Below are 55699 nucleotides of genomic sequence, written 5' to 3' on the forward strand. Positions count from 1 at the left end.
AAGTTCCGCAGCGCGATCATCGCGGCCGGTTCGCAGGCCGTGAGCCTGCCCTTCATGCCGAAGGACCCGCGCGTGGTCGACTCGACCGGCGCGCTGGAGATGGGCACCGATCCCAAGCGCATGCTGATCCTGGGCGGCGGCATCATCGGCCTCGAAATGGGCACGGTGTATTCCACGCTGGGTGCGCGCCTGGACGTGGTCGAGATGCTGGACGGCCTGATGCAGGGCGCGGACCGCGACCTGGTGAAGGTCTGGCAGAAGATGAACGCGCCGCGCTTCGACAACATCATGCTCAAGACCAAGACGGTCGGTGCCGAGGCCACGAAGGAAGGCATCAAGGTCACTTTCGAGGGCGAGAACGCGCCGAAGGAGCCGCAGGTGTACGACCTGGTGCTGCAGGCCGTGGGCCGCAGCCCCAACGGCAAGAAGATCAGCGCCGAGAAGGCCGGCGTCACGGTGAGCGACCGCGGCTTCATTCCGGTCGACATCCAGATGCGCACCAACGTGCCGCACATCTTCGCCATCGGCGACATCGTGGGTCAGCCCATGCTGGCGCACAAGGCGGTGCACGAGGCGCACGTGGCGGCAGAAGTCATCGCCGGCGAGCTGAAGGGCGACAAGGAGCTGTCGAGCGCGGCCTTCAACGCCCGCGTGATCCCGAGCGTGGCCTACACCGACCCCGAAGTGGCGTGGGTCGGCCTGACGGAAGACCAGGCGAAGGCCGAAGGCATCAAGGTCAAGAAGGGGCACTTCCCTTGGACGGCCTCGGGCCGGGCGATTGCCAACGGCCGCGACGAGGGCTTCACCAAGCTGCTGTTCGACGCCGAGACGCATCGCATCCTGGGCGGCGGCATCGTCGGCACGCATGCCGGCGACATGCTGGGCGAGATCGCGCTGGCCATCGAGATGGGCGCCGACGAGATCGACATCGGCAAGACCATTCACCCGCACCCGACGCTGGGCGAAAGCATCGGCATGGCGGCGGAAGTGGCGCACGGCACCTGCACGGACCTGCCGCCGCAGAAGAAGGGCTGAAGAAGAGCCGAAGGGCGCCTGCCTGTCGGGCGCCCATAAAAAATCCCGCCGAGGCGGGATTCTTTTCGTCCTTGACGGGAAGGGGGCTCAGTTGCCGGTATTCGCGACCGCTGCGGCCTTCACTTCGTCCGCCTGACCGCCGACCACGCGACGGGCACCGTCGAAGCGGCGCTGCCAGTAGCTGCCGTTCATGTCTTCCACGCGGACTTGCGCGCCGGAGCGGGGAGAGTGGATGAACTTGCCTTCGCCGACATAGATGCCGACATGGCTGAAGGCGCGGCGCATGGTGTTGAAGAACACGAGGTCGCCGGGCTTGAGCTGGTCGCGGTCGATCTTCTCGGTGGCGGCGGCCTGCTCTTCGGCGCGGCGGGGGAGCATGTGGCCGACCGTCTGGTTGTACATGGCGCGGACGAAGCCGCTGCAGTCGAAACCGGATTCGGCGGTGTTGCCGCCGCGGCGGTAGGGAACGCCGAGGAATCCGATGGCGGTGACGACCAGGTCGGAAGTGCGTTCGGTGACGGTTTGGCGAACCTGCTTGAGTTGCCCGATCAGGCCTTTGTCGGCAAGCATTCGTGCCAGCTCGTCATCGGTTTTTTCCTGTTGGGGGGCTGCATGGACTGCAACGGCAAAGAGGAGGGATGCGGGTAGGACGAAAAAACGCATGGCGCGTAGGATATTGATGACGCGCGGTTATGTCAATTTAAACAGAATTAGCGGATCCCTCTGTAAGTCATTGATTTACATGAAAAATTTCGATCCGGCCAAAGAAAAAATGTAACGGCGAACGTTTATGGTCCATAAACGGTTGACGGCCGAAAGGCCTTCAGACCTCGGGTGGATCGATGCTCATGCTGGATTCGGTCGCTATTTCTCGCCAAGATCGCCCCAACTTCACGGAAAAGCCATGAACTTGCCGCGCTTGCCTCTTTGGACATCACTTCGATGCTGGACATTTGTCACGGTAATCGGGTTCTGCGGCCTCACCGCCGCGCAGACTCGGTCTGAAACCGTGGCGACGGGGCTCGAGAACCCGTGGGGTGTTGCCTTCCTTCCGGGCGGCCGTTTCGTGGTGACGGAGCGGCCCGGCCGCATGCGGCTGATTGGTGCCGACGGAAGGATCGGCGCTCCCATCGCAGGCCTGCCTCCCATTGCGGCGGGCGGGCAGGGCGGCCTGCTCGACGTGCTCGCCGACTCCGGCTTCGAAAAGAACCGCACGCTGTATTTCTGCTTCTCCGAGCCCGACGCCGGCGGCTCGGCCAACAGCACCGCGCTGGCCCGCGCCAATCTGTCGACCGACGGCACGAAGCTCGAGGAGCTGAAGATCATCTTCAGCCAGCAGCCCAAGGTGGCGAGCCGCGCCCACTTCGGCTGCCGCATCGTCGAGGCGCGCGACGGCACGCTCTTTCTCACGCTCGGCGACCGCTTCAGCCGCAAGGAAGACGCGCAGAAGCTCGACAACCATCTCGGCAAGATCGTGCGCATCGGCAAGGACGGCTCGGTGCCCAAGGCCAACCCCTTCGTCGGCAAAGCGGGCGCGCTCCCCGAGATATGGAGCTACGGACACCGCAACGGGCAGGGCGCCACGCTCGCGCCCGACGGCCGTCTCTGGATGACCGAGCACGGCCCGCAAGGCGGCGACGAAATCAACATTCCGCAGGCCGGCCGCAACTACGGCTGGCCGGTGATCACCTACGGCGAGAACTACGGCGGCGGCAAGATCGGCGACGGCATCACGGCCAAGGAAGGTATGGAGCAGCCGCTGCACTACTGGGTGCCGTCGATAGCGCCGTCCGGCATGGCGTTCCTGACCAGCGATCGCTATGGCGCCGCCTGGAAGGGCAACCTCTTCGTCGGTTCGCTTAAGTTCGGCTACCTCGATCGCATCGAGCTGAAGGCCGGCAAGGTGGTCGCCGAACACAAGCTGCTGGCCGAGGGGCGCGCGCGCATCCGCGACGTGAAGCAGGGCCCGGACGGCTTGCTCTACGTGCTGACCGACGAAGCCGACGGCAAACTGCTGCGCCTGCGGCCGAACTGAGCCGGCTTCAGCTCGATAGATGTTCAGCCGGGGCAGCCCGGCAGCGGCAGGGTCGGAAGCATCCGGCGCCAGAGCCGGTTCCATTCGGGCCAGTCGTGGCCGCCTTCGGTCGTGAAGACACGCTCGGGCGGCAGCACGCCGGCCAGCAGGCGGTGGCTGAATGCGAAGCGGTCGTCCAGTCCGTAACCCAGATAGAGCGGGGGCCGGGCACCCGCGGTGTTCGTGAAGCCGGCGTAGCCGCGCAGCCATTGCCAGAGCTGGGTCTCGTCCGGCGTTCGTGGAGGTGCAGCGGCTGGATCGACCAGCGGCCCCTTCCACTTGGCAAGGCCGCCGGCATTGGCGATGTCAGTGGAGAGCGTGCGTTCGCCCAGATAGGGCGCGATCGTCACCAAGCCTGCGAGGTCGCCAGGATGCGTCTGCGCGTAGAGCATTCCGCCGAAGCCACCGAGCGAGATGCCCACGAACCAGATCTGGCGGTAGCCCTGGCCGCGTGCCGGCACCATCACGTCGGCGCTCAGGCGATCGAGGATGGTCTTGTCGTTGAAGTAGCCGAGGTGGGAGTCGACCAGCATCACGTCGGCCGCGATGCGGTTCTCGCGGACTGCGCGAACGAAGCCTTCGCGCTCGAATTCGTCGGGCGCCGAATACGCGCCAGGCAGCATCACCAGCAGCGTGTCGATGTTGTCGCGCGGGCAGCTGCTTTTCTCGAGGGAGGTCGCCATCGGCACCGTGGCCTTGCGCACGCCGCCGCAGGCCATGACGAGCAGCGCGACGCCCAGCCCCGCCGCCGCGAGGCCCAACCGTTTCGAGAAGAACTTCATCCGCCGGAGTCTAGGCGCGCCGCGAGGCCGGCAGGTCGACCATCACCGGCTGGCCCGGCGTGGTGCATCCCGTGTCGCAGCACCTGCCCGGCTGGCGGTTGCGGGTGATGGCGCGCGCCGGATCGTGAGGCGCGGCAGCCGGCGAGCCGTCGGCCGCGATGCCGCGTTCGAGGATGCGTTCGACCAGCTCGACCTTGGAGCCCACGGGATAGTTACGCCAGATCTCCTGCTTCATCGCCGCGGGCGAGCCGCCGCCGTGCAGGCTGATCACGCTGTACCAGCCGCCCTGGTAGCCGGCGGTCAGGTCCTCGATGAAGCGGGCCGTCTCGATGCGCTGCTCGTAGGGAATGGCCGGGTTGGCACGCAGCACGTCGGACAGGCGGGCTGCGGTCTCCGGGTTGTGGTCTTCGTCGGGGCCGGGCAGGGTGACGATCAGGCCGCCGCTCACGTAGTGCGCGATGCGGTGCATGTCGTAGATCTTCGTGGCCAGCAGCAGCTTGCCGATGTTGCTGAACACCGGATCGGGCATGAACACCTCGCAGTGCTCGTCGGCCTTGCCGTAGACGCTGGCCGCCACGCCGCAGGCGAAGAAGCTCTCGGTGATGGTGATGAGCTCGACCATCTGCTCGCGCAGGTGGCTTTCCTTGCCCGGGTCGAAGCCGTTGGCCTCGCACATCAGCGCGCCCGCGCCGATCAGCAGGTCGCCGAAGCCGGCGCGCGCGCCGATGCAGCTGTGGCGGTGGTGCGTGGCGTAGCTGTAGGTCAGGTGGCCGGAGTGCTCCCACTCGCCAGCATAGAACACGCGTTCCCAGGGCACGAAGACCTTGTCGAACATGCACACGCCGGTGCTCTGCCCGTACTTGCGGCTGAAGAGGGCCTCGCCATGCTCAAGCTTCTCGCCGGGCCGGCCCGCCGGCCGCGCGACGATGGTGAGGCCGGGCGCATCGAGCGGCACGGCGCAGCAGACCGCGAAGTCGGCGTCTTCTTTTCCCATGTTGCGGCAGGGCATGACGAGCAGCTCGTGCACGTAGGGCGCGCCGGTCACGATCGCCTTGGTGCCCGAGATGACGATGCCGCGCGCGTTGCGCTCGACCACGTGCAGGTAGCTGTCGACGTTGGCCTGCTCGTGCGGGCGGCGGCTGCGGTCGCCCTTGGCGTCTGTCATGGCGACGCCGAGCGTCAGGTCCTGGTCCTGCACGCGGTGCAGGTATTCGTGGAAGCGGGTCGTGTGTTCGGTGCTGCCGCGGGCGTCGTCGATGCGGGCCGACACCTGGGCGATGGCGTTGAGCGCGTCGTGCGTCAGGTAGCGCTGGGCGCAGCCCGTTTCCTGGCAGACCAGGCGCACGGCCTCGAGCTTGTTGAGCAGGTCGCCGGCGCTCGTGTTGATGTGTGAGAGGCGGTTGACCCGCTTGCCGCTGGTGTGCTGAACCGCAGTCATCAGCGGCTCGTATTCCTTCTTCAGGGCGTAGTCGTAGGTGAGGGCGATGGCATTGATGCCGGGCTGGAAGGCCGCTTCGTCGGCCACGCTGTCGACGCGTCGGCCGTCGACGAAAACCGTGGGCTTGTAGCGGCGCAGCGATTCGCGGTAGTCGGCGCCGGACATGAGGGAGGCGCTGGAAAGCGGGGCGTTCATCGTGTCTGTCTCCTGGCTGTTTGCCGTGATTTAAACACTGTTCAATTTTTCGATCAACGGTCAGAAAATCGGATGCTCGATCAATCGAAGGCTATATTTCGGCCAATGGAAGCCAAGATCCAACGCCGCCAGGCGCTCAGCGATGCCCGCCGTATGCTCGTGCTCGATGCCGCCCGTGCGGTCTTTCTGGAAGCCGGCATCGAGGGCGCGAGCGTGCGCGAAATCGCCAGGAGGGCCGGCTACACGCCGGGTGCCATCTATTCGTACTTCGAGAGCAAGGAGGCGATCTACGCGGCCTTGCTCGACGAGTCGATCCAGCGGCTGCAAACCGCCGTAGCCGACGCCCCGGTGTCGCAGGACGGCCCCGGCCAGGCGCTCGCGGCGAGAGCCCAGGCGTGGTTCGACTTCTACGCGGCGAACCCGCGCGACCTGGACCTGGGCTTCTATCTTGTGCAGGGCATGCGCCCGCGCGGCCTGACCAGCGAACTCGACCACGAGCTGAACGACCATCTCTACCAGGCCCTGCGACCCTGCGAAGAGGCGCTGCAGGAACTGGGGCTCGACGCGGACACCGCCCTGCGCGAGAACACGGCGCTCTTCGCGCACGGCGTCGGCCTGCTGCTGATGCAGCACACGGGGGCGCATCCGCATGTTCAGGCAGTCGGCCGACGCGCTGTTCAAGGCCTACGTGGCCCAGCTCGTGCAGCGCGTTGCCGGCGGCTCGCGTCAGCCGGGTCTTTTCGGTGGTACGGTTCAGCCCGATTCAACAGATTCCTGAGAGAAAGAACCTTTTCATGCTGCTCGATGCCTCGCAATCCCAACTCGTCCTGGTCGACTACCAGGAGCGCCTGATGCCGGCGATCTTCGAGGGAGAAGCGGTCGCGCAGAACGCCGTGCGGCTCGGCAAGATGGCCAAGCTGTTCCAGGTGCCGGTGTTCGGCACCGAGCACAACCCCTCCAAGCTTGGCCAGAACCTGCCCGACATCCGCGCGCATTTCCAGCGCACCCTGTCGAAGATGCACTTCAGCGGCGTGGAAGAGGGCCTGGGCGAATGGCTGCGCGTGCCGGCCAAGGCGCCGCAGGGCAATGCGCGCAGCCTGCCCAAGCACCTGCAGAAGCCGCAGCAGGCCGCCGAGGAGCGCAACAGCATCGTCATTGCCGGTTGCGAAGCCCATGTCTGCCTGCTGCAGACGGCGCTCGACCTGCTGGAAGACGAGTTCGAGGTCTGGGTCGTGACCGACGCCTGCAGCTCGCGCACCGAGCGCAACCGCGATGCCGCCTTCGACCGCCTGGCCGGCGCGGGCGCCGAGCTGGTGACGACGGAGATGGTCGGCTTCGAATGGCTGCGCACGGCGGAGCATCCCGCGTTTCCTGAAGTGCTCTCGCTCGTCCGCTGAGCCGGGCGGCGGAGTAAAGCCGGATTGCTCCGGCTGTCAGCTTGCTGCAAGATCGGTCTCCATAATTATGAATTCAGTTTTGGCGCCGGCCAGAACGGAACGAATAACAGGAGACAAACCGAGATGAGCCGCTATGAAGAGTTCCATCGCCAATCCGTGGACGCGCCCGAGGCCTTCTGGGCCGAGCAGGCGAAGCTGATCGACTGGCAGACGCCCGCGCAACAGATACTCGACGCCAGCCAGCCGCCTTTCGCGCGCTGGTTCGTGGGCGGCACCACCAACCTCTGCCACAACGCCGTCGACCGCCACCTGGCGCAGCGGGGAGACCAGCCGGCGCTGATCTTCGTTTCCACCGAAACGGGTGTGGAGAAGAGCTACAGCTTCGCCGAACTGCACGCCGAGGTGCAGCGCACCGCCGCCAGCCTCCTCGAACTGGGAGTGGGCAAGGGCGACCGCGTGCTCATCTACATGCCGATGATCCCGGAGGCCGCCTTCGCGATGCTGGCCTGCGCGCGCATCGGCGCCATTCACTGCGTGGTGTTCGGCGGCTTCGCCAGCGGCTCGCTCGCCACGCGCATCGAGGACGCCGAGCCCAAGGTGATCGTGAGCGCCGACGCGGGCTCGCGCGGCAGCAAGGTCATCGCGTACAAGCCGCTGCTCGACGAGGCGATCCGGCTGTCGAAGCACAAGCCTTCGGCCGTGCTGCTGACCGACCGCGGCCTCGCGCCGATGGAGCTGACTGCCGGGCGCGATCATCTGGCCGCCGAACTGCGCCGCAAGCACCTCGACGCCAAGGTGCCCTGCGCCTGGCTGGCGTCCACCGACATCAGCTACACCATCTACACGAGCGGCACCACCGGCAAGCCCAAGGGCGTGCAGCGCGACGTGGGCGGCTACGCGGTGGCGCTCGCCGCGAGCATGAAGCACATCTTCGACGGCCGGCCCGGCGAAACCTACTTCTCCACCAGCGACATCGGCTGGGTGGTGGGCCACAGCTACATCGTCTACGGCCCGCTGATCGCAGGCATGGCGACGATCATGTACGAGGGCCTGCCCACGCAGGGCATCGACCGGCAACCCGACGGCGGCATCTGGTGGCGCCTCGTCGAGAAATACAAGGTGACGGTGATGTTCAGCGCGCCCACCGCGGTGCGCGTGCTCAAGAAGCAGGACCCGGCGCTGCTGAAGAAATACGACCTCTCGACCCTGCGCGCGCTGTTCCTGGCCGGCGAGCCGCTGGACGAACCGACCGCGCGCTGGATCAGCGAGGGCCTGGGCGTGCCGATCATCGACAACTACTGGCAGACCGAATCGGGCTGGCCGATGATCACCATCGCCAACGGCGTCGAGCCCAAGCCCAGCAAGTTCGGCAGCCCGGGCGTGCCGATGTACGGCTACCGCATCAAGATACTGCACGAGTCCACCGGCGAGGAACTGACCGGCGCGAACGAGAAGGGCGTGGTCGTGGTCGAGGGGCCGACGCCGCCTGGCTTCATGCAGACCGTGTGGAAGGACGACGCGCGCTTCGTCAACACCTACTGGAAGAGCGTGCCGGGCAAGATGGTCTATTCGACCTTCGACTGGGGCATTCGCGACGAGGACGGCTATTTCTACATCCTCGGGCGCACCGACGACGTGATCAACGTCGCGGGCCACCGCCTGGGTACGCGCGAGATCGAGGAGAGCATCTCGGGCCATTCCAACGTGGCCGAGGTGGCGGTGGTCGGCGTGGCCGATGCGCTGAAGGGGCAGGTGGCGATGGCCTTCGTGGTGCCCAAGGACGGCAAGGCCGTGACCGACGCCGATGCGGCGCTCAAGCTCGAAGGCGAGATCATGAAGCTGGTGGCCGACCAGCTCGGCGCGCTGGCCCGGCCGGCCCGGGTGCGCTTCGTCTCCGGCCTGCCGAAGACCCGCAGCGGCAAGCTGCTGCGCCGGGCCATCCAGGCCGTCTGCGAGCAGCGCGACCCGGGCGACCTGACCACCATCGACGACCCCGCCACCCTGCAGCAGATCAAACAGTTACTCTCTTCGCCCGAATGAGCGGGGAATGAGCAACAGGAGGGCTTGCGAAGCCGGGTTGGACCGTCATATGGTTGACGTGGCACAATGCCAAGGTACTCAGGCCCTTCCCCAGCCACAGTCGCATCCGCCAATCGGTTCAGCCGTGTCGCGGAAGGTTTCTTAAACCAGCTAGTGCTTCCCTCAGGGAAGCGAAGGTCAGCGGATCATGAGCGATTCCTCTACGCCCTCGGCGTACACCGCCTATCAAGGCAACACGTACCTCTTCGGCGGCAACGCCCCCTATGTCGAGGAGATGTACGAGAACTACCTCTCCAACCCCGGCAGCGTTCCCGACAACTGGCGCTCGTACTTCGACGCGCTGCAGAACGTGCCGGCCGCCGACGGCTCGAACACCCGCGACGTCCCCCACCAGCCGGTCATCAACGCTTTTGCCGAACTGGCGAAGCAGGGCACGACCAAGGTCGTGCAGGCCAGCGGCGCCGACTCCGAACTCGGCCGCAAGCGCACGGCCGTCCAGCAGCTGATCGCCGCCTATCGCAACGTCGGCGCCCGCTGGGCCGACCTCGATCCGCTCAAGCGCACCGAGCGCCCCTCCATTCCTGAACTCGAGCCCTCGTTCTACGGCTTCGCCGATGCCGACCTCGAGACGGTGTTCAACACCAGCAACACGTTCTTCGGCAAGGACACCATGTCCTTGCGCGACCTGCTGAACGCGCTGCGCGAAACGTACTGCGGCACCATCGGCGCCGAGTACATGTACACCACCGACCAGAACCACAAGCGCTGGTGGCAGCAGAAGCTCGAGAGCGCCCGCACCAATCCCAAGCTCAATGCCGAGCAGAAGAAGCGCGTTCTCGACCGCCTGACCGCGGCCGAAGGCCTGGAACGCTTCCTCCACACCAAGTACGTCGGCCAGAAGCGCTTCTCGCTCGAAGGCGGCGAGAGCTTCATCGTCGCGATGGACGAGCTCATCAACCGCGCCGGCGAGAAGGGCGTGCAGGAAATCGTGATCGGCATGGCCCACCGCGGCCGCCTGAACGTGCTGGTGAACTCGCTGGGCAAGATGCCCGCCGACCTGTTCGCCGAATTCGACCACACCGCCCCCGAAGAGCTGCCCAGCGGCGACGTGAAGTACCACCAGGGCTTCAGCTCCGACGTCAGCACCCCTGGCGGCCCGGTGCACCTGTCGCTGGCGTTCAACCCCTCCCACCTCGAAATCGTCAATCCGGTCGTCGAAGGCTCGGTGCGTGCGCGCATGGACCGCCGCGGCGACAAGGAAGGCGACTCGGTGCTGCCGGTGCTCGTGCACGGCGACGCCGCCTTCGCCGGCCAGGGCGTGGTCATGGAAACGCTGGCGCTGGCAGAGACCCGCGGCTACTACACCGGCGGCACGGTCCACATCGTCATCAACAACCAGATCGGCTTCACCACCAGCGACCCGCGCGACAGCCGCTCGACGCTGTACTGCACGGACATCGTCAAGATGATCGACGCGCCGGTGCTGCACGTGAACGGCGACGATCCGGAAGCCGTGGTGCTGTGCATGCAACTCGCGCTGGAGTTCCGCCAGGAATTCAACAAGGACGTGGTCATCGACATCGTCTGCTACCGCAAGCTGGGCCACAACGAGCAGGACACCCCCTCGCTCACCCAGCCGCTGATGTACAAGAAGATTGCCCAGCACCCCGGCACCCGCCGCCTGTACGCCGACAAGCTGGCCGCGCAGGGCATGGGCGACACGCTCGGCGACGACATGGTCAAGGCATACCGCGCCGCCATGGACGCGGGCAAGCACACCATCGACCCGGTGCTGACCAACTTCAAGAGCAAGTACGCGGTCGACTGGAGCCCCTTCCTCAACAAGAAGTGGACCGACGCCGGCGACACCGCCATCCCCACCACCGAGTGGAAGCGCCTGGCCGAGAAGATCACCACCGTGCCGCAAGGCTTCACCGTGCACCCGCTGGTGAAGAAGGTGCTGGACGACCGCGCTGCCATGGGCCGCGGCGACGTGAACGTCGACTGGGGCATGGGCGAGCACATGGCCTTCGCCTCCCTGGTGGCCAGCGGCTACCCGGTGCGCCTGTCGGGTGAAGACTCCGGCCGCGGCACCTTCACGCACCGCCACGCGGTGCTGCACGACCAGAACCGCGAGAAGTTCGACGAAGGCACCTACGTGCCGCTGCAGAACGTGGCCGACAACCAGGCTCCGTTCGTCGTCATCGACTCCATCCTCTCGGAAGAAGCGGTGCTGGCCTTCGAATACGGCTACGCCTCGAACGACCCGAACACCCTGGTGATCTGGGAAGCGCAGTTCGGCGACTTCGTCAACGGCGCGCAAGTGGTGATCGACCAGTTCATCGCCTCGGGCGAAGTGAAGTGGGGCCGTGTCAACGGCATCACCATGATGCTGCCGCACGGCTACGAAGGCCAGGGCCCCGAGCACAGCTCGGCCCGCCTGGAGCGCTTCATGCAACTGGCCGCCGACGCCAACATGCAGATCGTGCAGCCCACCACGGCCAGCCAGATCTTCCACGTGCTGCGCCGCCAGATGGTGCGCAACCTGCGCAAGCCGCTGATCATCATGACGCCGAAGTCGCTGCTGCGTAACAAGGACGCGACCTCGCCGCTGTCCGAGTTCGTCAAGGGCGGTTTCCAGACCGTGATCCCCGACAGTCGCGACCTGAAGGCCGAGAAGGTCAAGCGCCTGATCGCCTGCTCGGGCAAGGTCTACTACGACCTGGCCAAGAAGCGCGAGGAGAAGGAAGCCGACGACGTGGCGATCATCCGCGTCGAGCAGCTCTATCCGTTCCCGCACAAGGCATTCGCCGCCGAGATCAAGAAGTACCCGAATCTCGTAGACGTGGTCTGGTGCCAGGACGAGCCGCAGAACCAGGGCGCCTGGTTCTTCGTGCAGCACTACATCCACGAAAACATGCAGGAAGGCCAGAAGCTCGGCTACTCCGGCCGTGCCGCCTCGGCATCGCCGGCGGTGGGCTACTCGCACCTGCACCAGGAACAGCAGAAGGCGCTCGTCGATGGCGCATTCGGCAAGCTCAAGGGCTTCGTGCTGACCAAGTAAACCTGTCCTCTTTCACACGAACACCCTGAAGAACAAATCGGAGCCCACTCCAAATGTCTATCGTTGAAGTCAAAGTCCCCCCAGCTTTCCGAATCCGTGGCCGAAGCCACCATGCTCACCTGGAAGAAGAAGGCCGGCGAAGCCGTCGCCGTCGATGAAATCCTGATCGAGATCGAGACCGACAAGGTCGTGCTCGAAGTGCCCGCTCCCTCGGCCGGCGTGCTGGCCGAAATCGTCCAGCCCGACGGCGCCACCGTGGTCGCCGACCAGCTGATCGCCAAGATCGACACCGAAGGCAAGGCCGGCGCCGCCGCTCCCGCTGCAGCACCCGCTGCCGCAGCAGCCCCGGCGCCCGCAGCCGCTCCGGCAGCTGCAGCCGCAGCCACCGGCGGCTCGAAGGCCGACGTGGCCATGCCCGCCGCCGCCAAGCTGCTGGCCGACAACAACCTGAAGACCGGCGACGTCGCCGGCTCGGGCAAGGACGGCCGCGTCACCAAGGGTGACGTGCTCGCAGCCGTTGCCTCGGGCGCCAAGCCCGCACCCGCCGCCACCATCGCCGTGCCGGCAGCCAAGCCCGCGCTGCCGCAGGTCGCCGCTCCGGCCAGCGCGCCCGACCTGGGCGAGCGCCCCGAGCAGCGCGTGCCGATGAGCCGCCTGCGCGCCCGCATCGCCGAGCGCCTGTTGCAGTCGCAGTCGACCAACGCCATCCTGACCACCTTCAACGAAGTCAACATGGCGCCCGTCATGGAACTGCGCAAGCGCTTCCAGGACAACTTCACCAAGGAACACGGCGTGAAGCTCGGCTTCATGTCCTTCTTCGTGAAGGCTGCAGTGCACGCTCTCAAGAAGTACCCTGTGCTCAACGCCTCGGTGGACGGCAACGACATCCTGTACCACGGCTACTTCGACATCGGCATCGCCGTCGGTTCGCCGCGCGGCCTGGTGGTGCCGATCCTGCGCAATGCCGACCAGATGAGCTTCGCCGACATCGAGAAGAAGATCGCCGAATACGGCAAGAAGGCCCAGGAAGGCAAGCTCGGCATCGAAGAGATGACCGGCGGTACCTTCTCCATCTCCAACGGCGGCACCTTCGGCTCGATGCTCTCGACGCCGATCATCAACCCGCCCCAGTCGGCCATCCTCGGCGTGCACGCCACGAAGGACCGCGCCGTGGTCGAGAACGGCCAGATCGTGATTCGCCCGATGAACTACCTGGCGATGAGCTACGACCACCGCATCATCGACGGCCGCGAAGCCGTGCTGGGCCTGGTCGCCATGAAGGAAGCGCTGGAAGATCCGTCGCGCCTGCTGTTTGATATCTGATCCACCCCCGTTGCTTGCTCACTTCGTGTAGCCGCCTCCCCCCCTCAGGGGGCGCACCCGGCGGCCCGGCAAAGCCGGTTCCGCGGGTGCCTCCGAGATGGCCTGCGCTTCGCGCGGCCCTGGCGGAAGGCGGTACACCGAATTACGAAAGAACCTATGTCCAAACAATTTGACGTGATCGTCATCGGCGGCGGCCCTGGCGGCTACATCGCTGCCATCCGCGCCGCACAGCTCGGCTTCAACGTGGCCTGCATCGACGAATGGAAGAACGGCAAGGGCGGCCCCGCACCGGGAGGCACCTGCACCAACGTCGGCTGCATTCCCTCCAAGGCGCTGCTGCAGTCGTCGGAGCACTTCGAGCAGGCCGGCCACCACTTCGCCGACCACGGCATCAAGGTCGAAGGCCTGGGCCTCGACATCGACAAGATGCTGGCCCGCAAGGACCAGGTCGTGAAGCAGAACAACGACGGCATCCTGTACCTGTTCAAGAAGAACAAGATCGCCTTCTTCCACGGCCGCGGCTCGTTCGTGAAGGCGGACGCAGGCGGCTACGAGATCAAGGTGGCTGGCGCCGCCGAAGAGTCGATCGTCGGCAAGCACATCATCGTGGCCACGGGCTCCAACGCCCGCGCGCTGCCGGGCACGCCGTTCGACGAGGAAAACATCCTCTCCAACGACGGCGCGCTGCGCATCGGCGCGGTGCCGAAGAAGCTGGGCCTGATCGGCTCGGGCGTCATCGGCCTGGAAATGGGCTCGGTGTGGCGTCGCCTCGGCGCGGAAGTCACGGTGCTCGAAGCACTGCCGACCTTCCTCGGCGCGGTGGACGAGCAGATCGCCAAGGAAGCCAAGAAGGCCTTCGACAAGCAGAAGCTCAAGATCGAGCTCGGCGTGAAGGTCGGCGAGATCAAGTCGTCGAAGAAGGGTGTGAGCGTTGCCTGGACCGATGCCAAGGGCGAAGCCCAGACGCTGGAAGTCGACAAGCTGATCGTGTCGATCGGCCGCGTGCCCAACACCATCGGCCTGAACGCCGAAGCCGTGGGCCTGAAGCTCGACGAGCGCGGCGCCATCGCCGTGGACGACGAGTGCAAGACCAGCCTGCCCAACGTGTGGGCCATCGGCGACGTCGTGCGTGGCCCGATGCTGGCGCACAAGGCCGAGGAAGAGGGCGTTGCCGTGGCCGAGCGCATCGCTGGCCAGCACGGTCATGTCAACTTCAACACCGTGCCGTGGGTGATCTACACCAGCCCCGAGATCGCGTGGGTCGGCCAGACCGAGCAGCAGCTCAAGGCCTCGGGCCGCGCCTACAAGGCCGGCACCTTCCCGTTCCTCGCGAACGGCCGCGCACGTGCGCTGGGCGACACGACCGGCATGGTCAAGTTCCTGGCCGACGCCGCGACCGACGAGATCCTGGGCGTGCACATCGTGGGCCCGCAGGCCAGCGAGCTGATCTCCGAAGCCGTGGTGGCGATGGAGTTCAAGGCCAGCGCCGAGGACATTGCGCGCATCTGCCACGCGCACCCGTCGCTGTCGGAAGCCACGAAGGAAGCGGCACTCGCCGTGGACAAGCGCACGCTGAACTTCTGATCTCGCCGATCTTTTGACCAGCGTCAAACAGGCCTACGAGGCGGAACTCGCTGCGCGCGGGTTCAAGAGCGATCCCGCGCAACTGCGCGCCGTGGAGGCGCTGGATCGCTGCGCCACCGAATGGGCCGAGTACAAGGCCCAGCGCTCGAACGCGCTGAAGAAGTTCATCAACAGGCCGGAGCTCCCGCGCGGCGTCTACATGTATGGCGGCGTCGGGCGGGGCAAGAGCTTCCTGATGGACCTGTTCTTCAACGCCGTGCCGCTGCGGCGCAAGACGCGCCTGCACTTCCACGAGTTCATGCGCGAGGTGCACCGCGAGCTGCGCGAGCTGCAGGGCACGGTCAATCCGCTCGACGAGCTTGGACTGCGAATTTCCAAGCGCTACAAGCTCATCTGCTTCGACGAGTTCCACGTGGCCGACATCACCGACGCGATGATTCTTCATCGGCTGCTGGTGTCGCTCTTCGACAACGGCGTGGGCTTCGTGACCACATCGAACTTCAAGCCCGACGACCTGTATCCGGGCGGGCTTCATCGCGACCGCATCCTGCCCGCCATCGAGCTGCTGAACGAGAAGCTCGAGGTGCTGAGCGTGGACAACGGCACCGACTACCGGCGCCGTACGCTGGAGCAACTGCGCATGTACCTCACGCCCAACGATGCGGCGGCCGAGAAGGAAATGCGCAAGGCTTTCGACAAGCTGGCCGAGACGGCCGACGAAAACCCGATCCTGCACATCGAGCAGCGCGAGATCCGCGCGCTGCGCAAGGCCGGCGGCGTGGTCTGGTTCGACTTCAAGACGCTGTGCGGCGGTCCGCGCTCGCAGAACGACTATCTCGAGATCGCGAGCCAGTTCCACACCGTGCTGCTGTCCGACGTGCCGCACATGCCGGTGCGCATGGCCTCCGAAGCACGCCGTTTCACGTGGCTGGTCGACGTCTTGTACGACCGGCGATGCAAGCTCATCATGTCGGCTGAGGTTCCGCCCGAGGCGTTGTACACCGAAGGACCGCTGTCGCACGAGTTCCCGCGCACGGTCTCACGGCTCACCGAAATGCAATCGAGCGAGTTCCTTTCCCTGGAACGCCGCATCGTCGACACCCGACTCACATGAAGAAAACCGCTCTTGCCCTGCTCATGGCGTTGGCCAGCCTGCCGCTGTGGGCGCAGTCCAATGCCGCCGCGGGCAACGCCGATCTCGAGGCCGAGAAGCGCCGGCTTTCCTCCGAGCGGGAAGTCATCGAGAAGCGCTACGTCGAGGAGCGGGCAGCCTGCTACAAGAAGTTCGCGGTGGAAGACTGCCTGCGCGAAAGCCGTGGCCGGCATCGCAAGGACACCGAGAACATCAAGCGGCAGGAAACCGCCATCAACGACATCCAGCGCCAGCGCAGCGGTGCGGCCGAACTGCAGAAGCTCGACCAGAAGGCGGGCACGCAGCGCCAGGCGGACACGCCCGAGAAGCAGCAGCAGTCGATCCAGAACCAGAAGGACCGTGAGCAGCGCGCAGCCGACCACGCCGCCAGCCGCGCCGCCACGGCGGCCGAGGCCGCCGAACGCGAGCGCCAGTTCCAGTCCAAGCAGCAGGCGCATGCCGACGAGCAGGCCAAGGCCGCGCAGCGCAGGGCGGAAGCGCCCGAGGCGGTCAAGCGTTTCGAGGAAAAGCAGAAGCGCGCGGCCGAACACCGTGCCGCCCGGGAGCGGCAGAACGCCAACCGCGACAAGCCGCGCGGGGCCCCGCTGCCACCGCCGCCGGCCGAGCCCGCAAAGCCCTGAGCCTGTGCGCCTTGGCTCAGCCGGGTGCCGCCGGCAGCGGATCGAGCTTCAGCACGGCGATCGAGATGTTGTCGCCGGTGCCCCGTGCCCGGCGGCGCGCTTCACCCACCAGGATCTCCACTGCATCGCGCGGCGGTTGCGCATACAGCACGCTCGCCAGCTCTTCAGGGCTGAAGTAGTGCCAGAGCCCATCGCTGCAGGCCATCAGCAGGTCGCCGTGTGCCAGCTTGGGGATGTAGTAGGGGTCGATGGGCGGCGGCGTGGTCGTCATGCCCAGGCAGCCGAGCAGGATGTTGCCCTGCGGATGAACGTTGGCTTCGGCCTCGGTGATCTGGCCGCGGTCGATCAGCACCTGCACGTAGGAGTGATCGCGCGTGCGCTTGACGAGTTCCCCATCGTGGAAGTGATAGATGCGCGAGTCGCCGGCATGGATCCAGGCGCAGTCGCCCTTGGGATTCATCAGGAAGGCCGCGATCGTGCTGTGCGGCTCCTGTTCGCTGGAGACGGCGGTGAGCTTGATGACCGTGTGCGAGTCTTCGAGGATCTGCTTCAGCAGGGCTTCGGGGTCGTCCTTGGCGGGCTGGTAGCGGCTGAAGAGCTGGCGGGCCGTCATGAGCACCTGGTCGGAGGCCTTGCGCCCGCCGCTGCGCCCGCCCATGCCGTCGGCCACGACGCCCAGCACGCAGCCGGGCACGCGGGGATGGCTCATCAGCAGAACCTGGTCCTGCTGGTACGGGCGGTCCCCCTTGTGGAGGCCGGTGGCCGCAGCGAGTCGAAAGCCTTGGGTCATGAGGCAATATGCGCCTGAAGCGCCTGTTCCTGTCTTCTCGGAGATTTGTTCCAGGACGTATTATCGAATGTAAACATGCGCCCTGAAATCACGCGCGCGCCCCCACCGTTGGACTCCAATCTTCACTCGCTTTCCCGCCAGCTGATCGAACTGCGCATCGAGCATGCCGATCTCGACGCCACCATCGACCGGCTGGCCGAAGGTTCGCCCCAGGACGAACTCCTGCTGCGCCGCCTCAAAAAACGCCGTCTCGCGCTGCGCGACCAGATCGCCCGCCTCGAGAACATTCTCGATCCGAAAGAGCCGGCGTGACGGGGGCGCTCGAAGACAAGGTGCGCGACGCCTTCGCGCAGGACGGCGCACTGTCGCGCGCCGCGGACCAGTTCCGCGAACGCACCGGCCAGACCGAAATGGCTCTGGCCGTGGCCCGCACCATCGACCAGGGCGGGGTGCTGGTGGTCGAGGCGGGCACGGGCGTGGGCAAGACCTTCTCGTATCTGGTGCCGGCGCTGCTCAGCGGCGAGCGCGTGCTGCTGTCGACGGCCACCAAGACGCTGCAGGACCAGCTGTTCGGCCGCGACCTGCCGCGCCTCGTGGAGGCGTTCGGCCTGCCCGTGCGCACCGCGCTGCTCAAGGGACGTGCGAGCTATCTCTGCCTGCACCGGCTCGACATGGCGCGCCACGACGCCTCCTTGCCGGAGCGCGGCAGCCTGCGCACGCTCGCCAAGATCGAGCAGTGGTCGAAGGCCACGCGCACGGGCGACCTGGCCGAGCTGCCGGGGCTCGACGAGCGCTCGCCGCTGATCCCGCTGATCACTTCCACGCGCGAGAACTGCCTGGGCGCCCAATGCCCGCAGTTCAAACCCTGCCACGTCAACCTGGCGCGGCGCGAGGCGCTGGCGGCGGACATCGTCGTCATCAACCACCATCTTTTCTTCGCCGATCTCGCGGTGCGCGAGACCGGCATGGCGGAGCTGCTGCCGACGGTGAGCGTGGTGGTGTTCGACGAGGCCCATCAGCTCAACGAAACCGGCGTGCAATTCCTGGGGGCGCAACTCGGCAGCGGGCAGGCGCTCGATTTCGCGCGGGACATGCTGGCCGCGGGTTTGCAGCACGCGCGTGGCCTCGTCGACTGGCAGCAGCTGGTTTCCGCGGCCGAGCGTGCCGCGCGCGAGCTGCGGCTGGTGGTCGGCAAGCAGTGGCCGGGCGCCAAGCTGCGCTGGCTGGGCGCGGCGCCCGAGGGTATCGACCCCACCGCGTGGCAGCGCGCGCTGGACGACCTGCTGCAGGCCTTCGAGATGGCCGCGGAAGGGCTCGCCACCGTCAGCGAGATATCGCCCGACTTCGTGCGGCTGCACGAGCGCGCACGCCAGCTCGCCAGGCGCACTGCGCGCTTCGCCTTGCCGTGCGAGGTCGACTCCGTGCGCTGGGTGGACGTGGGAACGCAATTGCGGCTCATTGAGTCGCCCCTGGACATCGCCGACGCGATGCGCAAGCGGGTGCTCAAGATCGCCGACGAAGCCGACGACGCGGAAGCGGCCGATGCCGAAGACGAGGAGCTGGATGCCTATGGGGAGCGCTCCTCCGTGCGCGAGAGCGTCGAGCGCCTGGACAGCGGCCGCGCCTGGGTCTTCACCTCCGCCACGCTGGGTGACGAACCCACGCTGCGCTGGTTCACCGAACCCTGCGGCCTGCAGGATGCCGAGGTGCTGCGGGTGCAGAGCCCGTTCGACTACGCCTCGCAGGCCGCACTCTACGTGCCGCGCGCGTTTCCCAAGCCCAACGATCCGTCGCACAGCCAGCGCGTCGCGCAGCTGGCGGCACGCGGCGCGGCCGAGCTCGGCGGCCGTACGCTCGTGCTGACGACCACGCTGCGCGCGCTGCGGACCATCGGCGACGAGATGAGGCAGCAGTTCGAGCTGCTCGACACGCAGTTGCGGCCCGAGGTGCTCGTGCAGGGCGAACTGCCCAAGCGCGTGTTGATGGATCGATTCCGCGAAGGCGCGAGCGCCGGCAGGGCCGGCTGCGTGCTCGTGGCGTCGGCCTCGTTCTGGGAAGGCTTCGACGCACCGGGCGATGTGCTGCAGCTGGTGGTGATCGACAAGCTGCCGTTTCCGCCGCCCAACGATCCACTGGTGGAGGCGCGCTCGCAGCGCCTGGAGTCGCAGGGCCGGAGTTCATTCGCCGACTATTCGCTGCCGGAAGCGGCGGTGGCGCTCAAGCAGGGGGCGGGCCGGTTGATTCGCCGGGAGACCGACAGCGGCGTGCTGGCGATCTGCGATACGCGGCTGGTGGCCATGGGCTACGGCCGCCGGCTGCTGGCGGCCCTGCCGCCGATGCGGCGGCTGGAGAGCGAATCGGATTTCGACGCGGCGCTGGACGCGCTCAGGAGCTAGCCGGCTGCCTGGCTCCCGGTAGGGGCCGGCGGAGCAATTGCCGTTCCGCCGGGGTTGCTCTTACCAGAGCTTCCACCAAGGGTCGTCCTTGCCCTTGAAGCCGTTCGCGAGGTAGGTGCTCTGCGGGTAGTTGGTGGTCAGCACGCGCTGAGCGTCGTCGCGCAGGTCCTTCATGCCGAGCGCGTCGTACGACTTGACCATGATGTACAGGGCTTCCTCGAGCGCCGGCACTTCGCGGTAGTCGGCAAGCGCGACCTGGGCCCGGTTGATGGCCGCCAGGTAGGCGCCGCGCGAGTAGTAGTAGCGGGCCACGTGAACCTCATACTGCGCGAGCGAGTTCACGATGTAGTTCATGCGCTGGCGCGCGTCGGGGGCGTAGCGCGAATCGGGGAAGCGCGTGACGAGGTCCTTGAACGACTCGAACGATTCCTTGGCCGCCTTCTGGTCGCGCTCCGACAGGTCCTGGCGCGTCATGAACGCGAACATGCCGAGGTCGTCGTTGAAGTTGATCACGCCCCGCAGGTAGAGCGCGTAATCGAGGGCCGGGCTCGCCGGATGCAGCTTCATGAAGCGGTCGATGGTGGCGATGGCTGCAGCCTTTTCGCCGGACTTGTGCTGGGCGTAGGCCTTTTCCAGCTGCGCCTGCTGTGCCAGCGGCGTGCCGGCGGCGCGGCCTTCGAGCTTCTCGTAGAGCGGAATGGCCTTGTCGTACGCGCCGGAGCCGGCCTCGTCCTTGGCTTCCGAATAGATGCGGTTGGGGCTCCAGGTTGCGGTCTTGTCGGCGCTGGGAGTCGACGAGCAACCTGCCAGCAGAGCCGCCGCGCTGAGCGCGATCCAGGCGGGGACCGATAATTTGGCGCGAAACATCACATACGGCTTTCGTGAAACAGTTGCCCTCAATTATATCGACCGACCCTTTGGGCAATATCCCCGAGAGCATGGAGGTGGCCGAGCACGAAGAGGGCGCCGATCCCATCGAACCCAGCGAGCGGCGGCCCTTCGTCGTCGACGCGGCCCACCATGGCCAGCGGCTCGATCGCGCGCTTGCAGCGCTGGTCCCCGAGTTTTCCCGGAGCTACCTGCAGCAGCTGATCGAGGCCGGCGCGGTCGAGCTTCAGGGGCGCACGCTCACCAAGGCTTCGGCCCCTGTGAAAGCGGGGCAGGCCGGCCACATCGAACTGCGCCCCACGCCCCAGAGCCAGGCTTTCCGGCCCGAGGCGATGGACATCGCCACCGTGTACGAGGACGAGCACCTGCGCATCGTCGACAAGCCGGCCGGCCTCGTGGTGCACCCGGCGCCGGGGCACTGGAGCGGCACGCTGCTGAACGGCCTGCTGGCGCTCGATCCGAAGGCCGTGCTGCTGCCGCGCGCCGGCATCGTGCACCGGCTCGACCGCGACACCAGCGGATTGATGGTGGTGGCCCGCACGCGCGCGGCCATGGACGCGATGGTGGCGCTGATCGCCGCGCGCGAGGTCAAGCGGCAATACCTCGCCATCGGCCACCGGCCGTGGGAGGGCGCTGCCGCGCGCCATGTCGATGCCGCCATCGGCCGCGACCCGCGCAACCGGCTGCGCATGGCCGTGGTCGATCTCGAGAGGAATGCCGGCAAGACGGCGCGCACGCTGATCGAGCGGCTCGACAGCAACGCCGAGGGCTGCGCCGTGCGCTGCACGCTCGAAACCGGGCGCACCCACCAGATCCGCGTGCACATGGCGTCGATCGGCCACCCATTGGTGGGCGATGCGCTGTACGGCGGCGCGCCGGCTGCTGGGCTCTCGCGGCAGGCCCTGCATGCATTCAGGCTGGCCTTCGTGCATCCCGTCACGCAAGCGTCGCTGGAGTTCCACTCTGCGTTGCCGGCCGACCTCGTCCAGGCTTTGCAAGCCTGGGGGCTGGATTACAATCGCGCCTGACGGCCCGAGGGCCGCGCCGGTCGCCCGAGACCGGCCTTGCGTTGCATTTGCCGCGTGCCTGCAGCGCCTACTCCTTCCATCCATCTGAACAAGCGCCCCCAGGCGCCTTTTCCCGGATAACGCGAACCATGAATACGGCGGATGCCAAGCGCATTCTCGAAACCGCCTTGATCTGTTCGAGCCAGCCGTTGCCGGTGCGCGATATGCGCGTGCTGTTCGACGACGAACTGGGTGCGGACACCATCAAGGCGCTGCTGCTCGAACTGCAGGAAGACTGGGCGCAACGTGGCCTGGAGCTGGTGAGCGTCGGCAGCGGCTGGCGCTTCCAGAGCCGGCCGGAAATGCGCGACCACCTCGATCGCCTGCACCCCGAAAAGCCGCCGCGCTACACGCGCGCCGCGCTCGAGACGCTGGCCATCATTGCCTACCGCCAGCCCGCCACGCGCGGCGACATGGAAGACATCCGCGGCGTGACGATCAACTCGCTGATCCTCAAGCAGCTGGAAGACCGCGGCTGGGTCGAGGTCATCGGCCACCGCGAGACCGTCGGCCGCCCGGCGCTCTATGCCACCACGCGCCAGTTCCTCGACGACCTGGGCCTGGCTTCGCTGGACCAGCTGCCGCTGATCGAGACGCCAGCCCAGCAGGCTGCGCTCGTTGACGCGCTCGAGCAGGCATCGGGCGAGCAGCAGGGGCTGCCGATCGACGTTGCTCCGGAGACCGAGGCGCTCGCCGAAGGCGATGCCGACGCATCCGGAATGGCGGAGCTGGTGCTTTCTTCGGCCGGCGATGCGCCAGGGCTGGATGCCGAGATTGCTGCTGGGCAGCAAGGCGAGGGCGCCGAGGCGGAAGCTGCCGCGGCACCTGAAGCGCAGGTCTCGGCGCAGGAACCCGAAATCGTCGATATCGCGCCCGATGTTGCGCCAGAGATCGCCGAGCCGGCTGAATCGGTGGAAGCGATCGAGGCCGCCCAGGCGCAGGTCATCGAGAACGAGGCAGGCGCCGAGGCCACCCCCGTCGAGCCAGAACAAGAACCCGCGTCGGAATCCGATGCCCCGTCCGAAGACGAGGCCGATCCCGACGCTCCCTCTCCCGGAAAAACCTCATGAGCACAACCGACACCGAAGACGCAGCGATGCTGCCGGTCGAGCCCGAAGTCAAGAAGAAGAAAAGGGCAACCACGGCCAGGAAGGCTGCGGTTGATGCTATTGAAACGGTAGCGCCACAGGAGCCCGAGGCGCCGGCACCCAAGAAGCCGCGCGCGCCCCGCAAGAAGAAGGTGGTCGAGCCGGCCGTCGTCGAAGGCGAGGCGGTGTCCGCGCCGGTTGCGGAGGCGGCTCCGGAAGCGATCGAGCCGCAGGCCGTTGCGGCTGTGGCCGAGGAGGAGGCGCCCGTCGTTGCAGCGGAGGTCCCTCGGGATCTGGCGCCCGCCCAGGCCGCCGTCGAGGCACCCCGGCCCGTGCAGGCGGAGCGCATCGAAGACAGCGACGACGAAGAAGAGCCCGACGAGGAAGAAGACGACCTCGACCGCGCCCGCCGCGCCGCCGAGCGCGAGCAGCGCAATGCGCCGCCGCCCGAGCCGATCCGCTTCGCGGACGTCATTTCCGGCCAGTTCGATGCGGACGAGGAAAGCCCCGAAGTCCCGCCGCTCAAGCGCGTGCTTCTGCCGGAGGCTGATTCGCCCAAGCTGCACAAGGTGCTGGCGCAGGCCGGTCTGGGATCGCGGCTCGAGATGGAGCAATTGATTCTCCAGGGCCGCATTTCCGTCAACAACGAGCCGGCCCACATCGGCCAGCGCATCCAGTACGGCGACCAGGTCAAGATCAACGGCAAGCCGATCCGCTATCGCATCGCGCCTCCGCCGCCGCGCGTGATCGCGTACCACAAGCCCGTGGGCGAGGTGGTCACGCACGACGATCCGCAGAACCGACCGACCGTGTTCCGCAAGCTGCCGCGCCTGCAGCAGGGCAAGTGGCAGTCGGTGGGCCGTCTCGACCTGAACACCGAAGGCCTGCTGCTGTTCAGCAGCTCCGGCGATCTGGCCAACCAGCTCATGCACCCGCGCTTCGGCCTGGAGCGCGAGTACGCAGTGCGCGTGCTGGGCGCGCTTACCGCCGAAGAGAAGCAGAAGCTGCTCGACGGCGTGCGCCTCGATGACGGCATGGCGCAGTTCGGTGCCATCGAAGACGGGGGCGGCGAAGGCTCCAACTGCTGGTATCGCGTGACCATCTCCGAAGGGCGCAACCGCGAGGTGCGGCGCCTGTTCGAGTCGGTGGGCCACGCGGTCAGCCGGCTGATCCGCATCCGCTACGGCGCCATGGTGCTGCCACGCGGCTTGAAGCGCGGCGCATGGATGGAACTCGACGACCGCGATATCCGGGCGCTGTTCCAGGCTTCGGGCGGTGCGGTTGCCCGACCGGGCCAGCAGCAGCGCGGCCCGGGGCAGGAGGGTGGCGGCAATGGCCGCGGCGGCCGCAACAAGAAGCGGCGTGGCAATCGCAATGGCGGTGGCGGCCAGCCGCCGCGCGACATGCGCGAGGGGCGTGACGACGGCGGCCGCGAGGCGCCGATCCCGAATCCGCTGGGCGACGGACGTCCGCCGCGCGGCGATCGGGGAGGGCGCTCCAATCGCGGCGGTGGCAACGGTGGCCAGCCGCAGCAGGGGCAGGGACGCCGCGGAAACGGCAATCGCCAGGGTGGAGATCGCCAGCAGGGCGGCGCCAACAACCAGCCCGATCCGATGAAGACCTCGCTGGGCTACATCGGTGCCGACAGCTTCTCGCGCCAGCGCAAGGAGCAGCGCGGAGGAGGTCAGCGCCGCGGTGGCGGCGGAGGCGGTGGTGGGGGCTTTGGCGGTCAGGGCGGCGGACGTCGCCGGGGGCGCTGAAAGTCTGCCGTCGCAGCGCGGCCTTTCGCGGGGTTTTCACCGATCCGCAAGGCCGCGCCGGTTAAAATCAGAGGCTTTGTCGATGCGTGACGAAACAAATTCGTTGCAGTTGTGACAAAACACTTCAAAATCAAAGCTCCAGGAAGCATTTCAATGGCTATCGAACGTACCCTTTCCATCATCAAGCCCGACGCAGTTGCCAAGAACGTCATCGGCAAGATCGTTTCCCGTTTCGAGGCTGCCGGCCTCAAGATCGTCGCCGCCAAGCTGGTGCACCTGTCGCGCAACGAAGCCGAACAGTTCTACGCCGTGCACAAGGAGCGTCCCTTCTTCAAGGACCTCGTCGAGTTCATGATCTCGGGCCCCGTGTTCGTGCAAGTGCTCGAAGGCGAGAACGCCATCGCCAAGAACCGTGACCTGATGGGCGCCACGGACCCCAAGAAGGCAGCCGCCGGCACCATCCGCGCCGACTTCGCCGACAGCATCGACGCCAACGCCGTTCACGGTTCGGACGCTCCCGAAACCGCAGCGAACGAAGTCGCCTTCTTCTTCGCCGGCCTCAACGTCTACGCACGCTGAAGCCGCTTCTCGCCCGATTCCATGACCACGGCCAACCTGCTCGATTTCGATCTCGAGGGATTGGCTGCGTTCTGCGAAAAACTCGGCGAGAAGAAATTCCGCGCCACGCAGCTGTTCCGCTGGATCCACCAGCGTGGCGCCAGCGACTTCACCCAGATGACCGATCTGGCGAAGTCGCTGCGCGAGAAACTCGCGACCACCGCTCGCGTGGAGGCCCTGCCGGTCATCACGCAGCACGAATCCAAGGACGGCACGATCAAGTGGCTGTTCGATGTCGGTGACGGCAATGCCGTCGAAGCCGTATTCATTCCCGAGGACGACCGCGGCACCCTTTGCGTGTCGTCCCAGGCCGGCTGTGCGGTCGGTTGCCGCTTCTGCTCCACGGGGCATCAGGGCTTCAGCCGCAACCTGGGCACGGGCGAGATCGTCGCCCAGCTCTGGTTTGCCGAGCATTTCCTGCGCAAGCACCTCAAGCGCGACGAACGCGTCATCTCCAACGTGGTGATGATGGGTATGGGCGAGCCGCTGCAGAACTACTCGGCGCTCGTTCCCGCGCTGCGCACCATGCTCGACGACAACGCCTACGGGCTGTCGCGCCGTCGCGTGACGGTGTCGACCTCCGGCGTGGTGCCGATGATCGACCGCCTGGGTGCCGATTGCGCCGTGGCACTCGCCGTTTCGCTGCACGCGCCCAATGATCCGCTGCGCGACGACCTCGTGCCGCTGAATCGCAAGTACCCGATCGACGAACTCATCGAGTCCTGCAAGCGCTACCTAGCGCATGCGCCGCGCGACTTCATCACCTTCGAGTACTGCATGCTCGACGGCGTGAACGACCAGCCCGAGCATGCGCGGCAGCTCATCGAGCTGGTCCGCAAGCACGGCATCTCGTGCAAGTTCAACCTGATCCCGTTCAACCCTTTCCCCGCCTCGGGCCTGCTGCGCTCGCCCCAGCCGCGCGTGCTGGCGTTCGCCAGGACGCTCAGCGAGGCAGGGCTCGTGACCACCGTGCGCAAGACGCGCGGTGACGACATCGATGCCGCCTGCGGCCAGCTCGCCGGCGACGTCAAGGACCGCACCCGCGCGGCCGAGCGCATGGCGCAGCGCCGCGCGGCGCAGGAGCGCCCCGTTGTTTTGCATCCGGTCCGAAAGACCGTCCCCCAGGAGCATTGAACCGATGAGCATGGCCTTTTCGATGACGACCGCGAACGTGCAGCGGATGCTGACTGTGGGTTTCGCGGGCGTCGCCATGTCGTTGCTGCTCGGAGGCTGCGTGAACACGCGCACCACCACCACCAGCCTGGCCGACAGCAGCAACTCGTCCAAGGCCACCGAGATCGTCACCGAGTCCGACGAGTCCAGCCGCCAGCGCCGCGCGCGCCTGCGCATGGAACTGGCCGCCGGCTACTTCGAGCACGGCCAGACCACCGTCGCGCTCGACGAGATCAAGCAGGCGCTGGCCGCAGACCCCAACAACGCCGACGCCTACAACCTGCGCGGCCTGGTCTACATGCGGCTCGACGACGCCGGCCTGGCCGAGGACAGCTTCCGCCGCGCCATCGCCATCAATCCGCGCGACCCGAACGCGCGCCACAACTACGGCTGGCTGCTGTGCCAGCAGAACCGCTTTGGCGATGCGGCCGCCCAGTTCAACGAGGCCCTGGCCGTTCCCAGCTACAACGACCGCGCCAAGACGCTCATGACGCAGGGCGTGTGCGAGCTCAAGGCCGGCCAGCGCGACAAGGCGGAGCGCACCCTCATGCAGGCCTACGAGATCGACGCCGGCAACCCGGTGGTCGCTTTCAACCTGGCCTCCGTGCTGGCGCAGCGCGAGGAATGGTCGCGCGCGCAGTTCTACATCCGCCGCGTCAACAACAGCGCCGCGGCCAGCGCCGAGACGCTCTGGCTCGGCATCAAGATCGAACGTAAGCTGAACAACCGCGAGGCAGTCGCGCAGTTGGGAGGCCAACTGCAACGACGCTTCCCCCAGTCGCGGGAGGCAACAGCGTACGAGCGCGGGAATTTCAATGACTGATCGGGTTTCGGAGTTCGGCACTTCCGCATCATTGCCGCTGGAAGCTGGCGATATCGCGAACAAGACTGCCGGCGATCTGCTGCGCGAGGCGCGCGAGGCCCATGGCCTGCACATCGAGATGGTGGCCGCCGCGCTGAAGGTGCCGCCGCAGAAGCTCATGGCGCTGGAGGCGGACGACATCGGTTCGCTGCCCGACCCGGTCTTCGCCCGTGCGCTGGCCAGCAGCGTCTGCCGCGCGCTGCGCATCGACCCGGCCCCTGTGCTCGCGAAGCTGCCGAGCACCCAGAAGGTGTCGCTGGCCGAAACCGATCGCACCCTGCGCACGAACATCAGCTCGGGTACGCCGCGCTGGAATGGCAATGGCCGCTCCAGCGGTTTGCCCTCGCGGCCACTATTGATCGTCGTGCTGCTGCTGCTGATCGGCGCGGGTGCGCTGTTCTGGCTGCCGCAGTCGGTGTTCGACCAGCTCAGCGCTTCCGTGTCACGCCTGACCGCGCGCGGCGATGCCGGCACGGAATCGACGTCTGGCAACGGCCTGGCCTCGGCCGGTGGTTCCGTGGCCGAAACCGTGCCCACGCAGGCTGTCGCCCCGACCGGCCCGGTTGCCGGCGAGACTCCGTCGGCAGCTCCCGCTCCCGGTGCGCCCGCCGCTACTGCCGCCGCGCCTGCTGCTGCGGCGCCCGCTGCCACGGCCGTGGCAGCAGCCTCGAGCAGCCAGCAACTGGTCCTCGTGGCTCGCGAGGAATGCTGGGTCACCGTGACCGAAGCCGGCGGCAAGCAACTGCTGCGCCGCAGCCTGCAGGCCGGCGAAACCGTGGGCCTGTCCGGCACGCTGCCGCTGTCCGTTGTGGTCGGCCGCGCTTCGAGCGTCGACGTGCAGGTGCGTGGCCAGCCCTTCGACCTGAAGCCCTTCACCAAGGGCGGTGGCGTGGCGCGTTTCGAGGTGAAGTCGTGACTTCCGGCAACTGCACTCCCGCTCCGATCGAGGCCGCCGCTCCCAAGGCTCGCCGTTCGCGCCAGGCCAGCGTGGTCTGGGGCCCGCGCGTGGTCACTGTGGGCGGCGACGCCCCGGTGCGCGTGCAGTCCATGACCAACACCGACACCGTCGATGCCATCGGCACCGCGATCCAGGTGAAGGAACTGGCCCAGGCCGGCTCCGAGATGGTCCGCATCACGGTCAACACGCCCGAGGCTGCCGCGCAGGTGCCCTACATCCGCGAGCAGCTCGACCGCATGGGCGTCGACGTGCCGCTGGTGGGCGACTTCCACTACAACGGCCACCGCCTGCTGACCGACTATCCGGCCTGCGCCGAGGCGCTGAGCAAGTACCGCATCAACCCCGGCAACGTGGGCAAGGGCGACAAGCGAGACCGGCAGTTCGGCCAGATGATCGACGCCGCGATGCGCTGGAACAAGCCCGTGCGCATCGGCGTCAACTGGGGCAGCCTCGACCAGGAACTGCTCGCCAGCCTGATGGACACCAACAGCCAGCGCGCCGAGCCCTGGGACGCCAAGCAGGTGATGTACGAGGCGCTCATCACCTCGGCCATCGAGTCCGCGAAGCTGGCCGAGTCGATGGGCATGGCCGGCAACCAGATCATCCTGTCGTGCAAGGTGAGCGGAGTGCAGGACCTGATCTCGGTCTACCGCGAGCTGGCCCGTCGCTGCGACTATCCGCTGCACCTGGGCCTCACCGAGGCCGGCATGGGCACCAAGGGCACCGTGGCGTCGGCCGCGGCGCTGTCGATCCTGCTGCAGGAGGGTATCGGCGACACGATCCGCGTGTCGCTCACGCCGCAGCCGGGCGAGTCGCGCACGCAGGAGGTGGTGATCGCCTCCGAGATCCTGCAGGCGCTGGGCCTGCGCGTGTTCGTGCCGAGCGTCACGGCGTGCCCGGGCTGTGGCCGAACCACCAGCACCACCTTCCAGGAGCTGGCCAAGCAGATCGACGACTACCTGCGCATGCAGATGCCGGTCTGGCGCAAGAAATATCCGGGCGTGGAGACGCTGAAGGTGGCCGTCATGGGCTGCATCGTCAACGGCCCCGGCGAGAGCAAGCATGCCGACATCGGCATCAGCCTGCCCGGCACCGGCGAGGCGCCCGCGGCGCCCGTCTTCATCGACGGCGAAAAGGCCCTCACGCTGCGCGGCGACAATATCGCCAACGAGTTCCACCAGCTCGTCGAAAACTACATTGAAAAGCGCTTCGGCGGCGAACACCACGCTGTCGCGGCCTGACATCTCCGCAGACTCATGGCTGAAAAATTGAATGCCGTCAAAGGCATGAACGACATATTGCCGCCCGAATCGGCGCGCTGGGAGTGGCTCGAAGCCACCGTGCGCGACCTGATGGGGCGCTATGCGTATCGCAACGTCCGCACCCCGATCCTGGAGCACACGGCGCTGTTCGTGCGCGGCATCGGCGAAGTGACCGACATCGTTGAGAAGGAGATGTACTCCTTCCAGGACCGCTCCGACAAGTACGGCGACAACGACCACCTCACCCTGCGCCCGGAGAACACGGCCGGCCTCGTGCGTGCCGTGATCGAGCACAACATGCTCTACGACGGCGGCAAGCGCCTCTGGTACACGGGTCCGATGTTCCGCCGCGAGAAGCCGCAGCGCGGGCGCTTCCGGCAGTTCCACCAGATCGGCGCCGAGGCGCTGGGCTTTGCCGGCCCCGACGTCGACGCCGAGCTGATCCTGCTGGCCAGCGCGCTCTGGAAGACCATCGGCCTGACGGACGTGCGTCTGGAACTCAACAGCCTGGGCCAGCCGGCCGAGCGCGCTCAGCATCGCGCCCAGCTCATCGCCCACTTCGAGAAGCATGCCGACAAGCTCGACGAGGACGGCAAGCGCCGCCTGCACAGCAATCCGCTGCGCATCCTCGACACCAAGAACCCGGCGATGAAGGAAGTGGTCGAGTCGGCCCCCAAGCTGATCGACTTCCTCGGCGCGGAGTCGCTCGCTCACTTCGAGGGGCTGCAGGCCATCCTCAAGGCCAATGACATCGCATTCACCATCAATCCGCGTCTCGTGCGCGGGCTGGACTACTACAACCTCACGGTCTTCGAGTTCGTTACTGACCGGCTCGGCTCGCAGGGCACGGTTTGCGCGGGCGGCCGCTACGACGACCTGATCGCACAGATCGGCGGCAAGCCCGCCCCGGCCGTGGGCTGGGCGATGGGCGTGGAGCGCGTACTGGACCTGATGAAAGAGCAGGGCACCGACATCCCGCAGCCGGCCCCGGACGTCTATGCCGTCGTGCCCGATGCCGCCGCCATGCCGGTGGTGCTGCGCACGCTGCAGCAGCTGCGCGATGCCGGCGTGCGCGTGCAGATGCACGCCGCTACGGTCGACGGCCTCGGCAGCTTCAAGTCGCAGTTCAAGAGAGCCGACAACAGCGGCGCCACCTACGCCCTGATCTTCGGCGCCGATGAACTCGCGCGCGGCGAGGTGACTCTCAAGGCGCTGCGCGACGGAAGCGGCGCGCAGACCGCCCGGTCTCTTGCCGAAGTGGCCACCTGGGCCGCCACCCTACAATCGCCGGCTCCCAATACCTGACACGCATGGCAACCCATCTCGACCTCGAAGAACAGGAACAGCTCGACCAGCTCAAGCATTTCTGGAATACCTACGGCACCCTGATCACTTCGATCGTGCTGCTCGTCGCCGGCGCCTTCGTGGCCTGGAACGGCTGGCAATGGTATGGCCGCAACAAGGCGGCGCAGGCCTCGTCGCTCTACGACGAAATCGAGAAGACGGTGCAGGCTGGCGACCCGGCGCGCATCGCGCTCGTGCTCGACGACATGAAGAAGCGCTTCGCTGGCACCACCTACGCACAGCAGGCCGGCCTGCTGGTCGCCAAGACGCTGTACGAGAAGGGCAATGCCGCGGGTTCGCGCACCGAACTCGAATGGGTCGAGCAGAACGCGATCGATCCCGGCTACAAGGCTGTCGCGAGGCTGCGTCTGGCGGGCGAGCTGCTCGATGGCAAGTCCTACGACGATGCCCTGAAGCAGCTCGACGGCAGCGTTCCCAAGGAATTCGAACCGCTGGTGGCCGACCGCAAGGGTGACATCTACCTGGCCCAGGGCAAGCGCACCGAGGCGCAGGCCGAGTACCGCAAGGCCTGGACCGGCCTCGGTCCGACCTCGGACTACCGCCGCCTGATCGAGATCAAGCTCAACGCGGTCGGCGTCGATCCCAAGAGCCTTGCGCCCGTCGTCACCGTCACTCCCGCAGCACCCAAAACTCCCTGACCGCATCATGAATTTCAAGCGTTTCATGCCTGAATCGACCGCCCTGCGTGCGGGATCAGCTCTCGTTTTGGTAGCGTTTCTCGCCGCCTGCTCGGGCTCCTCGAAGCCGAAGCCGGAGGAGCTCCCCGCCAATCCGGCCCTGGTTGGCGTGCGCCAGGCATGGACGGTGCGCATCCCCGAAGTGCAGTTCCCGCTGACCACCGACATCAGCGGCGACACGATCACCGTGGCCGGCAGCGACGGCACGGTGGTCGCCATCGATGCGCGCGCGGGTCGTGAAATCTGGCGCGGCAGCGCCGGCGCGCCCCTGGCGGCCGGTGTCGGCAGCGACGGCCAGGTGGCCGCGGTCGTCACCACCGCGAACGAACTGGTCGCCCTCGAGAACGGCAAGGTCCTCTGGAAGCAGAGGCTGTCGGCACAGGCCTTCACCGCACCGCTGGTGGCGGGCCGCCGCGTGTTCGTGCAGACGGCCGACCGCAGCATCAGCGCCTGGGACGGCCAGAGCGGCCGCCGCCTCTGGATCCAGCAGCGCGCCGGCGAAAACCTCGTGCTGCGCAAGTCGGGCGTGCTCCTGGCCGTGGGCGACACGCTGGTGGCCGGCATCGGCGGCCGGCTGGCGGGCATCAACCCCGCCAACGGTACTTCGCGCTGGGAAGCTCCCATCGCCGCGCCGCGCGGCACCAACGATGTCGAGCGCCTGGTCGACCTGACCGGCAGCGTGAGCCGCTACGGCGACACGGTCTGCGCGCGTGCCTACTACGCCAGCGTCGGCTGCGTCGACACCCTGCGCGGTTCGCTGGTCTGGAGCAAGCCCGCTTCCGGCGCGGATGGCGTCAGCGGCAACGAGAGCTTCATCTATGGCACCGAGTCCGACGGCAGCGTCGTAGCCTGGCGCCGTGCCGACGGCGAGCGCGCCTGGCAGATGTCCCGCCTGAAGAACCGCGTGCTGACCTCGCCGCTGGCCGTGGGACGCTCGCTCATCATCGGCGAGAACACCGGCACGCTGCATTTCGTGTCGCGTGAAGACGGCGCACTGCTCAACCGCATCACGCCCGATGGCTCGGCCATCACCGTTGCGCCGGTGCTGGCCGGCAACACGGTGGTCGTGGTGACCGCCAAGGGTGGCGTGTTTGGCTATCGCCCCGAATAACGCGCTCCTTTTTCTTCTTTTCTTTCTTTCCAAGGCCCGACCATGAAAACCGCGCCCTCGAAAGGCCGGCCATGAAGCCGGTCGTGGCCCTGGTCGGGCGGCCGAATGTCGGCAAGTCGACCCTCTTCAACAGGCTGACGCAGACGCGCGACGCCATCGTCGCCGACTTTGCCGGACTCACGCGCGACCGCCACTACGGCAACGGCCATCTGGGCAAGCGCGAGTTCATCGTCATCGACACCGGCGGCTTCGAGCCCGACGCTGGCAGCGGCATCTACAAGGAGATGGCCAAGCAGACGCGGCAGGCCGTGGCCGAGGCCGACGTCGTGATCTTCGTGGTCGACGCGCGCGAGGGGCTCTCGGCGCAGGACCACGACATCGCCAACGAACTGCGCCGCATCGGCAAGCCCTGCGTGCTGGTGGCCAACAAGGCCGAAGGCATGCACGACGGCACCAAGCTGGTCGACTTCTACGAGCTGGGGCTGGGCGAGGTGCACGGGGTATCCGCTGCGCACGGGCAGGGCATCCGCGGTCTGGTCGAGCTGGCGCTTGCGCCATTAAACCTGCCCGACCCGGACGACGAAGAGGAAGAAGACGAGGTCAACAAGCCGATCAAGCTGGCCGTGGCCGGCCGGCCCAACGTGGGCAAGTCGACGCTGATCAACACCTGGCTGGGCGAGGAACGGCTGGTCGCCTTCGACATGCCGGGAACGACGCGCGATGCGATCTCCGTGCCCTTCGAGCGCAACGGCCAGCGCTTCGAACTGATCGACACTGCCGGCCTGCGCCGCAAGGGCAGGGTGTTCGAGGCGATCGAGAAGTTCTCGGTGGTCAAGACGCTGCAGGCCATCGAGTCGGCCAACGTCGTGCTGCTGCTGCTCGATGCCACGCAGGGCGTGACCGACCAGGACGCGCACATCGCGGGCTACATCCTCGAAAGCGGCCGCGCGGTGGTGATCGCCATCAACAAGTGGGACGCGGTCGACAGCTACCAGCGCGAGCAGATCCAGCGGCAGATCGAGACCCGGCTGCCGTTCCTCAAGTTCGCGGCGCTGCATTTCATCTCCGCCATCAAGCGCCAGGGCCTGGGCCCGGTGTGGCAGGCGATTGCGCAGGCCCACAAGTCGGCCACGCGCAAGATGTCGACGCCGGTGTTGACGCGATTGTTGCTGGAGGCGGTGCAATTCCAGGCGCCCAAGCGCGGCGGCATGTTCCGTCCCAAGCTGCGTTATGCGCACCAGGGGGGCATGAATCCGCCGGTCATCGTGATCCACGGGAACTCGCTCGAACATGTGACCGATGCTTACAAGCGCTTTCTCGAAGGGCGCTTCCGCAAGGAATTCGACCTTGTGGGTACCCCCTTGCGCATCGAGTTCAAGAGCTCCCACAATCCCTTCGTCGACAAGGACGACTGACAGAGTTTGTCGGCGGATGGCCGCCGATGAGTTCCCACCGGGGTTGAAGTTCCGGCTTTTGAGAGACGTTATTTTTCAAAGGCTTTTAGCCCCGAATGCTGCGGCGCGGAAACCCTGTGTTAAGGTCTTCTCCTCCAACAACTACTCTTGAACACGGAGAATATCGTGAGCAATAAAGGGCAACTCCTACAAGACCCCTTTCTGAACACCTTGCGTCGCGAGCATGTGCCGGTCTCCATCTACCTGGTGAACGGTATCAAGCTGCAAGGCCAGATCGAGTCTTTTGACCAGTACGTCGTGTTGCTTCGCAATACGGTGACGCAGATGGTCTACAAGCACGCCATTTCCACCATCGTGCCAGGTCGTGCCGTCAACTTCTCGGCCAACGAGAGCGACGACGCCGCAGCCTGATCGCGCGGAGCGCGGCAGCCTCCGCTGCCGCGCTTTTTCCCAATTCCCGATCCCGCTTGTCTGAACTGATTCCCCGCCAGGAAGGCGCCGCCGTTCTCGTCGGCGTCGATTTCGGGCTGCCCCATTTCGACAGCGAACTCGAGGAACTCGGCCTGCTCGCGCAGACCGCAGGCCTCACCCCCGTCGCCCGTCTCGCGTGCAAGCGCAAGGCGCCCGACGCGGCATTGTTCGTTGGCAGCGGCAAGGCCGAAGAAATCAAGGAACTGGCCGCTCTGTACAGGGCGAGCGAGGTCATCTTCGACCAGGCCCTGAGCCCCGCGCAGCAGCGCAACCTCGAGCGCCAGCTCGACGTCGCGGTCTACGACCGGACCTTCCTCATTCTCGAGATCTTCGCCCAGCGCGCCCGCTCGCATGAAGGCAAGTTGCAGGTCGAGCTGGCTCGACTGCAGTACCTCAGCACGCGGCTGGTGCGCCGCTGGTCGCACCTCGAGCGTCAGACCGGCGGTGCGGGCGTGCGCGGCGGCCCGGGCGAGAAGCAGATCGAACTCGACCGCCGCATGATCGGCGAGTCGATCAAGCGCACGCGCGAGCGCCTCGCCAAGGTGCAGAAGCAGCGCGGCACGCAGCGCCGCCAGCGCGAGCGCCGCGACACCTTCAACATCTCGCTCGTGGGCTACACCAACGCGGGCAAGTCGTCGCTTTTCAATTCGCTGGTCAAGGCGCGCGCCTACGCGGCCGACCAGCTGTTCGCCACGCTCGACACCACCACGCGCCATCTCTACCTGGGCGATGCACGCAGGCAGGTGTCGATCTCCGACACCGTGGGCTTCATCCGCGACCTGCCGCACGGGCTGGTCGATGCCTTCAAGGCCACGCTGCAGGAGGCGGTCGATGCCGACCTGCTGCTGCACGTCGTGGACGCTTCCAATCCGCACTACCCGGAGCAGATGGCCGAGGTGCAGACGGTGCTGCGCGAGATCGGCGCGGACACCGTGCCGCAGCTTCTGGTCTTCAACAAGCTCGATGCCCTTGAAAGCGCGCAGCATCCGCTGCATCTGCAGGACGAGATGGAAATCGACGGCGTTCAGGTCCCCCGCATCTTCCTCAGCGCCAGGACAGGCGAGGGCGTGCCGCTGCTGCGCGCCGAGCTCGCCCGGCAGTCGGGCTCCGCACCCGATACGATGACCCCTGCGGCAGACGCTGAATTGCACGATGCAACCGATGGATTGGGCACAATCCCGCCACTGACAAGAGAACGAAGCGAATGAATTCAAAGCCAGCGCGGAGAGGGTTTCTGGGCATGTTCAACCTGAACGACGGCCGATGGGGGCGTGGCGACGAGCCGTCCTCCAATGGCGACCGCCCGGCCGGCAACCGGCCCCCCGATGCCAATCCCCCCGGCGCTCCCACGCCTCCGCCCTCGGGCAACAACAACAACGACAACCGTCCCCGCGGACAGGGCCCCAACCAAGGCCCTCCCGACCTCGACGAGCTCTGGCGCGACCTCAATCGCAAGCTCGGCGGCTTCTTCGGCGGCAAGGGCGGCGGCAATCGCCCCAATGGCGGCGGTGGCGGCAACGGCTACAAACCCGACATGAAGAACGCGGGCTTCGGCATCGGCCTGGTGGTCGCGGTGGCCGTGCTGATCTGGCTTGGCACCGGCTTCTTCATCGTGAACGAAGGCCAGCAGGCCGTCATCACCCAGTTCGGCAAGTACAAGAGCACCGTGGGCGCGGGCTTCAACTGGCGCCTGCCGTACCCCATCCAGCGCCACGAAGTCGTGGTGACCACGCAGATCCGTTCCGCCGACGTGGGCCGCGACGCCATCGTGCGTTCCACCGGCCTGCGCGAGTCGGCCATGCTGACGGAAGACGAGAACATAGTCGAGATCAAGTTCGCCGTGCAGTACCGCCTGAGCGACCCGCGCGCCTGGCTCTACGAGAGCAAGTCGCCTGCCGACACCGTCGTGCAGGTGGCCGAGACCTCCGTGCGCGAGGTGGTCGGCAAGATGAAGATGGACGCGGCGCTCGCCGAGGAACGCGACCAGATCGCCCCGCGCGTTCGTGCGCTGATGCAGACCATCCTCGACCGCTACAAGATCGGCGTCGAAGTCGTCGGCATCAACCTGCAGCAGGGCGGCGTGCGTCCGCCCGAGCAGGTGCAGGCCGCCTTCGACGACGTGCTCAAGGCCGGCCAGGAACGCGAGCGCACCAAGAACGATGCGCAGGCCTACGCCAACAACGTGGTGCCCCTGGCCACCGGTACGGCCTCGCGGCTGAAGGAAGAATCCGAGGCCTACAAGGCGCGGATCGTGGCGCAGGCACAGGGTGATGCAGGCCGCTTCAGCGCGGTGCTGTCCGAATACCAGAAGGCCCCGCAGGTGACGCGCGACCGCATGTACACCGACGCCATGCAGCAAATCTACGCCAGCACGACGAAGGTGCTGGTCGACAGCAAGCAGGGTTCGAACCTGCTGTACCTGCCGCTCGACAAGCTCATGCAGCTCAGCGGCAGCGGCAATGCCGCCACGCCGGTCGATGCGGCCAGCCCCAGTGTCGCCGGCACCGCGCCGGCGCAGTCCTCGGTGATCCCGGTGGCCCCCGCCACGACCGACGTGCGCGGCCGCGATGGCCGCTCGCGTGACCGCGACGTGCGTTGAGAAAGGCCCGCAAGAACATGAACAGAATCGGATTCATCGCCACCTCGATCCTCGTGCTGCTCGTGCTGGCAAGCTCGACCCTCTTCGTGGTCGACCAACGCCAGTTCGGCGTGGTGTACGCACTCGGCCAGATCAAGCAGGTCATCACCGAGCCCGGCCTCAACTTCAAGTTGCCGCCGCCGTTCCAGAACGTGTCGTACATCGACAAGCGCCTGCTGACGCTCTCCAGCGTGGACACCGAGCCGATGCTCACGGCAGAGAAGCAGCGCGTGGTGATCGACTGGTACGTGCGCTGGCGCATCAGCGACCCGCAGGCCTACATCCGCAACGTCGGCCTCGACGAGAACGCCGGCGCGATGCAGCTCAACCGCGTGGTTCGCAACGCGTTCCAGGAAAACATCAACAAGCGCACGGTGCGCGACCTGATCTCTGTGCGCCGCGAAGCCCTGATGGCCGACGTGCAGCGCGAGGTGCTCTCGGTGGTGAAGGGCGCCAAGCCCTGGGGCGTGGACGTGGTCGACGTGCGCATCACCCGCGTCGACTACGTGGAAGCCATCACCGAATCGGTCTACCGCCGCATGGAGGCCGAGCGCAAGCGCGTGGCCAACGAGCTGCGTTCCACTGGTACGGCCGAGGGCGAGAAGATCCGCGCTGACGCCGACCGCCAGCGCGAGGTGATCGTGGCGAACGCCTACCGCGATGCCCAGAAGATCAAGGGCGAGGGCGATGCCCAGGCCGCAGCCGCCTACAGCGAGGCCTTCGGCCGCGACCCGCAGTTCGCGCAGTTCTATCGCAGCCTCGAGGCCTACAAGCAGAGCTTCAACAAGAAGAGCGACGTGATGGTGCTCGACCCGTCGTCGGACTTCTTCCGGGCCATGCATGGCTCGGGCTCGGCCACCAGCGCACCTCGCCGTTGATTACCTTCGGCCGCAGCCGTCCTCAGGAGCCGTGAGCGCCGACACTTTCTGGAGCGCGCTCGCGCTCGTCCTGGTGATCGAAGGCATCCTGCCTTTCGTGTCGCCGGGAGGGTGGCGGCGCGGCTTCGGGCAGCTGATGCAGCTGCGCGACGGCCAGCTGCGCTTCTTCGGGCTCTGCAGCATCCTGATCGGTCTGGTCCTGCTCTGGATACTGGGCTAGGCAGCCCCGTCGATCGATGCCCGCGCGGGACCCGGCGTCCGTAGCCGGTAGAATCCCGTTTTAACCACGGCTCCCGATCCCCATGTCCGCCTGGGTCCTCCCGGATCACATTGCCGATGTGCTGCCCTCCGAGGCGCGCCACATCGAAGAACTTCGACGCCAGCTGCTCGATACCGCCCGTGGCTACGGCTACGAGCTGGTGATGCCGCCGCTGCTCGAGCATCTCGAAGTCGCTGCTCTCCGGTACCGGCGAGGCGCTCGATCTCCAGACCTTCAAGCTCGTCGACCAGCTTTCCGGCCGCAGCATGGGCCTTCGCGCCGACACCACCCCCCAGGTGGCGCGCATCGATGCCCACCTGCTGAACCGCGACGGCGTGGCCCGCCTGTGTTACTGCGGCCCGGTGCTCCACACCCGGCCCGACCGACCGCACGCCACCCGCGAGCCCCTGCAGTTCGGCGCCGAGATCTACGGCCACGCCGGCCTCGAGGCCGACACCGAAACCCTGCTGCTGGCACTCGACTGCCTCGATGCCGCCGGCCTGCGCGAGGGCGTGATCGTCGACCTGGCCGATGCCCGCATCGTGCGTGCGCTGTTCGCCGGCGTGCCGGTCGACGGCGCCACGCTGGCGCGGGTGCACGCGGCGCTGGCCGCCAAGGACGCGAGCGAGCTCGAATCGCTCACCAAAGACTTTCCCGCCGCTTCGCGCGACGGCCTGCGCGCGCTGATCCAGCTGTACGGCGACGTGTCGGTGCTCGACGAGGCCGCCGAGGCCCTGAAGGGCACGCCGGCAGTCGGCGCGGCGCTGGCTGACCTGAAGCTGCTCGCCGCGGGCCTGCAGGGCGTGGCCGGGCGCCAGATCAGCTTCGACCTGGCCGACCTGCGCGGCTATGCGTACTACAGCGGCATGCGCTTCGGCATCTACGTGCCCGGCGCGGCCGATTCGCTGGTGCGGGGCGGCCGCTACGACGAGGTGGGGGCCGTGTTCGGCCGCAACCGCCCGGCCGTCGGCTTCAGCCTCGACGTGCGCGAGCTGGTCGGCGTGCTGCCGGCCCGTCCGCTGCGCGCCGCCATCCGCGCGCCCTGGAGCGATGCGGCCGGCCTGCGTCAGGCCATTGCCCAATTGCGCAAGGCCGGCGAAACGGTAGTCTGCGTGCTGCCGGGCCATGGCAGCGAAATCGATGAATTCCACTGCGACCGCGAGCTCGTCGAGCAGGCCGGCCAGTGGAGTGTCCGTGCGATCTGATTTTTTGAAGTAATGGAACGAGCATGAGCGTAACCACCGGAAGAAACGTGGTCGTCGTCGGCACCCAGTGGGGCGACGAGGGCAAGGGCAAGCTGGTCGACTGGCTGACGGAGAGCGCCCAGGGCGTGGTCCGTTTCCAGGGCGGCCACAACGCGGGCCACACGCTGGTCATCAACGGGGTGAAGACCGCGTTGCACCTGATCCCGAGCGGCATCATGCGCCCCGGCGTCAAGTGCTACATCGGCAACGGCGTGGTGCTGTCGGCTGCCAAGCTGTTCGAGGAGATCGAAGGGCTGGAGAAGGCCGGCGTCGAGGTGCGTTCGCGCCTGCGCATCAGCGAGGCCTGCCCGCTGATCCTGCCGTTCCACGCCGCGCTGGACATCGCGCGCGAGGCCTACCGCGAAAAGGGCGGCATCGAGAAGATCGGCACCACCGGCCGCGGCATCGGCCCGGCCTATGAAGACAAGATCGCCCGCCGCGCGCTGCGCGTGCAGGACCTGAAGCACCCCGAGCGCTTCGCTGCCAAGCTGCGCGTGCTGCTCGAACTGCACAACCACGTGCTGACGCAGGTGCTGGGCGCGCCCGCCATCGACTTCGACCAGGTCTTCGACGAGGCGATGAAGCACGCCGAGCTGCTCAAGCCCATGATGGCCGACGTCTCGCGCGAACTGAACGACGCCAACCGCGACGGCGCCAACCTGCTGTTCGAAGGCGCGCAGGGCACGCTGCTGGACGTCGACCACGGCACCTACCCGTACGTCACCTCCAGCAACTGCGTGGCCGGCAACGCCGCCGCAGGTTCGGGCGTGGGCCCGGGCATGCTGCACTACATCCTGGGCATCACCAAGGCCTACTGCACCCGCGTGGGCGGCGGTCCGTTCCCCACCGAGCTCGACTGGGCCACGCCCGGCACCCCCGGCTACCACATGAGCACCGTGGGCGCCGAAAAGGGCGTGACCACCGGCCGCAGCCGCCGTTGCGGCTGGTTCGACGCCGCGCTGCTCAAGCGCTCGGCGCAGGTCAACGGCCTGTCGGGCCTGTGCATCACCAAGCTCGACGTGCTGGACGGCCTGGAGAAGCTGGAGCTGTGCACCGGCTACGAACTCGATGGCGAAACCACCGACATCCTGCCCATGGGCGCGGACGAGATCGAGCGCTGCACGCCGATCTACGAAACGCTGGAAGGCTGGAGCGAAAGCACCGTGGGCGTCACGCAGTACGACAAGCTGCCGATCAATGCGCGCCTCTATCTGCAACGCATCGAGCAGGTCACGGGCGTGCCGATCCACATGGTCTCGACCAGCCCCGACCGCGACCACACGATCATGATGCGCCACCCCTACCTGGCCGACTGATCAGGCCAACCTCCGAGGCTTGCCCACTTCGTGTGGCCGCCAACCCCCTTGCAGGGGGCAACACCAGCGGCCCGGCAAAGCCGGTTCCGCGGTGTTCCCAAAGAAGAGACATTGAAGGAAGACCCACGCTATGTTGACTGAAGACGGCAAGCATCTCTACGTCAGCTACGACGAGTACCACAACCTGATCGAGAAGCTCGCGATCAAGGTGCACCAGTCGGGCTGGCAGTTCGACACCATCCTGTGCCTGGCGCGCGGCGGCATGCGCCCCGGCGACGTGCTCTCGCGCATCTTCGACAAGCCGCTGGCGATCATGTCGACCAGCTCGTACCGCGCCGATGCAGGCACGGTGCAGGGCCACCTCGACATCGCCCGCTACATCACCACGCCCAAGGGCGAGATCGCGGGCAAGGTGCTGCTGGTGGACGACCTGGCCGACTCCGGCCACACGCTGCACGCGGTGATGGACATGCTGCGCAACAACTACAAGCCGATCACCGAGCTGCGCAGCGCCGTGATCTGGACTAAGGCGCTGTCGACCTTCACGCCAGACTACTCGGTCGAGTACCTCGCCACCAACCCCTGGATCCATCAGCCCTTCGAGGGCTACGACTCGCTCGGCGCCGAGAAGCTGATCGAGAAGTGGTCGGTCTGATCCGGCAAGGCCGGCGCCTAGTCACCCGGCGTCGGTGAACATGGCGGTGTAACGCCGCTGCATTTCCTGCGGCGTCAGCTTCTCGATGCTGTGCCCCACGTTCCAGCGATGGCCGAACGGGTCATGGAAGACGCCGGAGCGTTCCCCATAGAACTGGTCCTGCGGCGCCATGTCCAGCGTGGCGCCCGCGGCGACCGCGCGCGCCACCACCGCGTCGGCATCGTCCACATGCAGGTGCAGCGTGACCGAGGTATTGCCCAGCGTCTTCGCGCTGAGGATGCCGAATTCGGCGAATTCCTCCGAGATCATCAGGATCGCGCCGTTGTGGAAGTCCAGTTCCGCGTGGCCGATGCGCCCGCTCGGCTCGGTCAGGCGGAAGATCTCCTTCACCTCGAAGACCTTGCAGTAGAACTCGATGGCTGCCTTGGCGTCGTGGACGCAGAGGTACGGAAACAGTTCGTGGATGGCCATGGCTTGTTATCCCTTCGGGTTGAGATGGGCGCGATTCTGGAACTCGGGGCGCCTCGGGTCTTGAACGAATTTGACCTTGCCGGCGTGCGGGGGCGCTCAGACCCGCACGTGCCGTGACGAGTCGGGCGCCGCTCGCCGGTAGGCCTGGGGCGACATGCCCGCGATCGCGAGGAATTCGCGATTGAAGTGGGCCTGGTCGCTGTAGCCTGCCTCCAGCGCCAGATCGACCCAGGGCCGGCCTGGATCCATCACGAACTGCCCCAGCACGCGATCGAAGCGCAGCATGCGAGCGTACTGCTTGGGCGCCAGCCCGGTCATGCCGCGAAACAGCGCGATGAAGCGCCGGTGGCTGTAGCCGCTTTGCTTCACGAGCTGGCCGATGGCGCCGGCCTGCCCGTCGTCGTTGTTGGCGCTCGCGCCGGACATGCGGGCCAACGCCTGTGCCACCGCGGGATGCAGGCCATGCATCGCAGACGAGGCAAGGCGCGTTTCGAGCAGCGCAACGACGATGGCAAGCTGCCGTTGCAGTGAATCGGTGCCGTGCAGCTGTTCGAGCGCGAAGTTCGCGTCCGCGCCCCAGAGCGCTTCTAGCGGGGTATGCCGCTCGGCCAGAGCATCCTCGGGAGCGCCGAGCAGGGCCCGGGCCGCCCCCGGCTGCAGCATGATGCCGACCGAGCGCGTCGTCACCGACACGTCGCGCACGAAGAAGGCCGAGCGGGTTCCGCCCACCATCGCGTAGCCCACCGTGAATCCCTGTGCGTCGGAGTCATCGCGGAAGAGGCGCAACGACGGCCCCGAAAGCCTGAAGACCAGGTGCATGCCCCCGGTGGGCAGCACATGCTCGCGCGCGCCCGGTCGCTCGTCGGGCGTGCCGTCGGGCGACGAGGCCCACATCAGCCGCACGAAGGGCCGCAAGTGGGGAGGGGCAAGGCGCGTCAGCTGCACTGTCTCGGGCTTCTTCCATGAAACGGGATGAAGGGGAGGGCCGGTCCGCGCATTGTGCGACGGAAGCTCCGTGCAAGGCCCCGTATGCGGGTCGCGCTAGCATGCACCCATGAGCAAGCCTTCCACGAACCTGATCCACCACCCCTACGTCCCGCCCGCAACCTTCTCCGCGCCGCAACCCGGCGTGTTCAAGGCGTCGACCGTGTTCTTCGCCGACGTGGCCGCCATGCGCGCGCGCGACTGGCGCACAAAGGCCGGCTACACCTACGGCCTGCACGGAACGCCCACCACCTTCACGCTGGAGGAGCGCCTGGCCACGCTCGAAGGCGGCACCGAATGCCTGCTCGTGCCAAGCGGGCTCGCGGCCATTTCGCTGGTGTCGTTCGCCTTCCTGAAGGCCGGCGACGAGGTGCTGATCCCCGACAACGCCTACGGCCCGAACAAGGCGCTGGCCACCGGCGAGCTGGCGAATTTCGGCATCACCCATCGGCTGTACGACGCGATGAACCCGGCCGACCTCGCGGCCAAGCTGTCGGATCGCACGCGCCTGGTGTGGGTGGAGGCAGCCGGCTCGGTGACCATGGAGTTCCCCGACCTTCCGGCCCTGGTGAACATCTGCCGCGCGCGTGGCGTGATGACCGCGCTCGACAACACCTGGGGCGCGGGCCTCGCCTTCGCTCCCTTCGATTTCAACGGCAGCGGGCAGGGCGTCGACATCTCCGTGCACGCGCTCACCAAGTACCCCAGCGGCGGCGGCGACGTGCTCATGGGCAGCGTGACCACGCGAGACGAGCGCCTGCACCGCGCGCTGAAGCTCACCCACATGCGCATGGGTTTCGGCATCGGCGTGGGCGACGTCGAAACGCTGCTGCGTTCGCTGCCCAGCATCGCACTGCGCTACGCCGCGCACGACCGCGCGGCGCGCGAACTGGCCGGCTGGCTCAACGGCTGCGAGGAGATCGCGCAAGTTCTGCATCCCGCGCTCGAGGATTCGCCGGGCCATGTCCACTGGCGCGACCTCTGCGGCGAAACCAACCTGGCCGCCGGACTGTTCTCGGTGGTGTTCGACGAGCGCTACAGCACCGACCAGGTCGACCGCTTCTGCGACAGCCTGAAGCTGTTCCGCCTCGGCTATTCGTGGGGCGGGCCGATCAGCCTCGTCGTGCCCTACGACATCGGCCTGATGCGCGACGCCAGCGTGGCGCGCTGGCCCTACAAGGGCACGCTCGTGCGTTTTTCCATCGGCCTCGAAGACGTGGAAGACCTGCGCGCCGACCTCCAGCAGGCCCTGGCACGGATGTAAGAAATCGCATCCGGTCGCCTTGGGCGTGTCATGGGGTACCTCCTCGAGACTGCGGCGTTATCGCTTACAGTAGGCCACGGCAGTCAGCCCGACTGCCTTGCCTCAAGGAGAAGCAGTGGCAACACCCAATTACGGCTACGAAAAGCGACAGAAAGAGCTGGCCAAGAAGAAGAAGAAGGAAGACAAGCTTCGCGAGAAGGCAAACCGCAAGCTCAATCCGAGCAGCGACGGGCTGGCTCCCGGAGATCCCGAAACCGACGTCGCCTCGCTCGAGCGCGATCCGCCCACGGTGCCGGAGTTGCCTACCAAGAACGGCTGATCCGCTTCAGGCTCGCCGATCCATCAAGAAAGCCGCCGCAGGTGAACTGCACCCCAAAAGTTGGACACCGATCCAATCCTTGGGGTGTTTTTCATGGCGAAGTACGACGAGAAGTTCAAGCTGGCGGTAGTGCAAGACTACGAGGCAGGCAACCAAAGCTACGTGGCGGTGGCGCAGCGCCACGACCTGGATCACGGGACGGTCAGGAAGTGGGTGGAGAGCTACCGGCAGCATGGATCGCAGGGGCTGCTGTGCAAGAAGCGCGTCCGCTACAACGCACAGTTCAAGCTGATGGTGTTGCAGCGCATGCGGCACGAAGAGTTGTCAGCTCGCCAGGCGGTTGTGCTGTTCGACATCCGCGGCGGAACAGGGGTCATCAGCGCATGGCAGCGGCGCTACCATGAAGGCGGTCTCGATGCATTGAAGCCGAAAACCCGAGAGATGAAGACTCCCAAGCCCAAGCCACCCCAGCTACAGCCGCCGCAGGCCGACGATGCGCACGACCTGGAGACGCTGCGCAAGGAGAACGAATACCTGCGCGCGGAGGTGGCGTATCTAAAAAAATTGGAGGCCTTGGTTCGGGCCAGGCGGCAAGCTGCGCGGACAAAGCGCAAGCCGTCATCGAGCTGAGGCCGCATTACCCGTTGCCAATGCTGCTGAAGACGGCGGGGCTGTCGCGCAGCACGTTCTACTACCAGGCGAAGGTCTTGGAGGCAGGCGACAAGTACGCCAGCCTGAAGTCACACATCCGGGCCATCTACGAGCGCCACAAGGGCTGCTACGGCTATCGACGCATCACCGCCGAGCTTTGCCGGGCAGGCCGGGCGGTCAATCACAAGACGGTGCAGCGTCTGATGCAGGGCCTGGGCCTGAAATCGCTGGTTCGTCCCAAGAAGTACCGCGCCTATCGAGGAGCAGTCGCTTACGCGCCGGCGCCGAATCTTCTTGATCGCCAGTTCCAGGCCGAGCGGCCGAACGAGAAATGGGTGACTGACGTGACTGAGTTCAATGTCGATGGCAGCAAGCTGTACCTGTCGCCCGTCATGGACCTGTACAACGGGGAGATCGTGGCCTACGAGATGCAAAGGCGCCCTGTCTTCCCGCTGGTTGGCAACATGCTCAAGAAGGCGCTGTCCAAGCTGGCAGGCCAGGCAGCAGCCCCGCTGCTGCACTCCGACCAGGGCTGGCATTACCAGATGCCCGCCTATCGGCGCCAACTCAGCACCTGGGGCTTGACCCAAAGCATGTCACGCAGGGGCAACTGCCTGGACAACGCTGCGATGGAGAGCTTCTTCGCCACGCTGAAAGCCGAGTTCTTCTACCTCAACGAGTTCGCCAGTGTCGAAGAGCTCCAGCGCGGCCTGCACCGCTACATTCACTACTACAACCACCACCGCATCAAGCTCAAACTCAAAGGCCTGAGCCCAGTACAGTACCGAACTCAGGCCTTGTGCCATTAGCTTCTAACTGTCCAACTTCTTGGGGTCAGTTCACAGGCCCGTGCCTGCGGCGGCTTTTTTTCATTGCTTGGGCAGCAGCTTGCGCAGTTCGGGCCAGACGTTGTCGAGCAGCCGCGGCTGCGCGGCCGCCGTCGGGTGGATGCGGTCGGCCTGGAACAGCGAGAGCGCATCGGGCGCGTCGGCCACGCCCTTGAGCAGGAACGGCACGAGGCCGGACCTGGTCGCCTCGGCCACCTTGGAGAAAACCGCCTCGAAGCGCCGCGTGTAGTCGCCGCCGTAGTTGGGCGGCACCTGGATGCCGACGATCAGCACCTTCGCGCCCGCTGTCTGGGCCGCCCTGGTGATCTGCATCAGGTTGCTCTCGGTGTCCGCGAGCGGCAGGCCGCGCAGGGCGTCGTTGGCGCCGAGTTCGAGCACCACGAGGCTGGGCTTGTGCTGCGTGAGCAGCGGCGCGAAGCGGGCGCGGCCGCCGGAGCTGGTGTCGCCGCTGATGCTGGCGTTGACCACCGTGGCCGCGACCTTCTGCTGCGCAAGCCTTTTTTCGAGCAAGGGTACCCAGCCTTCGCCGCGCTTGAGGCCGTACTCTGCGCTCAGCGAATCGCCGAGCACCAGGATCACCGGCTTGCCCGAAGACGAAGAAGTCTGAGCCTGTGCCTGGGCTTGCGCCGCGGTCGTCCATAGCCCCGCGCTGCCGAGCGCGGTGGTGGTCAAGATAAAGTCACGTCGATTCAAAACCAGAGCCTTTCCATGTCCCAACCCCCGTCTGATGCCATTGTCGCCGTCGAGCATGTGTTCAAGTCCGTCACCGATTCGACAGGTACGCTGGACATTCTGCAGGACATCGATTTCACCCTCGGCGCGCGGGAAACCGCCGCCATCGTCGGCGCCTCGGGCTCGGGCAAGAGCACGCTGCTGTCGATCATTGCCGGGCTGGATACGCCCACGCGCGGCACGGTGAAGCTCGCGGGGCAGGACATCTTCGCCATCGACGAGGACGAGCGCGCCGCCGTCCGCGCTCAGCGCGTGGGTTTCGTTTTCCAGAGTTTCCAGCTGCTGGGCAACCTGAGCGCTCTCGAGAACGTGATGCTCCCGCTGGAGCTGGCCAACCGCAAGGACGCCCGCAAGGCCGCGACCGAAATGCTCGGCCGCGTCGGCCTCGGCCAGCGCCTGGGCCACTACCCGAAGGTGCTCTCCGGCGGCGAACAGCAGCGCGTGGCGCTGGCCCGCGCCTTCGTCGTCCAGCCGGCGCTGCTGCTGGCCGACGAGCCCACGGGCAGCCTCGACTTCGCCACCGGCGAGCAGGTCATGCAGCTGATGTTCGACCTGAACCGCGAGCTGGGCACCACGCTCGTGCTCGTCACCCACGACCGCGGCATCGCGGCGCGCTGCGAACGACGTATCACCATCGAGGCCGGGCGCGTCGCCCTTAATGAAAAAGTGGCTCTGGCGCCCGCCTGACAAGCGCAATAAGCTATGAAACATAAATAAGGCGCCCGCCACTTTCGAGGAGATATTCATGGAGGAGCTTCCGCCCGACGCCGTCCTGGCGCTGCAGCGCGGCAGGATGATCGAGGCCATCAAGATCGTGCGCAGCCGCACGGGCGTGGACCTCAAGTCGGCCAAGGAAGCTGTGGACCGGTATGCCGACCGGCTCGAAAGGGGAGAGGACGACAACGGCGGCGGCCGCGGCGTCCCCACCGCGGCCATGCAGGACCGCGGTTTCGCGTCGATGCCGTCCATCGCGCTCGCGGCCCTGGCGCAGGGCAACAAGATCGAGGCCATCCGCCTCACGCGCGAAGCCACCGGACTGAGCCTGTCGGCCGCCAAGCGGCTGGTCGACAACCATGACGACCCCGCGCTCGGCAGCTTCGGCCCGCTCACCCAGCACATGCCCCGGCGCCCGATGGTCGAGCCCGGTCGCGTGCAGGGCGCCGGCTACAAGTGGCTGCCGGTCCTGATCATCCTGCTCGCGGCGGTCATGGTCTGGCTGCTGTTCGGCGGAAAGGTCTGAGACGATGATCGTTCCCCAGTTCTGGGCCGAAGGCCGCGTCCAGGAGCGCGTGGCCGGCAAGCAGATCACCGTGCGCCGTTTCGGCTGGTCCGACGAGAGCCCGGTTGCCGCGCAGGCGCACGCCGACCAGCGCACGCGGGAGGCCTTCGACCGCATCGCCCACAAGGGCGAGCAGCTCGAACGCCGCGAGCGCAAGATGCCCTACAACGGCGCCGAGGGCGTGCCGATCCGCGAGGAAATCGTCGAGCGCCAGGGCGACGCCGTCATCACCCGCAACACCTACGGCGCGCGCTGCCTCAACACGCCCGACGTGCTGTTCGTCGACATCGATTTCGAGGAGCCCCTGCGCGGCAGCGTGTTCGGCTTCGCGCTGGTGCCGGCGCTGATCGCAGGCGTGGTCGGCGGCTGGGCCGCCAGGACCTGGCTGGGCGGGCTGATCGCGGGCATCGTGGTCTTCGCCGTGGCCTGGGTCATCGGCCAGCGCAAGAAGCGCGGCGAGCACAGCGGCAACCCCGCGCCCGAGAAGCGAGCCGCGGAGCGCATCGCGCGCTTCATGCAGCAGCATCCCGACTGGCACCTGCGCATCTACCGCACGCCGGCAGGCTTTCGCCTGCTGGCGATGCACGACGTCTTCAACGCGGCCGATGCCGCAGTGGCCGAGTGCTTCCAGGCACTGGGCGTCGACAAGGTCTACGCGCGCATGTGCCGCAACCAGAACTGCTTTCGCGCCCGCGTGAGCGCCAAGCCCTGGCGCATCGGCATCGGCGACCACATGCGGCCCCGGCCCGGCGTGTGGCCGGTCTCGCCCGACAAGCTGCCCGCACGCGATGCCTGGATCGCGCGCTATGAAAAGGCCGCCCAGGGTCACGCGGCCTGCCAGTACCTGGAGAGCGTGGGCAACGCCGCGAAGGTTCATCCGAGCGCGCTGGCGGTGCAGGAGCTGCACGACGAGCGCACCCGCGCGCTCAGCGGCCTGCCGATCGCCTGAGCGAAAGGGGCTGGGCGGCCGGCCCCGAGGGGGCGGGGATAATCGACGGATGTCTTCCCCCAAAGTGATCTTCGGCTTCCATGCCGTGGGCGTGCGCCTCAAGACCGCGCCCAAGTCGGTGCTCGAGGTGCTGTTCGACGCCAGCCGTCGCGATGCGCGCATGAAACAGTTCCTCGCGCGCGCGCAGGAAACCGGCGTGCGGCTCATCGAGGCCGACGGCGCCCGGCTTTCCAAGCTCAGCGGCAGCCACGGCCACCAGGGCGTGGTGGCGCGCGTCGAGCCCGTGGCCCAGGTCCGTTCCCTCGACGAACTGCTCGAAGGCCTCGAAGAGGCCGGCACCGTGCCGCTGCTGCTGGTGCTCGACGGCGTGACCGATCCGCACAACCTCGGTGCTTGCCTGCGCGTGGCCGACGGTGCGGGCGCGCACGCGGTCATCGCCCCCAAGGACCACGCGGCGGGCATCAACGCCACCGTCGCCAAGGTGGCGAGCGGCGCGGCCGAGACGGTGCCGTACTTCATGGTCACCAATCTCGCGCGCACGTTGAATGAACTCAAGGAGCGCAACATCTGGTGCGTGGGCACCAGCGACGACGCGCCGGGCACCATCTACCAGAGCGACTTCAAGCGCCCGCTGGCGCTGGTGCTGGGGGCGGAGGGCGAGGGCATGCGGCAGCTCACGCGAAAGACCTGCGACGAGCTGGTGAGCATCCCGATGGCCGGCGCGGTCGAGAGCCTGAATGTCTCGGTGGCCAGCGGCGTGTGCCTCTACGAGGCGATGCGGCAGCGCAGCGCCTAGCTAGCCTCTCGGCAGCGATCCACCCTTGCGGTGGAAGTAGACGAGTTCCGCCATGCGCCGCATCGGCGGCGTGCCCAGCAGGCGATTGAACATCCAGTCGTTCTGGAAATGGTCGAAGGCCCAGCGTAGCGCGCGCTTGAGCCTGAAGCGGGGATAGCCGCGCACGAACCACGTGGCCGGGTCGCCGGCCTCGCCGCGGACGAATCGCGCCACGGCCTCGCCCGCGCCCTGGCCGTGCAGAAGAGCCGTGTGGATGCCGCCGGCGGTCACCGGCGAAACCATGCCCGCTGCATCGCCCACCAGCAGCGCCCGTTCGCGTGCCACCACCGGCAGCACGCCGCCGCAGGGGATCATGCCCGCACGCACCGCGACGGGCGGCGCATCGCCGGGTGTGACCACCGGGGCTATCTTGCGCAGCAACGGCTCGAGCCTCAGCGCGCCCGCGTCGTCGTGCACCATGCGCCGCGCCAGCCCGATCTGGCTCACGCCCACGCCCTCGAGCGCCCAGCCGATATAGCCGGGCGCGAGCTTGCGGTCGATGAAGCAGTGCAGGAGATCGGGTGCCATCCTTGCGCCCTGGTATTCGTGCTCCACGCCGTACAGAAAGCGCGTGTTGCGCGACAGGCCCAGCGCCTTGGCGACGCGCGAATGCGGACCGTCGGCGCCCACGAGGTAGGTGGCGGTGATGCACGGGCCGTGCGTCAGCGGCACTTCCCAGCGGCCGTCGAGCCACAGCGCCTGCTCGAAGAGCATGCCCAGCCGCACGTCGACGCCGCAGGCGCGTGCCGAATCCACCATCCAGTCGAGCAGGGCGGGCGCGTCGGTGGCCCAGAACCAGTAGCCGGGCGCGTGCAGGTCCACGTGATGCATGTCGGGGGCATAGAGCCTCACGCCCTCGATGCGGCGCACCAGTGCGGGCGGCACTTCGGCCAGCCAGGGAACGCTGTCGACCGCGTCCTTGACGATGATGCCGGTGGTGTGCAGCTTGGCGCCGGCGGCGGTCTTCTTCTCCAGCACCATCACGCTGAGGCCCGCAAGCGCCGCGGCGCGGGCGCAGGCAAGGCCCGCGAAGCTGGCACCGACGACGAGCAGGTCGACCTTGATATGGCCCATGCCGTTGCCGGCAGCAGAGGCCGGCGCGGGCGCCGCCGAAGATGCGGAGGGAAGAAGCGGGGAAAAGAAGGTTGGAGAAGATGTATGCATGGGGCCGCTGACTTGAAGCAACGCGCACCGCCTGTCGCGATGCGCGCTGCGAAGTTAGCGACCCTCTGTGCGGGCGGCGTGAAGCCCGCGTGAACTCAGGAGGGGTCCTTGCCGCGCGTGCGGCCCACCGCGCTGAAGATGCCGATACCCAGCAGGATCACCGCACCGATGCCGATGTAGAGCGTGGGCACGCCCGCCACCGATGCGCCCCAGGCAATGCCGCCCAGGAAAATCAGGAAACCGATCATGTAGAGCACGAAAGACATCGTCGTTCCTCCGGAAGTCTGAATGCCTTGCAGTATTGCGGGCGGCGCCGCCAGCAGCACCGGTGCGCGCCGGATGTGCATGTGGGAGCTTGCCTACCCGCCGGGTACGACGGGGTACGACGTTTTCGCGCGCTGCCTACTCCGGGCTTGCCACCAGCAGGTAGCGGCAGGCGCCGCGCCCCAGCGCCTTGAAGACCAGGGGCCGGTCGACGCCGAAGTCGAGACAGTCGCCCGGCGCGAGTTCGAAACGCTCGTCTCCGTAGTCCACCCGCAGCTCGCCTTCGAGCATCCAGAGGCATTGCCGATACGGCTTGCCGCTCCAGCGCGGGTAATCGACCTGCGCCTCGCGCGGCAGTTCGATTTCGACCATCTCGACGCCGCTGCCCGCGTGGCGCTCGGCGACCTGGCGCCGCAGGTAGCCGGCCTGCGGGTCGCGCCAGACCTCCTGCTCGGCGTGCTTGCGCAGTCGCTTCGGCTGCAATTTCTCCTCGGTCAGCAGCTGCGCCAGCGGCACGCCGAGCCCGGCTGCCAGCTTTCCCAGCAGCACGGCCGTGGGGCTGCTCTGGGCGCGCTCCACCTTGGAAATCATGGCCTTGCTCACGCCAGAGCGCTCGGCCAGCTCCGCGAGGCTCAGGCCCTGCGCCTGCCGCAACGCCAGCAGCTGGGTGGCGATGAGCATGTCGATGTTCTGGCTCGAAACGTCGGCAGGAGATGAATCGTTTCTCATATGAGATTATTATTCTCCTATATTGAACGAAATTTCGACGAAACCCGAACGAGGAACTGCACCATGCGTCTCATCTCCTGCACGGAAGAAGCCCACTCGGCCGCGATCCTGGCCATCCTGAACGAGGCCATCGTCACCTCCACCGCGCTGTACGACTACAAGCCGCGCACCGCCGAGAACATGGCCACTTGGTTCGCCACCAAGCGCGCCAACGGCTTCCCGGTGATCGGCGCAGAGGACGAAAACGGCAAGCTGCTGGGCTTCGCGAGCTACGGCACATTCCGCGCCTTTCCCGCCTACAAGTACACGGTGGAGCACTCGGTCTACGTCGACAGCGCACACCGCGGCGAGGGCCTGGGCCGCACGCTGATGGAAGCGATCGTCGAGGAGGCCGTGAAGCGCGACGTGCACGTGATGGTCGGCGCCATCGACGCGGCCAACGCCGGCAGCATCGCGCTGCACGAGCGCCTGGGGTTCGAGCACTCGGGCACGGTGCGACAGGCGGGCTTCAAGTTCGGGCGCTGGCTGGACGTGGCCTTCTACCAGCGCATCCTTGCCACGCCGTTGAACCCGGTCGACGGATAGGCCGGTCAGTTCAGCGCGAAGAAGCGCATCACCACCTCGGCCGGATGTCGCATGCCGGCCCCGGTGAACATGCGCTCGTTGATCCACTTCAGCGACGCCGATGCGGTCTCGAAGCGCGGGCTGCAGCGGAAGTACACCTGCGAGGGATCGACCGGCTCGCCACGCAGCAGCCTGGCCATCACCTCGGGCGAGGCGCTGCGCATCGCGCTGTTGTGCACGTAGATCAGGTCGCCCGCGTCGGTCTCGAGGCCGTAGCGCGCATCGAGCTCGGAGAGCGTGTCGCTCACGATCAGCTGGAAGTCGCTGCCGCCCGGCAGCACGCGCGCGCGCCAGCCGTGGCCGATGGCCTCGCCGCTGAGGATCGGCACCACGCGGCGCAGCCCGCGCGGACTGCTGCCCAGCACCTGCGGCACGCCGACCTGGATGCGCAGGTCGGCGAAGTGCTCCAGCGTAGGGGCGGCGATGGCGTCGAAGGTGCCCATCGGATCAGGCTGCGGGCTTCGCCGTCTCGGCGCTGGCGCGGTTCAGCATCTCGATGGTGCCCGCGTCCAGCTTCAGCTGGGTGGCGACCACGAGCTCCTCGAGCTGCGCGATGGAGGTCGCGCTGGCGATCGGTGCCGTCACGCCGGGGCGCGCGATCTGCCATGCGATGGCGACCTGGCCCGGCTTGGCGTTGTACTGCTGGGCCACCTTGTCGAGCGCATCGAGGATGCGCAGGCCGCGCTCGTTGAGGTACTTCTTGGTGGTGTTGGCGCCGCGCGGGCTCTTGGCGGCATCGGCCTCGGTGCGGTACTTGCCCGTGAGGAAGCCGGCGGCCAGCGCGTAGAAGTTGATCACGCCCACTTCGCGCTTGATGCACAGCGGCTCCAGCGCGTCTTCGAACACCGCGCGGTCGTAGAGGTTGTACAGCGGCTGCAGGCTCTCGTAGCGGGCGATGCCCAGGCGCTCCGACACGTCGAGCGCCTCGGCCAGGCGCGGCGCGGTGTAGTTCGATGCGCCGATCGCGCGCACCTTGCCTTCCTTGATCAGCTTGTCGAAGGCGCCCAGCGTTTCTTCCAGCGGGGTGTTGGCATCGTCGTCATGCGACTGGTAGAGGTCGATGTAGTCCGTCTGCAGGCGCTTGAGCGAGGCCTCCACGGCTTCGCGGATGTACTTGGGCGCGAGGCCCACCTTGCCTTCGCCCATCGGCTTGCCGACCTTGGTGGCCAGCACCACGCGGTTGCGCTTGCCGCTTTGCTTGAGCCACTTGCCGATGATGGTCTCCGACTCGCCGCCGGTGTGGCCCGGCACCCATGCCGAATACACGTCGGCGGTGTCGACGAAGTTGAAGCCCGCATCCAGCCAGGCATCGAGCAGCTTGAACGAGGCCGCCTCGTCGACGGTCCAGCCGAACACGTTGCCGCCGAAGGCGAGCGGGGAAACCTGAAGGCCGGAGCGGCCGAGCGGGCGAAGTTGCGACATGTCGATGTGTTCCTGTTGAAGAGGATGGAAAAGATCAGACGAAGCCCACGGCGCCCAGCACCGCGCCGGCGCCGAGCAGCCAGAGCAGGTGGATGCGCGTGCGCCAGACGATAAGCGCGGCGGCGCCGGTCAGCAGCCACAGGTGCCACGCGGGCGCATCGCCGGCATGGTTTCCCGCCGCCAGCACCCAGCCGGTGGCGATCAGCAGGCCCACCACCACGGGCGCCATGCCCTGCTTGAAGGCTCGGACCTCGCGGCGCGTGCGGTTGCGGTGGCCCCAGCGGGTGGCGAAGTAGGTGAGGGTGGTGCTCGGCAGCATGATGCCCAGCATCGTGACCAGCAGTCCGAAGAGGCCCAGCACCCAGGCGTGCGGCCCGGCGCCGATGCCGCCGCCCGCGTTGAGCCCCACGTTCCAGCCCATCAGCGCCACGAACAGCACGTTGGGCCCGGGGGCGGCCTGCGCGATGGCGACCGAGGAGCTGAACTGCGCGTCGGTGAGCCAGCCGTGCTGCGTGACCAGGTACCGGTGCATGTCGGGCACCGTGGTGATGGCGCCGCTGATCGACAGGAGCGACAGCAGCATGTACTGGCCGAAGAGGGCCAGCCAGTCGTGCCATTGCATGGCGATGGTCATGGGGCGATCCTCTTCCAGGTCCAGACGCAGGCCACGCCGCCGACCACCAGCAGCACCCAGCCCAGCGGAATCTTCAGCACCGCGATGGCCGCGAACACCAGCGCCATGATGACCAGGCAGGTCGCGAAGCCCAGGGGGTGCTTGCGCAGCTGGGGCACCAGCTTGACGCCCGTGGCGGCGATGAGCCCGCCCGACACCGCCCCCATGCCCCGCAGCGCGGCCGCCACCTGCGGATTGCCGGCGTAGTGCGCGTACAGCACGGCCAGCGCGAGGATCACGACCAGCGGGATGGTCAGCATGCCCGCCACCGCCGCCAGCGCGCCGCGCAGGCCGAAGTAGCGGTCGCCGATCATCAGCGCGAGGTTGATCACGTTGGGCCCCGGCATCACCTGCGCCACGGCCCAGTCTTCCAGGAACTGCTCGGGCGTGAGCCATTTCTTCTTCTCGACCATCTCGCGCTGGACGATGGCGAGGACTCCGCCGAAGCCCTGCAGCGCGAGCCAGGTGAACGAAACAAAAAGGTCGCGCGGCGACTGGGGATGGGCTGCGGGGGGAGACGGTTGCATGTCGAGCGATTATCGTAGGCAGGCATTCGACATGCAGGGCGCCGCCGCGACACGGCGGTGCCCTGCCGCTTCAAGGGTTCCAAGGAGGACATTCCAGCATGGTCACGCAACTGCGCGCGCTCTTCGATCTCTGCCGCCGGGCCTTCAACTCGTGGTCCAACGACTACGCCCCGAGCATGGGCGCCGCGCTGGCCTACTACACGGTGTTCTCGATCGCGCCGCTGCTGCTGATCGTGATCGCGGTGGCGGGCCTGGTGTTCGGCCAGGAGGCCGCGCGTGGCGAGATCTTCGCGCAGCTCTCGGGCCTGATGGGCGAGCAGGGCGCGGCCGCGGTGCAGGGCATGCTCAAGGCCGTGAACAAGCCGACC

Annotated in this window: 54 protein-coding genes and 2 pseudogenes (2 of these 56 only partly in view); 41 read left to right on the forward strand and 15 right to left on the reverse strand. The window is 67.1% G+C overall.

Translation table 11 applies throughout. The annotated features are described in order from the left end of the window. Window positions 1-1035 carry the 3' portion of a dihydrolipoyl dehydrogenase gene (gene lpdA, locus ACHMXA_RS15705; RefSeq protein ID WP_176667567.1) on the forward strand. 792 nt of this gene lie to the left of the window's left edge, so 1035 of the gene's 1827 nt are visible here — the last part of the coding sequence; its start codon lies beyond the left edge, outside the window; the stop codon is at window positions 1033-1035. 87 nt (window positions 1036-1122) lie between these two features. On the opposite strand, the gene ACHMXA_RS15710 is transcribed toward lpdA (ACHMXA_RS15705), so the two are convergent. After that, entirely contained in the window at window positions 1123-1698 is a 576-nt protein-coding gene (locus tag ACHMXA_RS15710) for a C40 family peptidase (protein WP_176667568.1), read from the reverse strand. Between the two features lie 241 nt (window positions 1699-1939). Between ACHMXA_RS15710 and ACHMXA_RS15715 the strand changes: the two genes are divergently transcribed. Continuing rightward, on the forward strand, window positions 1940-3070 hold the full coding sequence (locus ACHMXA_RS15715; RefSeq protein ID WP_176667569.1) for a PQQ-dependent sugar dehydrogenase: 1131 nt from the start codon (window positions 1940-1942) through the stop codon (window positions 3068-3070). A 23-nt stretch (window positions 3071-3093) separates the two neighbouring features. On the opposite strand, the gene ACHMXA_RS15720 is transcribed toward ACHMXA_RS15715, so the two are convergent. Then, the gene (locus ACHMXA_RS15720) at window positions 3094-3891 is read right to left on the reverse strand and encodes an alpha/beta fold hydrolase (RefSeq protein WP_176667570.1); all 798 of its coding nucleotides are present in this window, start codon (window positions 3889-3891) and stop codon (window positions 3094-3096) included. Between the two features lie 10 nt (window positions 3892-3901). Next, entirely contained in the window at window positions 3902-5524 is a 1623-nt protein-coding gene (locus tag ACHMXA_RS15725; RefSeq protein ID WP_395315758.1) for a 4-hydroxyphenylacetate 3-hydroxylase family protein, read from the reverse strand. 105 nt (window positions 5525-5629) lie between these two features. On the opposite strand from ACHMXA_RS15725, the gene ACHMXA_RS15730 reads away from it, so the two are divergent. The 8 genes and pseudogenes from ACHMXA_RS15730 to ACHMXA_RS15765 all read left to right on the forward strand — a co-directional run bounded on the left by ACHMXA_RS15730 (window position 5630) and on the right by ACHMXA_RS15765 (window position 16705). Then, the gene (locus tag ACHMXA_RS15730) at window positions 5630-6376 is read left to right on the forward strand and encodes a TetR/AcrR family transcriptional regulator (RefSeq protein WP_395315759.1); all 747 of its coding nucleotides are present in this window, start codon (window positions 5630-5632) and stop codon (window positions 6374-6376) included. Then, window positions 6319-6921 carry an isochorismatase family protein gene (locus ACHMXA_RS15735; RefSeq protein ID WP_176667573.1) on the forward strand — a complete coding sequence of 201 codons (603 nt, stop codon included), beginning with the start codon at window positions 6319-6321 and terminating at the stop codon, window positions 6919-6921. The genes ACHMXA_RS15730 and ACHMXA_RS15735 overlap by 58 nt, the downstream gene beginning before the upstream one ends. 123 nt (window positions 6922-7044) lie before the next feature. Further along, window positions 7045-8961 (forward strand): propionate--CoA ligase, encoded by a 1917-nt coding sequence (locus ACHMXA_RS15740; protein WP_176667574.1) that lies wholly within the window; start codon window positions 7045-7047, stop codon window positions 8959-8961. Window positions 8962-9148: 187 nt separating this feature from the next. Continuing rightward, the gene (locus ACHMXA_RS15745; RefSeq protein ID WP_176667575.1) at window positions 9149-12025 is read left to right on the forward strand and encodes a 2-oxoglutarate dehydrogenase E1 component; all 2877 of its coding nucleotides are present in this window, start codon (window positions 9149-9151) and stop codon (window positions 12023-12025) included. A 53-nt stretch (window positions 12026-12078) separates the two neighbouring features. Beyond that, window positions 12079-13348, forward strand: a pseudogene (gene odhB, locus ACHMXA_RS15750) (2-oxoglutarate dehydrogenase complex dihydrolipoyllysine-residue succinyltransferase). Between the two features lie 156 nt (window positions 13349-13504). Further along, window positions 13505-14932 (forward strand): dihydrolipoyl dehydrogenase, encoded by a 1428-nt coding sequence (gene lpdA / locus ACHMXA_RS15755; RefSeq protein WP_176667577.1) that lies wholly within the window; start codon window positions 13505-13507, stop codon window positions 14930-14932. 13 nt (window positions 14933-14945) lie between these two features. Then, complete coding sequence (gene zapE / locus ACHMXA_RS15760; RefSeq protein WP_176667578.1) at window positions 14946-16046, forward strand: cell division protein ZapE; 1101 nt, start codon at window positions 14946-14948, stop codon at window positions 16044-16046. Next, complete coding sequence (locus tag ACHMXA_RS15765) at window positions 16043-16705, forward strand: hypothetical protein (RefSeq protein ID WP_176667579.1); 663 nt, start codon at window positions 16043-16045, stop codon at window positions 16703-16705. Before zapE ends, ACHMXA_RS15765 begins: the two co-directional genes overlap by 4 nt. A gap of 16 nt (window positions 16706-16721) precedes the next feature. Here the strand turns inward: ACHMXA_RS15765 and ACHMXA_RS15770 are convergent, their stop codons facing one another. After that, window positions 16722-17495, reverse strand: a complete 774-nt coding sequence (locus tag ACHMXA_RS15770) for a PP2C family serine/threonine-protein phosphatase (RefSeq protein WP_176667580.1) — start codon at window positions 17493-17495, stop codon at window positions 16722-16724. A 108-nt stretch (window positions 17496-17603) separates the two neighbouring features. Here ACHMXA_RS15770 and ACHMXA_RS15775 point away from each other — a divergent pair, with 108 nt between their 5' ends. Then, complete coding sequence (locus tag ACHMXA_RS15775) at window positions 17604-17807, forward strand: YdcH family protein (protein ID WP_093201587.1); 204 nt, start codon at window positions 17604-17606, stop codon at window positions 17805-17807. Then, window positions 17804-19891 (forward strand): ATP-dependent DNA helicase, encoded by a 2088-nt coding sequence (locus ACHMXA_RS15780; protein ID WP_176667581.1) that lies wholly within the window; start codon window positions 17804-17806, stop codon window positions 19889-19891. Before ACHMXA_RS15775 ends, ACHMXA_RS15780 begins: the two co-directional genes overlap by 4 nt. 60 nt (window positions 19892-19951) lie before the next feature. On the opposite strand, the gene ACHMXA_RS15785 is transcribed toward ACHMXA_RS15780, so the two are convergent. Further along, window positions 19952-20758, reverse strand: coding sequence for an outer membrane protein assembly factor BamD (locus ACHMXA_RS15785; protein WP_176667582.1), 807 nt, complete (start codon window positions 20756-20758; stop codon window positions 19952-19954). A gap of 71 nt (window positions 20759-20829) precedes the next feature. Here ACHMXA_RS15785 and ACHMXA_RS15790 point away from each other — a divergent pair, with 71 nt between their 5' ends. From ACHMXA_RS15790 to ACHMXA_RS15885, 20 genes and pseudogenes are all read left to right on the forward strand, one after another. Further along, window positions 20830-21807, forward strand: a complete 978-nt coding sequence (locus ACHMXA_RS15790) for an RluA family pseudouridine synthase (protein ID WP_176667618.1) — start codon at window positions 20830-20832, stop codon at window positions 21805-21807. Between the two features lie 128 nt (window positions 21808-21935). Continuing rightward, window positions 21936-22916, forward strand: coding sequence for an SMC-Scp complex subunit ScpB (scpB, locus tag ACHMXA_RS15795; RefSeq protein ID WP_176667619.1), 981 nt, complete (start codon window positions 21936-21938; stop codon window positions 22914-22916). After that, window positions 22913-24694: a pseudouridine synthase gene (locus ACHMXA_RS15800; RefSeq protein ID WP_176667583.1), complete on the forward strand. Its 1782-nt coding sequence runs from the start codon at window positions 22913-22915 to the stop codon at window positions 24692-24694. The genes scpB and ACHMXA_RS15800 overlap by 4 nt, the downstream gene beginning before the upstream one ends. Before the next feature lie 153 nt (window positions 24695-24847). Continuing rightward, on the forward strand, window positions 24848-25273 hold the full coding sequence (gene ndk / locus ACHMXA_RS15805) for a nucleoside-diphosphate kinase (protein ID WP_019653122.1): 426 nt from the start codon (window positions 24848-24850) through the stop codon (window positions 25271-25273). 21 nt (window positions 25274-25294) lie between these two features. After that, entirely contained in the window at window positions 25295-26446 is a 1152-nt protein-coding gene (gene rlmN / locus ACHMXA_RS15810; RefSeq protein ID WP_176667584.1) for a 23S rRNA (adenine(2503)-C(2))-methyltransferase RlmN, read from the forward strand. 4 nt (window positions 26447-26450) lie between these two features. Continuing rightward, window positions 26451-27308: a type IV pilus biogenesis/stability protein PilW gene (gene pilW, locus ACHMXA_RS15815; protein WP_176667585.1), complete on the forward strand. Its 858-nt coding sequence runs from the start codon at window positions 26451-26453 to the stop codon at window positions 27306-27308. Then, a complete protein-coding gene (locus tag ACHMXA_RS15820; RefSeq protein ID WP_176667586.1) occupies window positions 27301-28263 on the forward strand; it encodes a helix-turn-helix domain-containing protein in 963 nt (320 codons plus the stop codon). Before pilW ends, ACHMXA_RS15820 begins: the two co-directional genes overlap by 8 nt. Next, window positions 28260-29546: a flavodoxin-dependent (E)-4-hydroxy-3-methylbut-2-enyl-diphosphate synthase gene (gene ispG, locus ACHMXA_RS15825; RefSeq protein ID WP_176667587.1), complete on the forward strand. Its 1287-nt coding sequence runs from the start codon at window positions 28260-28262 to the stop codon at window positions 29544-29546. Before ACHMXA_RS15820 ends, ispG begins: the two co-directional genes overlap by 4 nt. A gap of 15 nt (window positions 29547-29561) precedes the next feature. Continuing rightward, on the forward strand, window positions 29562-30872 hold the full coding sequence (gene hisS / locus ACHMXA_RS15830; protein WP_176667588.1) for a histidine--tRNA ligase: 1311 nt from the start codon (window positions 29562-29564) through the stop codon (window positions 30870-30872). Window positions 30873-30877: 5 nt separating this feature from the next. Then, window positions 30878-31570: a tetratricopeptide repeat protein gene (locus ACHMXA_RS15835; RefSeq protein ID WP_176667589.1), complete on the forward strand. Its 693-nt coding sequence runs from the start codon at window positions 30878-30880 to the stop codon at window positions 31568-31570. Between the two features lie 7 nt (window positions 31571-31577). Next, window positions 31578-32720 carry an outer membrane protein assembly factor BamB gene (bamB, locus tag ACHMXA_RS15840; protein ID WP_176667590.1) on the forward strand — a complete coding sequence of 381 codons (1143 nt, stop codon included), beginning with the start codon at window positions 31578-31580 and terminating at the stop codon, window positions 32718-32720. 71 nt (window positions 32721-32791) lie between these two features. Continuing rightward, window positions 32792-34135 (forward strand): ribosome biogenesis GTPase Der, encoded by a 1344-nt coding sequence (gene der, locus ACHMXA_RS15845; RefSeq protein ID WP_176667591.1) that lies wholly within the window; start codon window positions 32792-32794, stop codon window positions 34133-34135. 147 nt (window positions 34136-34282) lie between these two features. After that, entirely contained in the window at window positions 34283-34546 is a 264-nt protein-coding gene (gene hfq / locus ACHMXA_RS15850) for an RNA chaperone Hfq (RefSeq protein WP_175544960.1), read from the forward strand. Between the two features lie 56 nt (window positions 34547-34602). Next, window positions 34603-35814 carry a GTPase HflX gene (hflX, locus tag ACHMXA_RS15855; protein WP_176667592.1) on the forward strand — a complete coding sequence of 404 codons (1212 nt, stop codon included), beginning with the start codon at window positions 34603-34605 and terminating at the stop codon, window positions 35812-35814. A 32-nt stretch (window positions 35815-35846) separates the two neighbouring features. Next, the gene (gene hflK, locus ACHMXA_RS15860; protein ID WP_176667593.1) at window positions 35847-37205 is read left to right on the forward strand and encodes an FtsH protease activity modulator HflK; all 1359 of its coding nucleotides are present in this window, start codon (window positions 35847-35849) and stop codon (window positions 37203-37205) included. 17 nt (window positions 37206-37222) lie between these two features. After that, a complete protein-coding gene (hflC, locus tag ACHMXA_RS15865; RefSeq protein ID WP_176667594.1) occupies window positions 37223-38122 on the forward strand; it encodes a protease modulator HflC in 900 nt (299 codons plus the stop codon). 31 nt (window positions 38123-38153) lie between these two features. Then, a complete protein-coding gene (locus ACHMXA_RS15870; RefSeq protein WP_176667595.1) occupies window positions 38154-38342 on the forward strand; it encodes a DUF2065 domain-containing protein in 189 nt (62 codons plus the stop codon). An 82-nt stretch (window positions 38343-38424) separates the two neighbouring features. Beyond that, window positions 38425-39586, forward strand: a pseudogene (locus tag ACHMXA_RS15875) (ATP phosphoribosyltransferase regulatory subunit). A gap of 23 nt (window positions 39587-39609) precedes the next feature. Then, window positions 39610-40941, forward strand: coding sequence for an adenylosuccinate synthase (locus tag ACHMXA_RS15880; RefSeq protein WP_176667597.1), 1332 nt, complete (start codon window positions 39610-39612; stop codon window positions 40939-40941). Window positions 40942-41071: 130 nt separating this feature from the next. Further along, a complete protein-coding gene (locus ACHMXA_RS15885; RefSeq protein ID WP_126018851.1) occupies window positions 41072-41596 on the forward strand; it encodes a phosphoribosyltransferase in 525 nt (174 codons plus the stop codon). Between the two features lie 21 nt (window positions 41597-41617). On the opposite strand, the gene ACHMXA_RS15890 is transcribed toward ACHMXA_RS15885, so the two are convergent. Together ACHMXA_RS15890 and ACHMXA_RS15895 are read right to left on the reverse strand one after the other, a co-directional pair. Beyond that, on the reverse strand, window positions 41618-42067 hold the full coding sequence (locus ACHMXA_RS15890) for a VOC family protein (protein WP_176667598.1): 450 nt from the start codon (window positions 42065-42067) through the stop codon (window positions 41618-41620). A gap of 96 nt (window positions 42068-42163) precedes the next feature. Then, window positions 42164-43012, reverse strand: coding sequence for an AraC family transcriptional regulator (locus tag ACHMXA_RS15895; protein ID WP_176667599.1), 849 nt, complete (start codon window positions 43010-43012; stop codon window positions 42164-42166). Window positions 43013-43121: 109 nt separating this feature from the next. Between ACHMXA_RS15895 and ACHMXA_RS15900 the strand changes: the two genes are divergently transcribed. The 3 genes from ACHMXA_RS15900 (at window position 43122) to ACHMXA_RS15910 (ending at window position 46094) form a co-directional block, all read left to right on the forward strand. After that, entirely contained in the window at window positions 43122-44315 is a 1194-nt protein-coding gene (locus ACHMXA_RS15900) for a PLP-dependent transferase (RefSeq protein ID WP_176667600.1), read from the forward strand. Between the two features lie 115 nt (window positions 44316-44430). After that, window positions 44431-44634, forward strand: a complete 204-nt coding sequence (locus tag ACHMXA_RS15905) for a hypothetical protein (protein WP_176667601.1) — start codon at window positions 44431-44433, stop codon at window positions 44632-44634. 93 nt (window positions 44635-44727) lie between these two features. Continuing rightward, a protein-coding gene (locus tag ACHMXA_RS15910) for an IS3 family transposase (protein WP_371132323.1) occupies window positions 44728-46094 on the forward strand; the annotation gives its coding sequence in 2 pieces (ribosomal slippage) (window positions 44728-45208 and window positions 45208-46094; 1368 coding nt in all). A gap of 60 nt (window positions 46095-46154) precedes the next feature. Here the strand turns inward: ACHMXA_RS15910 and ACHMXA_RS15915 are convergent. After that, window positions 46155-46805 carry an arylesterase gene (locus tag ACHMXA_RS15915; protein WP_395315760.1) on the reverse strand — a complete coding sequence of 217 codons (651 nt, stop codon included), beginning with the start codon at window positions 46803-46805 and terminating at the stop codon, window positions 46155-46157. Between the two features lie 36 nt (window positions 46806-46841). On the opposite strand from ACHMXA_RS15915, the gene ACHMXA_RS15920 reads away from it, so the two are divergent. Genes ACHMXA_RS15920 through rlmB form a run of 4 tightly spaced genes read left to right on the forward strand, consistent with a single transcriptional unit; the run spans window position 46842 to window position 49889 of the window. Beyond that, window positions 46842-47552: an ABC transporter ATP-binding protein gene (locus tag ACHMXA_RS15920; protein ID WP_176668919.1), complete on the forward strand. Its 711-nt coding sequence runs from the start codon at window positions 46842-46844 to the stop codon at window positions 47550-47552. A gap of 58 nt (window positions 47553-47610) precedes the next feature. Beyond that, on the forward strand, window positions 47611-48105 hold the full coding sequence (locus ACHMXA_RS15925) for a hypothetical protein (RefSeq protein WP_176668918.1): 495 nt from the start codon (window positions 47611-47613) through the stop codon (window positions 48103-48105). A gap of 4 nt (window positions 48106-48109) precedes the next feature. Next, the gene (locus ACHMXA_RS15930) at window positions 48110-49093 is read left to right on the forward strand and encodes a hypothetical protein (protein WP_176668917.1); all 984 of its coding nucleotides are present in this window, start codon (window positions 48110-48112) and stop codon (window positions 49091-49093) included. 49 nt (window positions 49094-49142) lie between these two features. Beyond that, window positions 49143-49889, forward strand: coding sequence for a 23S rRNA (guanosine(2251)-2'-O)-methyltransferase RlmB (gene rlmB / locus ACHMXA_RS15935; protein ID WP_176668916.1), 747 nt, complete (start codon window positions 49143-49145; stop codon window positions 49887-49889). Here rlmB and ACHMXA_RS15940 read toward each other — a convergent pair whose 3' ends face one another. The 3 genes from ACHMXA_RS15940 to ACHMXA_RS15950 form a co-directional block, all read right to left on the reverse strand. After that, window positions 49890-51002, reverse strand: a complete 1113-nt coding sequence (locus tag ACHMXA_RS15940) for an NAD(P)/FAD-dependent oxidoreductase (protein ID WP_256099273.1) — start codon at window positions 51000-51002, stop codon at window positions 49890-49892. It lies immediately after the preceding gene. A gap of 185 nt (window positions 51003-51187) precedes the next feature. After that, window positions 51188-51358: a hypothetical protein gene (locus ACHMXA_RS15945; protein ID WP_176668914.1), complete on the reverse strand. Its 171-nt coding sequence runs from the start codon at window positions 51356-51358 to the stop codon at window positions 51188-51190. 136 nt (window positions 51359-51494) lie between these two features. Further along, window positions 51495-52085: a helix-turn-helix domain-containing protein gene (locus ACHMXA_RS15950; RefSeq protein WP_176668913.1), complete on the reverse strand. Its 591-nt coding sequence runs from the start codon at window positions 52083-52085 to the stop codon at window positions 51495-51497. 63 nt (window positions 52086-52148) lie between these two features. On the opposite strand from ACHMXA_RS15950, the gene ACHMXA_RS15955 reads away from it, so the two are divergent. Continuing rightward, complete coding sequence (locus ACHMXA_RS15955; protein WP_176668912.1) at window positions 52149-52670, forward strand: GNAT family N-acetyltransferase; 522 nt, start codon at window positions 52149-52151, stop codon at window positions 52668-52670. A gap of 5 nt (window positions 52671-52675) precedes the next feature. Here the strand turns inward: ACHMXA_RS15955 and ACHMXA_RS15960 are convergent, their stop codons facing one another. From ACHMXA_RS15960 to ACHMXA_RS15975, 4 genes are read right to left on the reverse strand one after another with little or no spacing between them, the layout of a single operon-like run. Then, on the reverse strand, window positions 52676-53152 hold the full coding sequence (locus ACHMXA_RS15960; RefSeq protein WP_176668911.1) for a DUF3237 domain-containing protein: 477 nt from the start codon (window positions 53150-53152) through the stop codon (window positions 52676-52678). A 4-nt stretch (window positions 53153-53156) separates the two neighbouring features. Next, a complete protein-coding gene (locus ACHMXA_RS15965) occupies window positions 53157-54131 on the reverse strand; it encodes an aldo/keto reductase (protein WP_176668910.1) in 975 nt (324 codons plus the stop codon). A 34-nt stretch (window positions 54132-54165) separates the two neighbouring features. Next, window positions 54166-54765, reverse strand: a complete 600-nt coding sequence (locus ACHMXA_RS15970) for a chromate transporter (protein ID WP_176668909.1) — start codon at window positions 54763-54765, stop codon at window positions 54166-54168. Then, window positions 54762-55331: a chromate transporter gene (locus tag ACHMXA_RS15975; protein WP_176668908.1), complete on the reverse strand. Its 570-nt coding sequence runs from the start codon at window positions 55329-55331 to the stop codon at window positions 54762-54764. The genes ACHMXA_RS15970 and ACHMXA_RS15975 overlap by 4 nt, the downstream gene beginning before the upstream one ends. A gap of 98 nt (window positions 55332-55429) precedes the next feature. On the opposite strand from ACHMXA_RS15975, the gene ACHMXA_RS15980 reads away from it, so the two are divergent. Next, a protein-coding gene (locus ACHMXA_RS15980) for a YihY/virulence factor BrkB family protein (protein WP_395315761.1) crosses the window boundary here: on the forward strand, window positions 55430-55699 show its 5' portion. 654 nt of this gene lie beyond the right edge of the window; the window shows 270 of its 924 coding nt (coding positions 1-270); it begins with the start codon at window positions 55430-55432; its stop codon lies beyond the right edge, outside the window.

The sequence above is a fragment of the Variovorax sp. UC74_104 genome (assembly GCF_044055375.1).
In the GTDB taxonomy this organism is placed as follows: Bacteria; Pseudomonadota; Gammaproteobacteria; order Burkholderiales; family Burkholderiaceae_C; genus Variovorax.

Coding starts and splice junctions, on each gene's coding strand:
- ACHMXA_RS15710 (WP_176667568.1), bottom strand. CDS start 1,698: ATGCGTTTTTTCGTCCTACCCGCATCCCTCCTCTTTGCCGTTGCAGTC.
- ACHMXA_RS15715 (WP_176667569.1), top strand. CDS start 1,940: ATGAACTTGCCGCGCTTGCCTCTTTGGACATCACTTCGATGCTGGACA.
- ACHMXA_RS15720 (WP_176667570.1), bottom strand. CDS start 3,891: ATGAAGTTCTTCTCGAAACGGTTGGGCCTCGCGGCGGCGGGGCTGGGC.
- ACHMXA_RS15725 (WP_395315758.1), bottom strand. CDS start 5,524: ATGAACGCCCCGCTTTCCAGCGCCTCCCTCATGTCCGGCGCCGACTAC.
- ACHMXA_RS15730 (WP_395315759.1), top strand. CDS start 5,630: ATGGAAGCCAAGATCCAACGCCGCCAGGCGCTCAGCGATGCCCGCCGT.
- ACHMXA_RS15735 (WP_176667573.1), top strand. CDS start 6,319: ATGCTGCTCGATGCCTCGCAATCCCAACTCGTCCTGGTCGACTACCAG.
- ACHMXA_RS15740 (WP_176667574.1), top strand. CDS start 7,045: ATGAGCCGCTATGAAGAGTTCCATCGCCAATCCGTGGACGCGCCCGAG.
- ACHMXA_RS15745 (WP_176667575.1), top strand. CDS start 9,149: ATGAGCGATTCCTCTACGCCCTCGGCGTACACCGCCTATCAAGGCAAC.
- lpdA (WP_176667577.1), top strand. CDS start 13,505: ATGTCCAAACAATTTGACGTGATCGTCATCGGCGGCGGCCCTGGCGGC.
- ACHMXA_RS15765 (WP_176667579.1), top strand. CDS start 16,043: ATGAAGAAAACCGCTCTTGCCCTGCTCATGGCGTTGGCCAGCCTGCCG.
- ACHMXA_RS15770 (WP_176667580.1), bottom strand. CDS start 17,495: ATGACCCAAGGCTTTCGACTCGCTGCGGCCACCGGCCTCCACAAGGGG.
- ACHMXA_RS15785 (WP_176667582.1), bottom strand. CDS start 20,758: ATGTTTCGCGCCAAATTATCGGTCCCCGCCTGGATCGCGCTCAGCGCG.
- ACHMXA_RS15790 (WP_176667618.1), top strand. CDS start 20,830: ATGGAGGTGGCCGAGCACGAAGAGGGCGCCGATCCCATCGAACCCAGC.
- scpB (WP_176667619.1), top strand. CDS start 21,936: ATGAATACGGCGGATGCCAAGCGCATTCTCGAAACCGCCTTGATCTGT.
- ACHMXA_RS15800 (WP_176667583.1), top strand. CDS start 22,913: ATGAGCACAACCGACACCGAAGACGCAGCGATGCTGCCGGTCGAGCCC.
- ndk (WP_019653122.1), top strand. CDS start 24,848: ATGGCTATCGAACGTACCCTTTCCATCATCAAGCCCGACGCAGTTGCC.
- rlmN (WP_176667584.1), top strand. CDS start 25,295: ATGACCACGGCCAACCTGCTCGATTTCGATCTCGAGGGATTGGCTGCG.
- pilW (WP_176667585.1), top strand. CDS start 26,451: ATGAGCATGGCCTTTTCGATGACGACCGCGAACGTGCAGCGGATGCTG.
- ACHMXA_RS15820 (WP_176667586.1), top strand. CDS start 27,301: ATGACTGATCGGGTTTCGGAGTTCGGCACTTCCGCATCATTGCCGCTG.
- hisS (WP_176667588.1), top strand. CDS start 29,562: ATGGCTGAAAAATTGAATGCCGTCAAAGGCATGAACGACATATTGCCG.
- ACHMXA_RS15835 (WP_176667589.1), top strand. CDS start 30,878: ATGGCAACCCATCTCGACCTCGAAGAACAGGAACAGCTCGACCAGCTC.
- bamB (WP_176667590.1), top strand. CDS start 31,578: ATGAATTTCAAGCGTTTCATGCCTGAATCGACCGCCCTGCGTGCGGGA.
- der (WP_176667591.1), top strand. CDS start 32,792: ATGAAGCCGGTCGTGGCCCTGGTCGGGCGGCCGAATGTCGGCAAGTCG.
- hflK (WP_176667593.1), top strand. CDS start 35,847: ATGTTCAACCTGAACGACGGCCGATGGGGGCGTGGCGACGAGCCGTCC.
- hflC (WP_176667594.1), top strand. CDS start 37,223: ATGAACAGAATCGGATTCATCGCCACCTCGATCCTCGTGCTGCTCGTG.
- ACHMXA_RS15880 (WP_176667597.1), top strand. CDS start 39,610: ATGAGCGTAACCACCGGAAGAAACGTGGTCGTCGTCGGCACCCAGTGG.
- ACHMXA_RS15885 (WP_126018851.1), top strand. CDS start 41,072: ATGTTGACTGAAGACGGCAAGCATCTCTACGTCAGCTACGACGAGTAC.
- ACHMXA_RS15890 (WP_176667598.1), bottom strand. CDS start 42,067: ATGGCCATCCACGAACTGTTTCCGTACCTCTGCGTCCACGACGCCAAG.
- ACHMXA_RS15900 (WP_176667600.1), top strand. CDS start 43,122: ATGAGCAAGCCTTCCACGAACCTGATCCACCACCCCTACGTCCCGCCC.
- ACHMXA_RS15920 (WP_176668919.1), top strand. CDS start 46,842: ATGTCCCAACCCCCGTCTGATGCCATTGTCGCCGTCGAGCATGTGTTC.
- ACHMXA_RS15925 (WP_176668918.1), top strand. CDS start 47,611: ATGGAGGAGCTTCCGCCCGACGCCGTCCTGGCGCTGCAGCGCGGCAGG.
- ACHMXA_RS15930 (WP_176668917.1), top strand. CDS start 48,110: ATGATCGTTCCCCAGTTCTGGGCCGAAGGCCGCGTCCAGGAGCGCGTG.
- rlmB (WP_176668916.1), top strand. CDS start 49,143: ATGTCTTCCCCCAAAGTGATCTTCGGCTTCCATGCCGTGGGCGTGCGC.
- ACHMXA_RS15940 (WP_256099273.1), bottom strand. CDS start 51,002: ATGGGCCATATCAAGGTCGACCTGCTCGTCGTCGGTGCCAGCTTCGCG.
- ACHMXA_RS15945 (WP_176668914.1), bottom strand. CDS start 51,358: ATGTCTTTCGTGCTCTACATGATCGGTTTCCTGATTTTCCTGGGCGGC.
- ACHMXA_RS15950 (WP_176668913.1), bottom strand. CDS start 52,085: ATGAGAAACGATTCATCTCCTGCCGACGTTTCGAGCCAGAACATCGAC.
- ACHMXA_RS15955 (WP_176668912.1), top strand. CDS start 52,149: ATGCGTCTCATCTCCTGCACGGAAGAAGCCCACTCGGCCGCGATCCTG.
- ACHMXA_RS15960 (WP_176668911.1), bottom strand. CDS start 53,152: ATGGGCACCTTCGACGCCATCGCCGCCCCTACGCTGGAGCACTTCGCC.
- ACHMXA_RS15965 (WP_176668910.1), bottom strand. CDS start 54,131: ATGTCGCAACTTCGCCCGCTCGGCCGCTCCGGCCTTCAGGTTTCCCCG.
- ACHMXA_RS15970 (WP_176668909.1), bottom strand. CDS start 54,765: ATGACCATCGCCATGCAATGGCACGACTGGCTGGCCCTCTTCGGCCAG.
- ACHMXA_RS15975 (WP_176668908.1), bottom strand. CDS start 55,331: ATGCAACCGTCTCCCCCCGCAGCCCATCCCCAGTCGCCGCGCGACCTT.